At 65.2% G+C, this 56,089-nt stretch carries 56 protein-coding genes, 2 tRNA genes and 1 pseudogene (2 of these 59 only partly in view); 37 read left to right on the top strand and 22 right to left on the bottom strand.

All coding sequences use genetic code 11. The features are described 5' to 3' along the window. The 4 genes in view from AACH40_RS09850 to AACH40_RS09865 are tightly spaced (at most 33 nt apart) and all read left to right on the top strand, a layout consistent with a single transcriptional unit that may run on beyond the window. Positions 1–39 carry the 3' portion of a hypothetical protein gene (locus AACH40_RS09850; RefSeq protein WP_338642264.1) on the top strand. It extends 615 nt beyond the left edge of the window, so only the last 39 of its 654 coding nucleotides appear in the window; the start codon falls outside the window, past its left edge; the stop codon is at positions 37–39. Continuing rightward, the gene (locus tag AACH40_RS09855) at positions 36–845 is read left to right on the top strand and encodes an enoyl-CoA hydratase/isomerase family protein (protein ID WP_338642265.1); all 810 of its coding nucleotides are present in this window, start codon (positions 36–38) and stop codon (positions 843–845) included. Before AACH40_RS09850 ends, AACH40_RS09855 begins: the two co-directional genes overlap by 4 nt. 33 nt (positions 846–878) lie before the next feature. Beyond that, a complete protein-coding gene (gene purL / locus AACH40_RS09860; protein WP_338642266.1) occupies positions 879–3,038 on the top strand; it encodes a phosphoribosylformylglycinamidine synthase subunit PurL in 2,160 nt (719 codons plus the stop codon). Then, positions 3,035–3,781 (top strand): DUF72 domain-containing protein, encoded by a 747-nt coding sequence (locus AACH40_RS09865; protein WP_338642267.1) that lies wholly within the window; start codon positions 3,035–3,037, stop codon positions 3,779–3,781. Before purL ends, AACH40_RS09865 begins: the two co-directional genes overlap by 4 nt. On the opposite strand, the gene AACH40_RS09870 is transcribed toward AACH40_RS09865, so the two are convergent. Further along, on the bottom strand, positions 3,778–4,581 hold the full coding sequence (locus tag AACH40_RS09870; RefSeq protein ID WP_169493269.1) for a Coq4 family protein: 804 nt from the start codon (positions 4,579–4,581) through the stop codon (positions 3,778–3,780). The genes AACH40_RS09865 and AACH40_RS09870 overlap by 4 nt on opposite strands. A gap of 140 nt (positions 4,582–4,721) precedes the next feature. Between AACH40_RS09870 and AACH40_RS09875 the strand changes: the two genes are divergently transcribed. Then, complete coding sequence (locus AACH40_RS09875; protein ID WP_338642268.1) at positions 4,722–5,306, top strand: hypothetical protein; 585 nt, start codon at positions 4,722–4,724, stop codon at positions 5,304–5,306. On the opposite strand, the gene serB is transcribed toward AACH40_RS09875, so the two are convergent. After that, complete coding sequence (serB, locus tag AACH40_RS09880) at positions 5,307–6,191, bottom strand: phosphoserine phosphatase SerB (RefSeq protein ID WP_338642269.1); 885 nt, start codon at positions 6,189–6,191, stop codon at positions 5,307–5,309. On the opposite strand from serB, the gene miaA reads away from it, so the two are divergent. From miaA to AACH40_RS09905, 5 genes are all read left to right on the top strand, one after another. Then, positions 6,184–7,173: a tRNA (adenosine(37)-N6)-dimethylallyltransferase MiaA gene (miaA, locus tag AACH40_RS09885; protein WP_338642270.1), complete on the top strand. Its 990-nt coding sequence runs from the start codon at positions 6,184–6,186 to the stop codon at positions 7,171–7,173. The two genes, serB and miaA, sit on opposite strands and share 8 nt — an antisense overlap. A 206-nt stretch (positions 7,174–7,379) precedes the next feature. Then, the gene (gene ilvB / locus AACH40_RS09890) at positions 7,380–9,131 is read left to right on the top strand and encodes a biosynthetic-type acetolactate synthase large subunit (protein WP_338642271.1); all 1,752 of its coding nucleotides are present in this window, start codon (positions 7,380–7,382) and stop codon (positions 9,129–9,131) included. A gap of 19 nt (positions 9,132–9,150) precedes the next feature. Next, positions 9,151–9,666: an acetolactate synthase small subunit gene (gene ilvN / locus AACH40_RS09895; protein ID WP_169493270.1), complete on the top strand. Its 516-nt coding sequence runs from the start codon at positions 9,151–9,153 to the stop codon at positions 9,664–9,666. 41 nt (positions 9,667–9,707) lie between these two features. Further along, entirely contained in the window at positions 9,708–10,727 is a 1,020-nt protein-coding gene (gene ilvC / locus AACH40_RS09900) for a ketol-acid reductoisomerase (RefSeq protein ID WP_169492899.1), read from the top strand. 139 nt (positions 10,728–10,866) lie between these two features. After that, the gene (locus AACH40_RS09905) at positions 10,867–11,208 is read left to right on the top strand and encodes an I78 family peptidase inhibitor (RefSeq protein WP_338642272.1); all 342 of its coding nucleotides are present in this window, start codon (positions 10,867–10,869) and stop codon (positions 11,206–11,208) included. An 18-nt stretch (positions 11,209–11,226) separates the two neighbouring features. On the opposite strand, the gene AACH40_RS09910 is transcribed toward AACH40_RS09905, so the two are convergent. Further along, complete coding sequence (locus AACH40_RS09910) at positions 11,227–12,360, bottom strand: epoxide hydrolase family protein (protein ID WP_338642273.1); 1,134 nt, start codon at positions 12,358–12,360, stop codon at positions 11,227–11,229. A 211-nt stretch (positions 12,361–12,571) separates the two neighbouring features. On the opposite strand from AACH40_RS09910, the gene leuA reads away from it, so the two are divergent. From leuA to AACH40_RS09945, 7 genes are all read left to right on the top strand, one after another. Continuing rightward, entirely contained in the window at positions 12,572–14,242 is a 1,671-nt protein-coding gene (gene leuA, locus AACH40_RS09915) for a 2-isopropylmalate synthase (RefSeq protein ID WP_169492902.1), read from the top strand. Positions 14,243–14,722: 480 nt separating this feature from the next. Next, on the top strand, positions 14,723–15,625 hold the full coding sequence (locus AACH40_RS09920) for a LysR family transcriptional regulator (protein ID WP_338642274.1): 903 nt from the start codon (positions 14,723–14,725) through the stop codon (positions 15,623–15,625). A 123-nt stretch (positions 15,626–15,748) separates the two neighbouring features. Beyond that, positions 15,749–16,954: an MFS transporter gene (locus AACH40_RS09925; RefSeq protein ID WP_338642275.1), complete on the top strand. Its 1,206-nt coding sequence runs from the start codon at positions 15,749–15,751 to the stop codon at positions 16,952–16,954. 23 nt (positions 16,955–16,977) lie between these two features. After that, positions 16,978–18,066, top strand: a complete 1,089-nt coding sequence (locus AACH40_RS09930; protein ID WP_338642276.1) for an alpha/beta hydrolase — start codon at positions 16,978–16,980, stop codon at positions 18,064–18,066. Positions 18,067–18,176: 110 nt separating this feature from the next. Next, positions 18,177–18,593 (top strand): (R)-mandelonitrile lyase, encoded by a 417-nt coding sequence (locus AACH40_RS09935; protein WP_338642277.1) that lies wholly within the window; start codon positions 18,177–18,179, stop codon positions 18,591–18,593. Positions 18,594–18,597: 4 nt separating this feature from the next. Further along, positions 18,598–19,482, top strand: coding sequence for an aldo/keto reductase (locus tag AACH40_RS09940; RefSeq protein ID WP_338642278.1), 885 nt, complete (start codon positions 18,598–18,600; stop codon positions 19,480–19,482). A 2-nt stretch (positions 19,483–19,484) separates the two neighbouring features. Continuing rightward, complete coding sequence (locus AACH40_RS09945; protein WP_338642279.1) at positions 19,485–19,985, top strand: cyclophilin-like fold protein; 501 nt, start codon at positions 19,485–19,487, stop codon at positions 19,983–19,985. 232 nt (positions 19,986–20,217) lie between these two features. On the opposite strand, the pseudogene AACH40_RS09950 reads toward AACH40_RS09945, so the two are convergent. Together AACH40_RS09950 and AACH40_RS09955 are read right to left on the bottom strand one after the other, a co-directional pair. After that, positions 20,218–20,849 (bottom strand): annotated as a pseudogene (locus tag AACH40_RS09950) (tyrosine-type recombinase/integrase). 292 nt (positions 20,850–21,141) lie between these two features. Continuing rightward, entirely contained in the window at positions 21,142–22,020 is an 879-nt protein-coding gene (locus AACH40_RS09955) for a LysR family transcriptional regulator (RefSeq protein WP_338642280.1), read from the bottom strand. Between the two features lie 210 nt (positions 22,021–22,230). Between AACH40_RS09955 and AACH40_RS09960 the strand changes: the two genes are divergently transcribed. The 7 genes from AACH40_RS09960 to AACH40_RS09990 all read left to right on the top strand — a co-directional run bounded on the left by AACH40_RS09960 (position 22,231) and on the right by AACH40_RS09990 (position 28,979). Next, positions 22,231–22,926, top strand: coding sequence for a type 1 glutamine amidotransferase domain-containing protein (locus tag AACH40_RS09960; protein ID WP_338642281.1), 696 nt, complete (start codon positions 22,231–22,233; stop codon positions 22,924–22,926). Between the two features lie 2 nt (positions 22,927–22,928). Then, on the top strand, positions 22,929–23,384 hold the full coding sequence (locus tag AACH40_RS09965; protein WP_338642282.1) for a VOC family protein: 456 nt from the start codon (positions 22,929–22,931) through the stop codon (positions 23,382–23,384). After that, positions 23,384–24,490, top strand: a complete 1,107-nt coding sequence (locus AACH40_RS09970) for an NADH:flavin oxidoreductase/NADH oxidase (RefSeq protein ID WP_338642283.1) — start codon at positions 23,384–23,386, stop codon at positions 24,488–24,490. Before AACH40_RS09965 ends, AACH40_RS09970 begins: the two co-directional genes overlap by 1 nt. Then, positions 24,487–25,638 carry an L-dopachrome tautomerase-related protein gene (locus AACH40_RS09975; protein ID WP_338642284.1) on the top strand — a complete coding sequence of 384 codons (1,152 nt, stop codon included), beginning with the start codon at positions 24,487–24,489 and terminating at the stop codon, positions 25,636–25,638. The genes AACH40_RS09970 and AACH40_RS09975 overlap by 4 nt, the downstream gene beginning before the upstream one ends. Before the next feature lie 60 nt (positions 25,639–25,698). Continuing rightward, a complete protein-coding gene (locus AACH40_RS09980) occupies positions 25,699–26,256 on the top strand; it encodes a hypothetical protein (protein ID WP_338642285.1) in 558 nt (185 codons plus the stop codon). Positions 26,257–26,843: 587 nt separating this feature from the next. After that, positions 26,844–27,893 carry an amidohydrolase family protein gene (locus tag AACH40_RS09985; RefSeq protein WP_169492907.1) on the top strand — a complete coding sequence of 350 codons (1,050 nt, stop codon included), beginning with the start codon at positions 26,844–26,846 and terminating at the stop codon, positions 27,891–27,893. A 105-nt stretch (positions 27,894–27,998) separates the two neighbouring features. Then, positions 27,999–28,979, top strand: coding sequence for an NAD(P)H-dependent flavin oxidoreductase (locus AACH40_RS09990; RefSeq protein ID WP_169492908.1), 981 nt, complete (start codon positions 27,999–28,001; stop codon positions 28,977–28,979). Positions 28,980–28,983: 4 nt separating this feature from the next. Here AACH40_RS09990 and AACH40_RS09995 read toward each other — a convergent pair whose 3' ends face one another. The 4 genes from AACH40_RS09995 to AACH40_RS10010 all read right to left on the bottom strand — a co-directional run bounded on the left by AACH40_RS09995 (position 28,984) and on the right by AACH40_RS10010 (position 32,140). Next, on the bottom strand, positions 28,984–29,517 hold the full coding sequence (locus AACH40_RS09995; RefSeq protein WP_338642286.1) for an AHH domain-containing protein: 534 nt from the start codon (positions 29,515–29,517) through the stop codon (positions 28,984–28,986). After that, on the bottom strand, positions 29,514–30,257 hold the full coding sequence (locus tag AACH40_RS10000) for a hypothetical protein (protein WP_338642287.1): 744 nt from the start codon (positions 30,255–30,257) through the stop codon (positions 29,514–29,516). Before AACH40_RS10000 ends, AACH40_RS09995 begins: the two co-directional genes overlap by 4 nt. Before the next feature lie 84 nt (positions 30,258–30,341). Continuing rightward, positions 30,342–30,839, bottom strand: coding sequence for a flavodoxin family protein (locus tag AACH40_RS10005; protein WP_338642288.1), 498 nt, complete (start codon positions 30,837–30,839; stop codon positions 30,342–30,344). Between the two features lie 5 nt (positions 30,840–30,844). After that, positions 30,845–32,140 carry a hypothetical protein gene (locus AACH40_RS10010; RefSeq protein ID WP_338642289.1) on the bottom strand — a complete coding sequence of 432 codons (1,296 nt, stop codon included), beginning with the start codon at positions 32,138–32,140 and terminating at the stop codon, positions 30,845–30,847. A gap of 167 nt (positions 32,141–32,307) precedes the next feature. Here AACH40_RS10010 and recJ point away from each other — a divergent pair, with 167 nt between their 5' ends. From recJ to AACH40_RS10040, 6 genes are all read left to right on the top strand, one after another. Next, positions 32,308–34,083: a single-stranded-DNA-specific exonuclease RecJ gene (recJ, locus tag AACH40_RS10015; RefSeq protein ID WP_338642290.1), complete on the top strand. Its 1,776-nt coding sequence runs from the start codon at positions 32,308–32,310 to the stop codon at positions 34,081–34,083. Between the two features lie 79 nt (positions 34,084–34,162). After that, positions 34,163–34,237, top strand: a tRNA-Glu gene (locus AACH40_RS10020). 39 nt (positions 34,238–34,276) lie between these two features. After that, positions 34,277–34,351: transfer RNA gene (locus tag AACH40_RS10025), tRNA-Glu, on the top strand. A gap of 303 nt (positions 34,352–34,654) precedes the next feature. Continuing rightward, entirely contained in the window at positions 34,655–34,822 is a 168-nt protein-coding gene (locus tag AACH40_RS10030) for a hypothetical protein (protein ID WP_338642291.1), read from the top strand. A gap of 110 nt (positions 34,823–34,932) precedes the next feature. After that, a complete protein-coding gene (locus AACH40_RS10035; RefSeq protein WP_338642292.1) occupies positions 34,933–35,295 on the top strand; it encodes a glycosyltransferase in 363 nt (120 codons plus the stop codon). Continuing rightward, the gene (locus tag AACH40_RS10040) at positions 35,244–35,822 is read left to right on the top strand and encodes a hypothetical protein (RefSeq protein ID WP_338642293.1); all 579 of its coding nucleotides are present in this window, start codon (positions 35,244–35,246) and stop codon (positions 35,820–35,822) included. The genes AACH40_RS10035 and AACH40_RS10040 overlap by 52 nt, the downstream gene beginning before the upstream one ends. Before the next feature lie 33 nt (positions 35,823–35,855). Here the strand turns inward: AACH40_RS10040 and AACH40_RS10045 are convergent, their stop codons facing one another. Further along, positions 35,856–36,536, bottom strand: a complete 681-nt coding sequence (locus AACH40_RS10045) for a DUF2490 domain-containing protein (RefSeq protein ID WP_338642294.1) — start codon at positions 36,534–36,536, stop codon at positions 35,856–35,858. Positions 36,537–36,736: 200 nt separating this feature from the next. On the opposite strand from AACH40_RS10045, the gene AACH40_RS10050 reads away from it, so the two are divergent. The 7 genes from AACH40_RS10050 to phoB all read left to right on the top strand — a co-directional run bounded on the left by AACH40_RS10050 (position 36,737) and on the right by phoB (position 43,982). After that, positions 36,737–37,909 (top strand): sensor histidine kinase, encoded by a 1,173-nt coding sequence (locus AACH40_RS10050; protein ID WP_338642295.1) that lies wholly within the window; start codon positions 36,737–36,739, stop codon positions 37,907–37,909. Between the two features lie 95 nt (positions 37,910–38,004). Next, positions 38,005–39,051 carry a substrate-binding domain-containing protein gene (locus AACH40_RS10055; RefSeq protein ID WP_338642296.1) on the top strand — a complete coding sequence of 349 codons (1,047 nt, stop codon included), beginning with the start codon at positions 38,005–38,007 and terminating at the stop codon, positions 39,049–39,051. 16 nt (positions 39,052–39,067) lie between these two features. After that, on the top strand, positions 39,068–40,450 hold the full coding sequence (pstC, locus tag AACH40_RS10060) for a phosphate ABC transporter permease subunit PstC (protein ID WP_338642297.1): 1,383 nt from the start codon (positions 39,068–39,070) through the stop codon (positions 40,448–40,450). Between the two features lie 8 nt (positions 40,451–40,458). Next, positions 40,459–41,718 carry a phosphate ABC transporter permease PstA gene (pstA, locus tag AACH40_RS10065; protein ID WP_338642298.1) on the top strand — a complete coding sequence of 420 codons (1,260 nt, stop codon included), beginning with the start codon at positions 40,459–40,461 and terminating at the stop codon, positions 41,716–41,718. A 1-nt stretch (position 41,719) separates the two neighbouring features. Then, positions 41,720–42,532, top strand: a complete 813-nt coding sequence (gene pstB / locus AACH40_RS10070) for a phosphate ABC transporter ATP-binding protein PstB (protein ID WP_338642299.1) — start codon at positions 41,720–41,722, stop codon at positions 42,530–42,532. 8 nt (positions 42,533–42,540) lie between these two features. Continuing rightward, positions 42,541–43,230, top strand: a complete 690-nt coding sequence (gene phoU, locus AACH40_RS10075; protein ID WP_338642300.1) for a phosphate signaling complex protein PhoU — start codon at positions 42,541–42,543, stop codon at positions 43,228–43,230. 62 nt (positions 43,231–43,292) lie between these two features. Then, positions 43,293–43,982 carry a phosphate regulon transcriptional regulator PhoB gene (phoB, locus tag AACH40_RS10080; RefSeq protein WP_169492920.1) on the top strand — a complete coding sequence of 230 codons (690 nt, stop codon included), beginning with the start codon at positions 43,293–43,295 and terminating at the stop codon, positions 43,980–43,982. A gap of 28 nt (positions 43,983–44,010) precedes the next feature. Here phoB and AACH40_RS10085 read toward each other — a convergent pair whose 3' ends face one another. The 12 genes from AACH40_RS10085 to nuoG form a co-directional block, all read right to left on the bottom strand. Further along, positions 44,011–44,283, bottom strand: a complete 273-nt coding sequence (locus AACH40_RS10085; RefSeq protein ID WP_338642301.1) for a DUF1467 family protein — start codon at positions 44,281–44,283, stop codon at positions 44,011–44,013. Between the two features lie 36 nt (positions 44,284–44,319). Next, entirely contained in the window at positions 44,320–45,915 is a 1,596-nt protein-coding gene (locus tag AACH40_RS10090; RefSeq protein WP_422394906.1) for a ribonuclease J, read from the bottom strand. A gap of 88 nt (positions 45,916–46,003) precedes the next feature. Continuing rightward, entirely contained in the window at positions 46,004–46,786 is a 783-nt protein-coding gene (locus AACH40_RS10095) for a type III pantothenate kinase (RefSeq protein ID WP_338642303.1), read from the bottom strand. 36 nt (positions 46,787–46,822) lie between these two features. Beyond that, positions 46,823–47,536 carry a biotin--[acetyl-CoA-carboxylase] ligase gene (locus tag AACH40_RS10100; protein WP_338642304.1) on the bottom strand — a complete coding sequence of 238 codons (714 nt, stop codon included), beginning with the start codon at positions 47,534–47,536 and terminating at the stop codon, positions 46,823–46,825. A 36-nt stretch (positions 47,537–47,572) separates the two neighbouring features. After that, a complete protein-coding gene (nuoN, locus tag AACH40_RS10105) occupies positions 47,573–49,036 on the bottom strand; it encodes an NADH-quinone oxidoreductase subunit NuoN (protein ID WP_338642305.1) in 1,464 nt (487 codons plus the stop codon). Beyond that, entirely contained in the window at positions 49,036–50,586 is a 1,551-nt protein-coding gene (locus tag AACH40_RS10110) for an NADH-quinone oxidoreductase subunit M (protein WP_338642306.1), read from the bottom strand. The genes nuoN and AACH40_RS10110 overlap by 1 nt, the downstream gene beginning before the upstream one ends. Further along, a complete protein-coding gene (gene nuoL, locus AACH40_RS10115) occupies positions 50,583–52,637 on the bottom strand; it encodes an NADH-quinone oxidoreductase subunit L (RefSeq protein WP_338642307.1) in 2,055 nt (684 codons plus the stop codon). Before nuoL ends, AACH40_RS10110 begins: the two co-directional genes overlap by 4 nt. A gap of 5 nt (positions 52,638–52,642) precedes the next feature. Beyond that, a complete protein-coding gene (gene nuoK, locus AACH40_RS10120) occupies positions 52,643–52,948 on the bottom strand; it encodes an NADH-quinone oxidoreductase subunit NuoK (RefSeq protein ID WP_169492928.1) in 306 nt (101 codons plus the stop codon). Next, positions 52,948–53,565: an NADH-quinone oxidoreductase subunit J gene (locus AACH40_RS10125; RefSeq protein WP_169492929.1), complete on the bottom strand. Its 618-nt coding sequence runs from the start codon at positions 53,563–53,565 to the stop codon at positions 52,948–52,950. The genes nuoK and AACH40_RS10125 overlap by 1 nt, the downstream gene beginning before the upstream one ends. 112 nt (positions 53,566–53,677) lie before the next feature. Continuing rightward, on the bottom strand, positions 53,678–54,163 hold the full coding sequence (gene nuoI, locus AACH40_RS10130) for an NADH-quinone oxidoreductase subunit NuoI (RefSeq protein WP_169492930.1): 486 nt from the start codon (positions 54,161–54,163) through the stop codon (positions 53,678–53,680). After that, positions 54,160–55,203 (bottom strand): NADH-quinone oxidoreductase subunit NuoH, encoded by a 1,044-nt coding sequence (gene nuoH, locus AACH40_RS10135; protein ID WP_169492931.1) that lies wholly within the window; start codon positions 55,201–55,203, stop codon positions 54,160–54,162. The genes nuoI and nuoH overlap by 4 nt, the downstream gene beginning before the upstream one ends. Continuing rightward, positions 55,200–56,089, bottom strand: partial view of an NADH-quinone oxidoreductase subunit NuoG gene (gene nuoG / locus AACH40_RS10140; protein WP_338642308.1) — the end only. 1,120 nt of this gene lie beyond the right edge of the window; 890 of the gene's 2,010 nt are visible here — the last part of the coding sequence; its start codon lies beyond the right edge, outside the window; it ends in the stop codon at positions 55,200–55,202. Before nuoG ends, nuoH begins: the two co-directional genes overlap by 4 nt.

Raw genomic sequence — 56,089 nt, forward strand, 5'->3', positions numbered from 1 at the left:
GTGGCACGAAGCGCCACCGTTTCCGGGGACCGTGCATGACCGACACTCCTTCCCCCGTCGCCACCCGCCGCCACGGCCGCGTGCTCGAAATCGTGCTGACCAATCCCCCGCGCGGCTACATGAACGCGCGCATGGCGGCCGATCTGCTCGACACCGTGCGCCGTGCACAAGAAGACGACAGCGTCGGCGCGCTGCTCGTCACCGGCGGGCTCGAAGGCGTGTTCATCCGCCACTACGACGTGGGCGAGATCGCCCAGCTTTCGACCGCATTGGCCGAAGGCAAGATCGGCCCCGAAAACTTCGATAAGGGCTCGAACGTCCTCGACCTGATCCAGGCGATGCTCGATTCGCCGGTCCCCACCGTGGCCGCGATCAACGGCATGTGCATGGGCGGCGGGTGCGAATTCGCCTTGAGCTTCGACATGCGCGTGGCGCAAAACGGCGATTATCGCATCGGCCTTCCCGAAACGCGGCTGGGGATCATTCCGGGGGTCGGCGGGCATTACCTGCTTGCCCGGCTGATCGGTGCGGCGCGGGCGACGGCCGCGGTGATGCGCGGCGCGGTGTTCGCCCCGCAGGAGGCGCACCGGCTGGGCATCATCGACGAGCTGGTGCCCGATGCGCGGGTGCGCGGCCTCGAACTGGCGCAGGAATACGCCGCGCGGCCGCGCATCGGCATCGCCGCGACGCGGCGGCTTGCCCGCATGATCGAAGCGGGCGCGCCGCAGCAGGAGGTGCTAGGGCAGACCGCGCGCGAATTTGCCGGAACGCTGATCGACAGCCCCGAAACCGACCGCCTGATCGCCCGCTTCCTGAATGAGGGAGAGGACATCCTCGCGGACTAGCCCTTGGGCGAGACTGGCGCTAAGGGGCGGCGCATGTCTCAGATCACGCCAGACGTCGTCGCCGCCCACGGGCTGTCCGAGGAAGAATACCAGCGCGTCCTGAACGCGCTCGGTCGCGAGCCGAACCTTGTCGAGCTCGGCATCTTTTCGGTGATGTGGTCGGAGCATTGCTCGTACAAGTCGAGCCGCATCCACTTGAAGAAGCTGCCGACCGAGGCCCCCTGGGTGATCTGCGGCCCCGGCGAGAACGCCGGCGTGATCGACATCGGCGATGGCCAGGCCGCCATCTTCAAGATGGAAAGCCACAACCACCCTTCGTACATCGAACCCTATCAGGGTGCGGCGACCGGCGTCGGCGGCATCCTGCGCGACGTGTTCACGATGGGCGCGCGCCCCGTCGCCAACATGAACGCGCTGCGCTTCGGCCGGCCCGATCATCCGAAGATGAAGCATCTGGTTCAGGGCGTGGTCGCGGGTATCGGCGGCTACGGCAACTGCGTCGGCGTGCCCACCGTCGGCGGCGAAACCAACTTCCACAAGGCTTATGACGGCAACATCCTGGTCAACGCGATGACTGTGGGCGTGGCCGATACGGACAAGATCTTCTATTCGGCGGCGACCGGCCTCGGCAATCCGATCGTCTACGTCGGCTCCAAGACCGGGCGCGACGGCATCCACGGCGCAACGATGGCCAGCGCCGACTTCGACGAGAAGAGCGAAGAAAAGCGCCCGACCGTGCAGGTGGGCGATCCCTTCACCGAAAAGCTGCTGATCGAGGCATGCCTCGAACTGATGGCCACCGACGCCATCGTCGCGATCCAGGACATGGGCGCGGCGGGCCTCACCTCCTCGTCGGTGGAAATGGCCACCAACGGCAAGGCTGGCATCATCCTCGACATGGACAAGGTGCCTTGCCGCGAAGAGGGCATGACTCCGTACGAGATGATGCTGTCGGAAAGCCAGGAGCGCATGCTCATGGTGCTCAAGCCCGGCAAGGAAGCCATGGCCGAAGCCATCTTCAGGAAGTGGGAGCTGGACTTTGCCGTGATCGGCGAAGTGACCGACACCGGCCACATGGTCCTGACCTTCCAGGGCGAGACGGTGTGCGACATCCCGCTTGGCCCCCTCGCCGAAGACGCGCCGCTGTACGACCGCCCGCACCTGTCGCTCGATGAATACAAGGCCTGGGCCAAGGTCGAACCGCTGGGTGATGTTCCCGCCAGCACCGATCTCGGCGCCGATCTCGTCAAGCTGATCGGCAGCGCGGACCTCGCCAACCGGCGCTGGATCTTCGAACAGTACGACAGCCAGGTGGGCGCGGATACGCTGCAGAAGTCGGGCGGCGACGCTGCGGTCGTGCGCGTTCACGGCACCGAAAAGGCGCTGGCGATCAGCACCGACTGCACCCCGCGCTATTGCTATGCCGACCCGTACGAAGGCGGCAAGCAGGCGGTGGCCGAAACCTTCCGCAACATCTGCGCGGTCGGCGCCACGCCGCTCGCCATCACCAACTGCCTGAACTTCGCCAACCCGCAGCGGCCCGAGATCATGGCCCAGATCGTCGAGGCGCTGAACGGCATGGGCGATGCCTGCCGCGCGCTCGACTATCCGATCGTGTCGGGCAACGTCTCGCTCTACAACGAATCGAAGGCGACCGGCGGCGGCTCGGCCATCCTGCCCACCCCCGCCATCGGCGGCGTCGGCCTGATGCTCGATCACGAAGTCATGACCACCGTCGCGTTCAAGAACGAAGGCGATGCGATCTGGCTGCTGGGTGGTGAAGGCACCCACCTTGGCCAGTCGCTGTGGCTGCGCGAAATCGCGGGCCGCGAAGCCGGCGATGCGCCGAAGGTCGATCTTGCCGCCGAACGCCGCAACGGCGAACAGGTCCGCGAATGGATCGCCGACGGCAAGCTTACCGCCGTGCACGATATCTCCGACGGCGGCCTGCTCGTCGCGCTCGCCGAAATGGCGCTTGCCGGAAACAAGGGCTGCACGCTCGACATCGCGCTCGATACGGCCAAGGCCTTTGGCGAGGACCAGTCGCGTTACATCGTCACCACCGCGGCGGACACCGTGCTGGACGGTGCCACGCGGATTGGCGCGGTCGGCGGGTCGCAGGTGGCGGGCGTTTCCGTTGCCGCCTTGCGCGAAGCCAACGAGGCCTTCTTCCGCGAGTGGATGGAAGCGTGAGTTCCGGGTCCATCCGCGTCGGCATCGGCGGGTGGACCTACGAACCCTGGCGCGGCGGGGCCTTCTACCCCGAGGGCCTGCCGCACAAGCGCGAGCTCGAATACGCCGCCGCGCACCTCACCTGCATCGAGATCAACGCAACCTACTACGGCCGCCAGAAGGCGCAGAGCTTCGCCACTTGGGCCGCCGCCGCGCCCGATGGTTTCCGCTTCAGCCTGAAGGCTTCGCGCTATTCCACGCAGCGCAAGGTGCTGGCGGACGGCGGCGATTCCATCGCCAAGTTCCTGGGACAGGGCTTTACCGAACTCGGGCCCAAGCTCGGCCCGATCCTGTGGCAGTTCCGCGACGGCAAGCGGTTCGAACGCGATGACTTCGCCCGCTTCCTCGACCTGATCCCCGATGCGCAGAACGGCGTGCCGCTGCGCCACGCGCTCGAAGTGCGCGACGAAAGCTTCCGCGATCCTGCTTTCCTCGACCTTGCCCGCGCGCGCAACATGGCAGTCGTCTTCGCCGACAGCGCGGAGTTTCCGCAGATCGACGAACAGACCGCCGACTTCACGTATGCCCGGTTGCAGCGATCGAGCGCCGACCAGCCGGCCGGCTACAGCGCCGCAGCGATAGCCGGATGGGGCACCCGCGCCCGCGCTTGGGCGCAGGGCGGACGCGATGTCTACATGCTGTTCATTTCCGGCGAGAAGCCGCGTAACCCGGCAGCCGCGCAGGCTCTGATCGCCGCGCTTTAGGCCGCCTTCTTCGCGTTCTGCCCCAGCAGATCATAGGGATCGACGCCCAAGGCCCGCCACGCATCGTGCGCCGCGTGATAATGCACCGGCCGCGTGATGTTCAGCTTCCGCCGCGCCTCTTCCAGCGGCATCGGCAGCAGGTCGAGGATCGACTGCTCGCACAGGCGCGGGCACGCCTTGCCCAGCTTCTGCCCCTCGCGCACCGCCTTCAGCACCGGCGCGTCGCTCTTGACCTGCTTCTTCATGTTGAGGCCGGCCATGTAGCCGATGAACAGGTGAGCCGGGCTCGGCTGCTGGCTGTAGGTGAAGGCGAGCACGCAGGCCTCGCCCAGCGCGTCGCGGCCATAGCCGGTCAGCACGTGGAGCAGATCGTGCACGTCGCGCATGCGGTTCAGGTACCAGATGAACTGGTCGTCGAACTTGGGCTTGTCTGCCGCGAACTTGTCGAACTCGTCGACCAGTCCTTGCGCGGTTAGCCCTTCGCGCTCCATGAAGTCGCAATAGGCGTGCGCGACCGAGCCCTCGGGCATCGCGCGCAGCCGCGGGTGATCGTCGAGGATCAGCGGCAGGCGCACTTCGCGGGCGCGCAGGGTCTGGCCCCGCTCGCTCTTCAGGAACGCCAGCGCCGTGGGCTTGAGATTGCGCCACGGCAGCGATTCGAAGATGTGGAACACCTCTTCGGTGTTTTCCTTGTTCTTCAGCAGCTCACGGAAATGACGCCACGCCTTCAGCGGGCGCAGCTTCAGTTCCGGGCGGCGCTCGTCATAGAGCGGCAGGTCGGCCTGCAACGGAGCGGTCATGGCGTTCACGTCGATTCTCCCGATACTCTGCAACCAAATACTAACATCACTGTAAATACAACGTCAATTCCCACCCCGGGCCAGCGCTTGCCAGCCGGCAAGACACGGTGCAGAATTTCGCCAAACGGGGGGGTGAGGACATGAAACGCACGTGGCCGTTGGCGCTCGGGTTGGCGCTGTCGCTGTCCGCGCTGGCAGCAGGCCTTGGCGTGGGCTCAACGCCGTACCTTGGCTGGCACCTTGCCGCCCGCTGGACAGCACGCGTCGGTTTTCCGATCTTCCTGACGACCTATCTCGCCTCGTCGCTCGTACGCCTGTCCCCTGCTGCATGGAGCCGGTCGCTCGTCCGGCAGAGGCGGTGGTGGGGCCTGGGCTTTGCCGCAAGCCACACCGTCCATCTTCTCGCGCTGATCATGGCTCTCCGGCTCGATCCCGCGCCGCGCCCACTGGCCTCACTGATCCCCGGCGGGATCGCCTACCTGTTCATACTGGCGATGGCGCTGACATCGAACGACGCCGCCATGCGCGCGCTGGGCCGGAACTGGAAGCGCCTTCACGCCACGGGCATCCACGTAATCTGGCTGATTTTCACCCTCGCCTATGCCAAGCGCATTCCGGTGCCGGAAACGCGCCAGGTCGGCCTTGTGATGACCATACTGGCGCTTGCCGCGTTGCTCGCTCGCGTGCTTGCACACCGCCGTCGCGGCGCGCAAGCTTTCGCCTGATCAGTCGAAGACCCAGTCCGAACGCGCGATGCCCAGCAGGTCGAGTATCGCGGTCAGGTCGCCACGGTCGATCCAGCCATCGGCGGCGGCGCGGGCCTTGGGCTTGGCGCGATAGGCCAGGCCGAAGCTTGCCGCCTCGATCATCGGGATGTCGTTGGCGCCATCGCCGGTCGCCAGGCTGACGACATCCGCGCCGAGCCGCTCGGTTTCTTCCAGCAGCACCTTCTTCTTGACCGAACTGTCGACGATCCCGCCGACAAGCCCCCCGGTCAGCACACCGTCGTGCAGGCCCAGCCGGTTGCCGACCACGCGATCGAACCCCAGCATCTCGGCCACCGGATCGGCGAAGGAATGGAAACCGCCCGTCACCAGCACGGTGTGGCAGCCGCGCGCCTTCAGCGTCGAAACCAGTGTGCGCGCGCCCGGCATCGGGCGGATGCGCTCGTCGAGGCACTGGCGGATCGCCGCCTCTGGCAAGTCTTTCAGCAGGCCGACGCGTTCGCGCAGCGCGCTTTCGAAATCGAGCTCGCCCTGCATCGCGCGCTCGGTGATCGCGGCGATGCGATCCTTCAAGCCCGCGAAATCGGCCAGCTCGTCGATGCATTCCTGCCCGATCATCGTCGAATCCATGTCCGAAACGAAGAGGTTCGGAACGCTGAACGGCTGGTTCGACAGCAGCAGGTCGCTGTCCGGGAAGCACTGATCGAGAATGGCGCGGACTTGCGCCGGATCGCCCTCGACCAGTTCCAGCTCGAGCACGTTGGTGCAGAATTCGAGCATGCCCGCCCCGGCCACGTCCCAGCCGCGCGCCTCGATCAGTTCCATGGCGAGCGCAAGATTGTCACCAAGCGTGTCAGGGTCTGCTATCAGCCGCGCGATGAGCACCGGAAGTTCCTTATCTAGAGAGTCAGGCAAGCCGCAGGACGCCAAGCCGAGGCTGGCGCTCATTGCAGGGCCGACCGCCAGCGGCAAGAGCGATCTCGCCGTCGCGCTGGCGCTGGCCGAGCGCGCGGAGGGGCGCGAAGCCGTCGTCATCAACGCCGACAGCGCGCAGGTCTATGCCGATCTCGCCGTGCTCAGCGCGCGCCCCTCGGAGGAAGAGATGCGCGGCGTGCCCCACCGCCTGTTCGGAACGTGGGACGGCGCGCACGCCTGCTCGGCCGCCGAATGGGCCGCCGCCGCGCGGGCAGAGATCGAGCGCGCCCAGGCGCATGGCGCGCTGCCGATCCTGGTCGGCGGCACCGGCCTCTATATCCGCACCCTGCTCGACGGGATCGCGCCGGTGCCGGAGATAGACCCAGCGATCCGCGCCGAAGTACGCGCCCTCACCGTCGCTGAAGCCTTCGATGCGCTGCGCCGCGAGGACCCGGATCGCGCCGCCACGCTCCATCCCAACGACACGACCCGTATCGCCCGCGCGCTCGAAGTCGTGCGCAGCACCGGGCGCTCGCTGGCTGACTGGCAGGCGGCGCGCGAGGGCGGCATCGGCGAGAGCGTTACCCTGCACCCGCTGATCCTGCTGCCCGAGCGCGACTGGCTCTATGCCCGCTGCGACCTGCGTTTTGCCCGCATGTGGGAAGGCGGCGCGCTGGGCGAAGTCGAAGCGCTGCTTGCGCGCGGACTCGACCCCGCCCTTCCCGTCATGCGCGCGATCGGCGTGCCCGAAATGGCCGCCTTCCTGCGCGGTGAAATCACCGAGGAAGAGGCGATTCGCGCCGGTCAGCAGGCGACGCGAAACTACGCCAAGCGGCAATATACCTGGTTGCGGCACCAGAATCCGGACCACTGGCCCCGGACGGCGTTCGAAAATTCCATTGACACCGCCCAAGCCGTAAGTTTATTGCGCAATCCAGTGATTGACAGATAGTTTTGTATCACTTAGCAAGCCGTCAATTGCCCGGCATCTTGTCGGGTGTCCCGAGGTGGGAGAGACGGCCCGGCGCAGGCAATGCGCCGGGCCGAAATATTTTCGGCTCAGGCGATGCAGAACGTCCGTCAGGGTCGTCACAAGGTGTTTCGTTCGGGTCCCCCCGGCGCTATGGGGCGGGCCTTCGCAAGCAAGGGAATTGTCGCGTGAAAACCGAGCGCAGCGGCGCCGAAATCCTCGTCGAGAGCCTGGTCGCCAAGGGCGTCGAATTCGTGTTCGGCTATCCCGGCGGCGCGGTGCTGCCGATCTACGACGCCCTTTTCGGCGATGAACGCATCCGCCACATCCTCGTCCGCCACGAAGCCGGCGCGGCCCACGCGGCCGAAGGCTATGCCCGCGCCACCGGCAAGCCCGGCGTCGTGCTGGTGACTTCGGGCCCGGGTGCGACCAATGCCGTCACCGGCATTGCCGATGCCTTCATGGATTCGATCCCGCTCGTCGTCATCACCGGCCAGGTGCCCACCGGCCTGATCGGCTCGGACGCGTTCCAGGAAGCCGATACCGTCGGCATCACGCGCCACTGCACCAAGCACAACTATCTGGTGAAGGACCCGGCGCAGCTCGCCGCGACAATCGACGAGGCGTTCCGCATCGCCACCGAAGGCCGCCCCGGCCCGGTCGTGATCGACATTCCCAAGGACGTGCAGATCGCGCAGGCGGCGTGGGATGCGGTCGCCCCGCAGCAGCGCAACCGCTACACCCCGCAGGTTCAGGCGCCGGCCGACGACATTGCCGAAGCGGTGCGCATGATCGCCGCGGCGCAGGCGCCGATCCTCTACACCGGCGGCGGCGTGATCAATTCCGGGCCCGAAGCCACCCGTCTGCTTCGCGAACTGCAGAAGCTGACCGGCGCGCCCGTCACGTCCACGCTGATGGGCCTCGGCGCTTTCCCCGCCGAAGACCCGGCCTGGCTCGGCATGCTCGGCATGCACGGAACCTATGAAGCCAACATGGCGATGAACCGGGCGGACCTGATCGTCTGCGTCGGCGCCCGCTTCGACGATCGCGTCACCGGCCGCCTCGATGCCTTCGCGCCCAACAGCAAGAAGATCCACATCGACATCGATCGCGCCTCGATCAACAAGACCGTCCGCGTCGACCTGCCGCTGATCGGCGATTGCGCCAAGGTGCTCGGCCAGATCATCGAAGGCTGGCTGGAAGCCGGCTGCCAGAAGGTCGACCAGACCGAATGGTACGCCCGCATCGATGGCTGGCGCGCGCGCCAGAGCCTCGCCTATCCGCGTCGCAAGAAGGGCGAGATCATGCCCCAGTACGCGGTCGAGCGGCTCCATGCCCTCACCCAGGATCGCGATCCGATCATCGCCACCGAAGTCGGCCAGCACCAGATGTGGGCAGCGCAGTACTTCCCGTTCCAGAAGCCCAACAAGTGGCTCACCTCGGGTGGCCTTGGCACCATGGGCTATGGCCTGCCCGCCGCGATCGGCGCGCAGCTGGGCAACCCGGACACGCTGGTGATCGACGTCGCGGGCGACGCCTCGATCCAGATGAACATCCAGGAGCTGGGCACCGCCACGCAGTACCGCCTGCCGGTCAAGGTGTTCATCCTCAACAACGAATGGATGGGCATGGTCCGCCAGTGGCAGGAACTGACCTACGAAAGCCGCTATTCGAACTCCTATTCGGACAGCCTGCCCGATTTCGTGAAGCTCGCCGAAGCCTATGGCTGGAAGGGCATCCGCATCGAGAATGAAAGCCAGCTCGACGCCGGCATCCAGGCGATGATCGACCACGATGGGCCGGTGATCGTCGATTGCCTCGTCACCAAGGAAGCCAACTGCTTCCCGATGATCCCGTCGGGCGCGGCGCACACCGACATGATCCTCTACGGGGACGAAGTCGCCGGCACGATGGACGACGAAGCCAAGGCGCTCGTCTGAGGGACCCCGCAAGATCATGATGCACATTGCCCAAGAGGCGCAGGAGCGCCACGTCCTCACCATCACCGTCGATAACGAGGCGGGAATCCTCGCGAAGATCGCGGGGTTGTTCACCGCGCGCGGCTACAACATCGACAGCCTGACCGTGGCCGACATCACCGACGGCCACGATGTCAGCCGCATCACGATCGTCACGCACGGTCCGCCGCCGATCATCGACCAGATCCGCGCCCAGCTCGAACGGCTGGTGCCGGTGCACAAGGTCACCGACCTTACCGAGATCGGCCCCTTCGTCGAACGCGAACTGGCGCTGATCAAGGTTGCCGGCACGGGCGAGAACCGGGTCGAGGCGCTGCGCCTTGCCGACGTGTTCCGCGCCAAGGTGGTCGACACCACCACGTCCAGCTTCGTGTTCGAACTGACCGGCGCGCCCGAAAAGATCGACAGCTTCGTCGCGCTGATGAAGCAGCTGGGCCTTGTCGAGATGGGCCGCACCGGCATCGTCGGCATGATCCGCGGCGCCACGGCCGCCTGAAATTTTCAAAACCTTTCAACGTTATAGAGAACGGAACTGAGATGAAGGTTTATTACGACGCCGATTGTGATCTGAACCTGATCACCGACAAGAAGATCGCCGTGCTCGGCTACGGCTCGCAGGGTCACGCCCACGCGCAGAACCTGCGCGACAGCGGCGTCAAGGAAGTCGCCATCGCGCTGCGCGAAGGTTCGGCCACCGCGAAGAAGGCCGAAGGCGCCGGCTTCAAGGTGCTGTCGAACGTCGAAGCGGCCAAGTGGGCCGACATCATCATGATCCTCGCCCCCGACGAACATCAGGCGGCGATCTACGCGGCGGACCTGCACGACAACCTGAAGCCCGGCGCGGCGCTGGCCTTCGCCCACGGCCTCAACATCCACTTCGGCCTGATCGAAGCGCGCCCCGACATCGACGTGATCATGATCGCGCCCAAGGGCCCGGGCCACACCGTCCGCAGCGAATACCAGCGTGGCGGCGGCGTGCCGTGCCTCGTCGCTATCCACCAGGACACCACCGGCAACGCCCACGACATCGCCCTTGCCTACGCCTCGGGCGTCGGCGGCGGCCGTTCGGGCATCATCGAAACCAACTTCCGCGAAGAATGCGAAACCGACCTGTTCGGTGAACAGGCCGTGCTGTGCGGCGGCACCACCGCGCTGGTCCAGGCCGGTTTCGAAACGCTGGTCGAAGCCGGCTACGCGCCGGAAATGGCCTACTTCGAATGCCTCCACGAACTGAAGCTGATCGTCGACCTGATGTATGAAGGCGGCATCGCCAACATGCGCTACTCGATCTCGAACACCGCCGAATACGGCGACATCAAGACCGGCCCGCGCATCATCACCGAAGAAACCAAGAAGGAAATGAAGCGCGTTCTCGCCGACATCCAGTCGGGCCGCTTCGTCAAGGACTTCGTGCTCGACAACCGCGCCGGCCAGCCCGAGCTGAAGGCTTCGCGCATCGCCGCCAAGCGCCACCAGATCGAGGAAACCGGCGCCAAGCTGCGCGCCATGATGCCCTGGATCGGCGCCAACGCGCTGGTCGACAAGACCAAGAACTGATCGACACCGCGCCGGGAGCCTGCCCCTGCGGCTCCCGGTCGCATTCCACCAACGACCATCCGCGCTCGACCGAGGTAATGGATACTTAGGGCTTGCCCAGATATCTCCATAATGGAGAGAACGGGGGCAGGTTTTTAAGATGGTCCGATTCCTGACAAGGTCGAGCAGCGCTGGCCTGCTCTGCGTGCTTGCCGCAGGCTGCGGGCCCGGCCCCCGGGACGAAGCCACCCAAGGCCCGCCGCTCCTGCCTTCCGCGCCTGCCTCGGCGTCAGAGGACGATCCGTGCGGCGCCAGCGCGCTCTCCGCCCTGCTGCAGCGCACCGACAGTCCGCAGATCCGCGCCAGCGTCGCCCAGTTCGCGGGCGGCGACCCTGTCCGCTGGGTCCGCCCGGGCCGCGCCGTCACCACCGACTACGTGCCCGAACGGCTCAACATCGTGCTCGACGACGCCAACCGCATCGTCGCCCTGCGCTGCGGCTGAAACCCTTCCCGCCGCCGCTCAATCCATCAGCGCGAAGGCCGTGCGCAGTTCGCGCACGAACGCCTGCGGCTGCTCCCACGCGGCGAAGTGCCCGCCCTTGTCGAGCGTGCCCCAGTGCACCAGGCGCTCGCAATGGCGTTCGAACCACTTGCGCGGCGTTGGCAGCACTTCCTTGGGATAGGCGCTCGCCGCCACCGGAATGGTCATCGGCCCCGCGCCGAAATTGCCGAAGCTTTCCCAGTAAAGCCTTGCCGAAGAGGCGCCCGCCGCCGTCAGCCAGTAGAGCATGATGTTGTCGAGCATGGCATCGCGGCTCAGCGCATCTTCCGGCGCACCGGCGTTGTCGGTCCACGCCCACATCTTCTCGTAGATCCAGCCTGCCAGTCCCACGGGCGAATCGACCAGGCCATAGCCCACCGTCTGCGGCCGCGTGGCCTGTTGCTTGGAATATCCCGAATCCCAATCCTGATAGTATTTCAGCGCGGTCAGCGCGCGCAGGTCCGCCGCATCGGGGTTGGCGAGATCGTCCTTGTCCGGCTGCGCGATCGGCATGTTGACGTGGATGCCCGCGCACCCCGCCACGTTCTGCATCGCGATCTGCGTGGTCACGCCCGCGCCCCAGTCGCCCCCTTGCGCATACCATCGGTCATAGCCCAGCCGCGCCATCAGCTCGCCCCAGGCGCGCGCGATCTTCTCGATGCCCCAGCCGGTCTGTTCCGGCTTGCCCGAAAAGCCGAAGCCCGGCAGGCACGGGATCACCAGGTGGAACGCGTCCTCCGCCCGGCCGGTTTCCGGATTCGTCAGAGGTTCGATCACCCCGCGAAACTCCAGGATCGAGCCCGGCCAGCCATGCGTCAGGATCAACGGCCGCGCGCCTTCGATCGGCGAACGCACATGCAGGAAGCGGATGTCGAGCCCGTCGATCTTGGTGCTCCAGAGCCCCAGCCGGTTGAGCCAGCTCTCGCAAGCGCGCCAGTCGTACCGGTCGCGCCAGTAGGCGACGAGGTCCTTCAGCGCGGCGAGCGGCGTGCCTTGCGTCCAGTCGCCCACAGTCTCCTTTTCCGGCCAGCGCGCCAGGTCGAGCCGTCGGTTGAGATCGTCGATCTCGCTCTGCGGCACCTGCACGACGAACGGTTCAATGCTTTCGGACATGCTCATTCCCTCATCCCTTTTCCACTTCACTGTGGACAATCGCCGCCCGATTCACCATAGGCTTCGCCCATGACCGGCCTGCTGGACCTTACCCTGCGACTTACCCGCCCTTGGGCGTGAGCTGATGCGTCGGTCCTGATCGGCGCGCACGGCGCCCAGGGGTTACGGACCACACCAGACGCTTCCAATTCCAGCTTCGAGTTGCAGACCCATGACCATGCTCAAGGACCCTTCGGTCAAGTATCGCCCGTTCCCGCAGATCCACCTGCCCGATCGCCAGTGGCCCAATCGCGTCATCGACAAGGCCCCGCGCTGGCTGTCGACCGACATGCGCGACGGCAACCAGTCGCTGATCGATCCGATGGACGCGGAAAAGAAGGCCCGCTTCTTCGACCTGCTGCTCAAGGTCGGCCTCAAGGAAATCGAGGTGGGCTTCCCCAGCGCGGGCGCCACCGAGTACGACTTCATCCGCGGCCTCGTGGATGAGGGGCGCATCCCCGACGACGTCTTCGTCCAAGTGCTGACCCAGTCGCGCGAAGACCTGATCAAGACCAGCTTCGAAAGCCTCGCCGGCGCACGCCAAGCGATCGTCCACGTCTACAACGCCGTCTCGCCGCTGTGGCGCCAGGTGGTGTTCGGCATGGAAAAGGCCGAAATCCGCGAAATCGCCCGCGCCGGCGCCACCTTCCTGCGCGATCAGGCGGCCCGTTTCCCGCAGACCGACTGGCACTTCGAATACAGCCCCGAAACCTTCTCCACCGCCGAAGTCGATTTCAGCATCGAATGCTGCGAAGCGGTGATGGAAGTGCTGCAGCCCACGGTCGAAAAGCCGATCATCCTCAACCTGCCGGCCACGGTCGAAGCGGCGACGGCGAACATCTACGCCGACCAGATCGAATACTTCTGCCGCAATCTGCCGAACCGCGATCGCGCGATTATCAGCCTGCACACCCACAACGATCGCGGCACCGGCGTCGCCGCCGCCGAACTCGGGCTGATGGCTGGGGCCGACCGCGTCGAAGGCTGCCTGTTCGGCAATGGCGAGCGTACCGGCAACTGCTGCCTCGTAACCGTCGGCCTCAACCTCTACACGCAGGGCGTCGATCCGGGCCTCGATTTCTCGGACATCGACGAAGTCATCCAGACGGTCGAATACTGCAACCAGCTGCCCGTCCACCCGCGCCACCCCTATGGCGGCGAACTGGTGTTCACGGCGTTTTCGGGCAGCCACCAGGACGCGATCAAGAAGGGCTTCGCCGCGCAGGAAAAGCGCAACGACGATCTCTGGGCCGTCCCCTACCTGCCGATCGACCCGGCCGACCTCGGCCGCAGCTACGAAGCGGTGATCCGCGTCAATTCGCAGTCCGGCAAGGGCGGCTTTGCCTGGGTGCTCGAACAGGACCAGGGCCTCAAGCTGCCCAAGAAGATGCAGGCGCACTTCAGCCGCCACGTGCAGGAGCTGGCCGATGAACTGGGCCGCGAACTGCAGGCGGCTGACATCTGGAGCGTGTTCCGCAAGACCTATCGCCTCGAAGGCGCGCAGCGCTTCCAGCTGGTAGATTACGACGAAAGCCGCGCGCCCGACGGCACCCGCGTCTTCGCCGGCAAGATCGAGGTCGATGGCAAGGTCCAGTCGGTCAGCGGTCGCGGCAATGGCCTGATCTCGTCGGTCGTCGCCACGCTCAAGGACGGCTTCGGCATCGAGCTCGACGTGCGCGATTACACCGAACACGCCCTCACCGGCGGCAGCGACGCCCGCGCCGCCGCCTACGTCGAATGCGTCACCCCCGATGGCCGCGCGATCTGGGGCGTCGGCATCGACGAAGACGTCGCCACCGCCAGCGTCCGCGCCATCCTCAGCGCCGCCAACGCGGCGAGCTGACCCCCGGCTCCTCCTCGTTTTCGTCGGAGACGCAAATGGGGAGGTGGCAGCCCGAAGGGCTGACGGAGGGGTAAATCGAGAAAAGGCAGCCTCCGGCGGGCAAGGGCCATCGCCCTTGCATCCCGGGGGCTTTTTTAGTGACGCAAAACGGAACGGCAACTTGCGACCAGACACGGTCGTTCCAATCAGCCGCCGCGAGCGGCTGCTCCTGACAGAAGCTGCCAATCGAATGCTTCGAAGCGGAATGGCGGGAAGGCGCCGCAATCTCGGCCGTTCACCTTGATCCCAAAACCTACCGTTCTCCGATCCAATTGTGAGCAGCACCCGCAAGGACCTACATTGGGACACTGCTGCCGGTCGGGTCTCAGGCTCAGAACGGCTGAAGCATACTGTCGCAACGCGAACGGAGGCAGAATATCACAGCGTTGAGCGCATCTCAGCGCTGTTGCCGTATCTGACGCACACGGGCAATATGGCCGTGTGCAACTCAACCGGACTGATCTTGCTGACTTCAGCTACTTCCTTGCGATCGCGCGGCATCGCAGCTTTCGCCGCGCGGGGCTTGAAGTCGGTGTCAGCGCCTCGGCGCTGAGTCATTCGCTAAAAGGCCTGGAAGCCCGCCTCGGGGTGCGCCTGCTCAATCGCACCAGCCGCAGCGTTACGCTGACCGCGGCCGGAGAGGAGCTTCGCGCGGCGATCTCCGCGCACTTCGATGCAATCGGCACGGCGGTGGACGTACTGAACCGCTACCGCGACGACCCGGCCGGTCGTATCCGGGTGAATGTGCTGGAACATGCGTCCACGATGTTGCTCGCGCCGGCACTGCCGAGCTTTATCGAGCGCTACCCTCAAATCGAGCTCGACGTGGTCGTCAGCAACCAAATGGTCGATGTGGTGGAGGCAGGCGCCGACGCCGGGATCCGCTATGGCGGAACTGTGCCCGAAGATATGGTGGCGCAGCGATTGTCTCCGGACATGCGCTGGGTCGCGACGAGCGCGCCATCCTATTTTGAGCGGTACGGGACCCCGCTCCATCCAAATGACCTTCTGTCGCACAACTGTCTCCGATTCCGCTTGGGCGATGACAGCCGCTATGCTTGGGAATTCGATCGGCACGACGAGAACGTAGCCGTCGACGTGCCCGGCGCGATCACCATCGACAACAGCGCGCTGGCACTTGACCTCGCCCGTCGCGGGGCTGCAATCGCCTATGTGCCGGAGCCGCTGGCATTGCCCTATGTGGAACGCGGTGATCTGCGGATCGTGCTTGAGGACTGGGCTTCGGACGGCCCGGGTTTCCACATCTATTATCCCGGGCGGCGACAGTTGCCGACGGCGCTTCGCCTGCTAATCGATCACATCCGGGCCGCCAACTGGCATTGATCGATCGTTGAGCTTCGCTCAACGGTTCATCAACGCAACGACGTCTAATTTGTCGCATCGACACGCACCATAATCCTTCTTGTTCCGCAATATCCCGGGACAACTGGATGAAGGTGGACTGCAATGGCGACCGGCGCCGATCACAAAATCACAGTTACGCCGTCGGCGACGCGTGCGGGCAGCGGCGGCTGGGTAGCCGTGGTGGCCCTTTCTCTATGCGTGGCGACGCTGATCGCCTCTGAATTCATGCCGGTGAGTATCCTCACCCCGATCGCCACAGACCTGCAACTCACCGAAGGAGCAGCCGGTCAGGCGATTTCGGTGTCAGGGCTGTTTGCTGTCCTGACGAGCCTGACGATCACATCGCTGACCAGTGGCCTTGATCGCCGTACGCTTCTCCTTGGTCTGGCCGCGCTAATGCTCGTGTCTGGTGCACTGGTCGCGTTCGCACCGACTTACGCTGTGTTGATGGCTGGCCGCGCGCTGCTCGGCGTCGTCATTGGCGGCTTCTGGTCGATGTCGGCGGCGACGGTCATGCGCCTTCTGCCCGAGGGCCAGGTGCCCCGGGGTCTGGCAATGCTGAACGGTGGCAATGCACTGGCGACCACGATCGCAGCTCCGCTCGGCAGCTTCCTTGGACAATTTATCGGCTGGCGCGGCGCGTTCTTCATCGTCGTTCCGCTGGCCGCGATCACCTTGGTATGGCTGTGGCGCACGCTGCCGCAGATGCCCTCGCCGCGCAGCGCGCATGCCGCAAACGCGCTGGCCGTGCTGCGGCGGCCCGAGGCACGCACCGGCATGGCCGCGGTCGCGCTGCTGTTCATGGGTCAATTCGCGCTCTTCACTTATCTGCGGCCTTTCCTCGAAGGTGTCACGCAACTAAGCGTATCGCTGCTTTCGCTGATCCTGCTCGGCATGGGCGGCGCCGGTCTCATCGGCACCTGGCTGATCGGGCGTGCCGTGACGCGGAGCCTGTGCGCCACCTTGATCGTCGCGCCGCTGGCGATGGCGGCCATTGCGATCGGTCTCATCGCGTTCGGGACGATGCCGCTACCAACCGCGGCGCTCCTCGCCGGCTGGGGCCTGATCGGCACGGCGCTCCCGGTCGCCTGGTGGACATGGCTCAGCCGCACCCTACCCGACGATGCGGAAGCTGGCGGCGGATTGATGGTCGCCGTCATCCAGCTGGCAATCACCTTGGGCGCGGCGGGCGGCGGCCTGCTGTTCGACACGGCTGGGCACCGGGCGACCTTTCTTGTGAGCGGGATCCTGCTCGCCGGTTCGGCTCTGCTCGGCGTGCTCGGCAGCCGCAAGCCCTCACTTTCATGAACGATCGATCCCGGAGAAATCAGATGAACATCGCATCGCAAACCACCTGCCCCAGCGAGTTGAGCCGGCGTGGCATCCTGCAGCTCAGCGGGGCAGCGGTAGCAGCGACCAGCCTGATGGCACTGCCCGCAACGACCGCCGCCGCCGCCGCCGCCACGCAGGGCAGCGCGGACTGGGACAAGGTGTTCCCGAAAAGCAGCCGCGTCGATCACCGGAAGGTGAGCTTCAAGAACCGCTATGGCATCATGCTGTCTGGCGATCTCTATCTCCCCAAGCACAGGGGAACGGGCCGGTTGCCGGGCCTGGTAATTAGCGGTCCCTTCGGGGCGGTGAAGGAGCAGTCATCGGGGCTCTACGCACAGACGATGGCGGAGCGCGGCTTCGCGGTGATCGCGTTCGACCCGTCCTATACCGGCGAGAGCGGCGGGGAGCCGCGCAACCTCGCCTCTCCCGACATTAACACTGAGGATTTCAGCGCCGCGGTCGATCATCTCGGTTTGCAGCCCTTCGTTGATCGCGAGCGCATCGGCGTAATCGGCATCTGCGGGTGGGGCGGGATGGCGCTGAATGCGGTCGCCGTGGACAAGCGCGTCAAGGCGGTCGTTGCAGTGACGATGTACGACATGACCCGCGTGATGTCTAAAGGCTATAATGACAGCGTCACCCTGGCCGAACGTACCAAGACGCTAGAGCAGCTGAGCCGGCAGCGCTGGCTGGATGCGGAACGCGGTGCCCCCGCTTACGGCCCGCCGATGAACGAATTGAAGGGCGGGGAGGCCCAGTTTCTTGTCGACTATCATGATTACTACAAGACAGCGCGCGGCTTCCATCCGCGGTCGGTGAACTCGAACGCCTCATGGACGATCACCAACCCGCTTTCATTCATGAACATGCCGCTGCTTTCGTATATCAAGGAGATCGCGCCGCGGCCGATGCTGCTGATCCATGGCGAGAAGACGCATTCGCGCTACTTCAGCGAAACCGCCTTCGCAGCGGCCGCCGAGCCGAAGGAACTGGTGATCATTCCGGGCGCTAACCATGTCGATCTCTATGATCGAGCTGACAAGATCCCGTTTGATCGGATCACTGCCTTCTTCAGCAGGAGCCTTTGACCGTGAACCTCAAAGTCATTCTGGCCGCTGCGGCGCAGTAGACCGTTGTGTTGTCGAGTGCGGCCGACGCGCAGGCGCAGCCAACTTCATCACGAAAAGGAGCACCAAGCATGCAGATCGATCGCAAATCGGACATGAAGACTGTCGATGGCCCGGCGGAGTATTTCACCGGCAAGGTGACGATTACTGGCCAGTTCCAGCGACCCGACCCGTCGCGCGTCGGCGGCGCCATCGTCCGTTTTGAACCCGGTGCGCGCACCGCGTGGCATACGCACCCGGCAGGCCAGACGCTGATCGTCACCGATGGCGTCGGCTGGACCCAGATCGAGGGCGGGCCGAAGTTGGAATTCAATGCTGGTGACATCCTCTGGTGCCCGGCCGAGCACAAGCATTGGCATGGCGCCACACCGCACGGGGCCATGACCCACATCGCCATCCAGGAGTCGGTGAATGGCACGCCCGTCACCTGGATGGAGAAGGTGACTGATGAGCAATATCTTACGCCGCTTGGCGAGCCGAAGGAGTGAACCGATGATCCTTGAAGAAACCTTCACGCTCGCTAATGGCGTCGTCATTCCCAAGGTCGGCCTTGGCACCTGGCGGATCGACGATGACGCGATCGGGCAGGTCGTACGGGACGCGATCGGCATCGGCTATCGCCACATCGATACAGCCCAGGCCTATGGCAACGAACGCGGCGTCGGTGAGGCCGTGCGTGCCAGCGGCGTCGCACGCGATGCGCTGTTCGTCACCACCAAGCTCGCCGCCGAATGCAAGAGCTTCGTCGCGGCGCGCGAGCGGATCGACGGTTCGTTGAAGACACTCGGGCTCGACCATATCGACCTCATGCTGATTCACAGCCCACAGCCCTGGGCCGAGTTTCGCGAGGGCGAGCACTTTTTCGAGGGCAATCTCGAGGCGTGGCGCGCGCTCGAGGATGCCCATCAGGCAGGCAAGCTCCGCGCGATCGGCGTCTCAAATTTCGAGGCGGCGGATATCGACAATCTGATCGAGCACGGCAGCATCGCACCGATGGTCAACCAGATCCTGGCCCATGTTGGCAACACGCCGTTCGACCTCATCGACTATAGCCGCAGCAAGGGCCTTCTGGTCAAGGCATACTCTCCGGTCGCCCACGGCGCTGCGCTGAAGAACGGCAGGCTCATCGCGCTTGCCGACAAGTACGGCGTCGGTGTCGCGCAGCTCTGCATTCGCTACTGCCTGCAGCTTGGCCTGCTACCGTTGCCCAAGTCGAGCAGCGCCGAACATATCCGCGACAACGCCGCGATTGACTTCGTCATTTCCGATGAGGACATGGCCGATCTGCGAGAAGCCGATGATCGCACCGATTATGGCGACGCGGGAGCATTCCCGGTATTTGGCAAGAAGCGGCAGGTTGTCGGGGCGAACAACTGACGATGATGCTGCGTCTCGCCCGGTTCGCGTCAGTTGCCTTGTTATCGAGCATGGCAGCATGCAGTTATGCCGAGCCGGGTGAGACCAGTGCGTCCAATGAGCGTTCGACTGCCGTCGGATCGGCGGAGAGGGCACCAAATCTGACAAGCATCGACATTGTCTCGGGCTCGCGCCGATGGACCGCGAACATCGAGGATAGCCCTTCCGCGCGCGACTTCCTCGTCCCGCTTCCCTTGACGCTGACCCTCAACGATTACGCCGGGACCGAGAAAATCGCGGACCTTCCGCGTCCCGTGACGCGGGAGGGTGCGCCGGATGCGATTACACCCCGGGCCGGCGATCTGGCGTTCTATGCACCATGGGTCAATCTCGCCGTCTTCTATCGCGACGGACATCACTCGCCGGGACTGATCATCCTTGGCCGGCTACAGGGCGATATGGCGGAATTTGGCGGCAGACAGCCGCTTCCCGTCACTATTCGTCAATCCGAACGTTCTGAATGAATGCTGCTTGGGCGCGCGCGAACGCGGTATGACGATCGGCAGCTATCTCGCTTTTGGTGCCCAGAAGCCGCCTGCACTCGACCCCAACTTTGTGTTTCCTAGGTTGATGTCCGATGCTTCACGAATGGCCGGTTTAATCCGAAACTGGTCATTTACCGCTGCGGTCGCGAACGGCGGCAAGGTCCCAGCCACGTCAAAGTTGGCTCCCCGCCAATAGCGAGGAGCCAACGGCTCAGATCTCGGTATTCTCGGCGAGGGCAAGAGCTCCTCCACGTCAATTCCAAGGTAGCGGACCGTGTTCTCGATCTTGCTATGGCCGAGCAGGATCTGGACGGCGCGCAGATTGCCCGTCGCCCTGTAGATGATCGATGCCTTCGTTCGGCGCAGCGAGTGGGTGCCATATTCACTTTGCATCAGCCCAACCCCCGTTACCCATTCATCGACAAGCCAGGCGTACTGGCGGGTGCTGAGGTGAACATTGTGATTAACCCGGCTTGGAAAGACGTAATCGTCCACCGTGCCGCCACGCTGCTCGAGCCAGGCCAGCAGACTGGCCCGGGCATCGGGAAGCAGTTCGAACTGGACTGGGCGACCTGTCTTCTGCTGCATTACGATAGCTCGCGTTCGGATCTGCCCACCGCTGACAATGTCGCCAATTTTCATCTGCACGAGGTCGCAGCCACGGAGCTTACTGTCGATCGCAAGGTCGAAGAGCGCACGATCTCGTAAGCGGCGTCGCTGATTGAGGTAAAATCGGATCTCCCAAATTTGCTTGGGTTTCAATGCTCGTTTCGCGCAGATGGTTCGCCCGGCGTTCCAGACCTGCCGCTTGAATGGTGCGTTTACGGTTTCTGGCGTTTCCATGCTCATTCTCCAAAGGCCAAAATTGGCCTCGTGAAGAACGTCTGCTCGCCCCGGGTGGAAGCAGTTCGAGGCGCGTGCCGACCAGAGCCAGTCGTTCAGATCAGTTTCCGTCAACGTCGGCTTCAAGCAGAAGCGGCCGATCGCACATCGCGAAGCGGACCGTCAGCAATGCGCCCCACATCCGGCCGTTCGGCCTTGTCGCCGACGATCCCGAAAGCCGCCATTCGTTCAGCTAGCGCTCAACTGGTTCAGACCCGACATTGCGCTCCCGGCTTAATAGGCGTCGCCACAATCATATTCGGAGTGCAGCGATCAGGGCGTCCCGAGCAATGGCCACGCGCGGGTGGCGCAGCGATGAGCGTGCCCAGACGAGGTAGAAAGCGTTGCGCGGCACCGTTATCGGCGCGGGTATCTCGATCAGCGTGCAGTCAGCGCGTTCGCTGCGGGTGAGATAGCCGGGCAGCACCGTCCAGCCGAGACCCGCGCACAATCCCGATCGCAACACTCTCAAATCGGGCGCGGTCAGGGCGGGCTGGTTCGTAAGCTCGATCTGGTTTGCCTCAAGCCAGGACCGCAGCAGCGGCCGGTCGAGATCGTAGGCGAGGTGCGCCGTCCGGTTGAGCCCTTCTGCCAACGGCAGTGCGGCAATCCGCTCCGCCACGGCGGGAGAGGCTACGGCGCGCAGGTGCTCCTCGCCCAGCGCATGGAAGGCCAGCCGCGGATCTTCGGGTTGCGAGGCGGTGACGCCCAGATGCACCTTGTCTTCGAGCAGCATGGCATAGAGCGCCTCGCGCCCGCCGATATGCAGGCGCAGGTCCAGCCCGGCCTCCAGCAGCGGCGCCAGTCGGGGGGTGATCATCTCTCCAAGCAGGTCGGACGGCGCGGCGATGTGGACCGTGCCCGAGATGCGCGACGATCGGGCGCGCGCGCTGGCCAGTGCCGATTCCGCCGTATCGAGGCTGCTTCCGATAGAAGCCGCAAGATCGTCGGCAATCGCTGTCGGTCGGACGCCCCGCGAATGCCGATCGAACAAGGGACGGCCCAATTGCGCTTCCAACGAAGCGATATGCTGCGACGCCGCCGGTTGGGTAATGCCGATCGCCCGGGCCGCATCGCTCAGCGATCGACGGCGGTAGACTTCGACGAATGTGCGCAACTGCAAGAGCGACATTCCGGTTCCATAAGCAGATTTATGGCCGTCCGCCATTCCCTTTGCATTTCATGATGTCGTTCCATTCGTACTTAGGTCGCTGAAAGGAACGATCGAATGCAAAATCGCCGCCAACTGCTGAAAGCCCTCACCGCTCTCATTGTGGCGGGTTTGGCTGCGCCGAATGCGTTTGCTCGTGTCCCCAACAGCAATGGAAAAGGACAATTGACGATGACCCGCATTCTAATGGTGGCCACCTCCGCCGACCGCATGACTCCCGGCACCGAACCGACTGGTGTCTGGCTCGAGGAACTTACCACCCCGTATTACGCCTTCCGCGATGCCGGCGCCGAAGTCACACTGGCCTCGATCAAGGGCGGCGCCATCCCCGTCGACCAGCGCAGCGTTAACGCCGACGGCGAGAACGACGCTTCGGTCGAACGCTATCTCAAGGACGAGGCGCTGAAGGCCGAGGTTGCCAGCACCCCGGTATTCACCAGTATCGATCCCGCCGGCTACGACGCGTTGTTCCTGCCGGGCGGTCATGGCACCATGTTCGATTACCCCGGCAGTGACGAGCTGGCGCGCCTGGTCGAGCGCTTCAACCGCGAGGGCAAGATCGTCGCCGCCGTCTGCCATGGGCCCGCCGGGCTCGTTTCGGCGAAGAAGGCCGATGGCACGCCCTTCGTGGCCGGCCGCCGTGTCGCGGGCTTCACCGACAGCGAGGAACGCGCGGTCGGCCTCGACAAGGCCGTGCCGTTCCTGCTCGAAACGCGTCTCAAGGAACTCGGCGGCAAGCACGAGGGCGGCCCTGACTTTGCCCCCTTCGCCCTGCGCGATGGCAATCTGGTGACAGGCCAGAACCCCGCCAGCGCTACCCGCACCGCGGAGCTCGTGATGGATGCCCTCAAGGACAAGGTCGCCTGATCATGCGCTATCTCCACACCATGCTGCGCGTCGCCGATCCCGAAGCCGCGGTCCGGTTCTTCAGGCTGCTGGGTCTCAAGGAGACCCGGCGCATGGAGAACCAGGCCGGGCGTTACACGCTGATCTTCCTTGCCGCCGACGAGGATTTCGCCGGTAAAGGCCAGCGCGCCGATGCCGAGGTCGAACTGACGTACAACTGGCCGCCAGAGGACGGCAGCCCTGCCGAGACTTACACCGGGGGCCGAAACTTCGGCCATCTCGCCTACCGGGTCGAAGACATTTACGAAACCTGCGCGCGGCTGCAGGCGGGCGGCGTGACGATCAATCGCCCCCCGCGCGACGGCCACATGGCTTTCGTCCGTTCGCCGGACGGGATCTCGATCGAACTGCTGCAGAAGGGCGAACACAAGGCCCCGGCCGAACCTTGGGCCTCAATGCCCAACACGGGCGCATGGTGATGGCGAAATTGTTTGAACCGATTGACGTTGGCGGGCTGCGGCTCGCCAACCGCATCGTCATCGCGCCGATGTGCCAGTATTCGGCAGTCGACGGCGCGATGACCGACTGGCACCGGATGCATCTCGGCCAGTTGGCGCTGTCGGGCGCGGGAGCGCTGACGATCGAGGCGACCGCGGTCAGCCCGGAAGGGCGCATCACCTACGGTGACGTCGGCCTGTACGATGACCGAACCGAAGCGGCGATGCGAAGCGTGCTCGAAGGTGTGCGCCGGTGGTCGGACATGCCGCTCGTCATCCAGCTGGCTCATGCCGGCCGCAAGGCGAGCTGCGCCAAGCCGTGGCACGGCGGAGCGCAGATCGCCCCCGATGCGCAGAACGGCTGGCAGACCGTGTCACCGAGCGCCGTTCCCTTCGCGCCGGACGACCATCCCCCTGTCGAACTGGACACGGCAGGGCTTGCCCGCATCCGCGAAGCCTTCGCCGATGCCGCCCGCCGCGCCAGCAGGCTGGGCATCGATGCCGTCCAGATCCACGCGGCGCATGGCTACCTGCTCCACGAGTTTCTTTCTCCGATCTCCAACCGGCGCGGCGATGCATACGGCGGCAGCCTCGACAACCGGATGCGGTTCCCGCTCGAAGTGTTCGATGCCGTGCGCGAGGCGTTTCCCGCCGACCGCCCGGTTACCGTTCGCGTTTCGGGGACCGACTGGGTCAAAGGCGGCTGGACAGCGGAGGAGACCGCAAGGTTTGCACAGGCACTGGAGCGGCGCGGTTGCGCGGCGATCCACGTTTCCAGCGGTGGGCTCGACCTCCGCCAGCAGATCCCGGTCGGCCCCGGCTATCAGATGCCGCTGGCCCGGACGGTCAAGGAAGCGGTCGCGATGCCTGTCGTAGCGGTCGGCCTGATTACCGATCCGCATCAGGCGGAGCGCATCCTCGAAAACGGCCATGCCGACGCCATAGCGATAGCCCGCGCTGCGTTGTGGGATCCGCGCTGGCCCTGGCACGCCGCCGCCGCGCTCGGCGCTTCGGTCCACGCGCCCCCGCAATATCTCCGGTCCGAACCCCACGAGGCGGGCCGCGTTCTCAAGGAAATGACCCTATGAAGACCTCCGCCAAACTGCTTCTTGCCGCCGGCGCTGCCCTCTCGCTCGCCGCCTGCGCGACGACCCGCGAGGGTGCATCCGCGCCCCAGATCGAACAGGTCGCGACCTTCGATGGCGCGATGCCGACGGGCGTGACCGTTGCTCCCAACGGGCGCATCTTCGTTAACTTCCCGCAATGGGGCGACAACGCGCCGTTCACGGTTGCCGAGCTGGTCGACGGCAAGGCGGTGCCCTATCCCGACGCCGCGACCAACCGGCCCGATCCGGCCGACCCGGCGGGGCACTTTATCTCGGTGCAGAGCGTGGTGGCCGATGGCGCCAACCGCCTCTGGGTGCTCGACACGGCGGCCCCCAAATTCTCTCAGCCGCAGGCCGGCGGGGCAAAGCTGGTGGCGATCGATCTTGCGACCAACCGCGTGGTGAAGACGATCGTCCTGCCGCCCAGCGTGGTTCTGCCCACGACTTACCTCAACGACGTGCGCTTTGATCTCCGCCAAGGCGCTGAGGGCGTTGCCTACATCACCGACAGTAGCAACGCGGGCGTCGGCGGCATCATCGTCGTCGATATCGCCAGCGGGCGTGCGATCCGCCGCCTGTCCAACCATGCGACGACCAATCCCGAACGCGGCTTTACTCCGGTTGTCGATGGCGCGGTGCTGATGAACCACCCGGCACAAGGGCCCGCGACGCCGGTCGCAATCGCGAGTGATGCGATCGGACTCAGCGCGGACGGCAGCCTGCTCTACTACGGACCGCTGTCGGGCCGCACGCTGCATGCGGTGCCCACGGCCATGCTGCGCGATCCTGCGGTGACCAAGGAGGAACTGGCCCGCGCGGTCCGCAGCCTTGGGCGCAAAGGCGCCTCGGACGGGATTGCCGAAGACGACCGGGGCCGCGTGTTCGCCGGCGATTATGAGAACAACGCGATCCGCATGCTCGACCAAGGCCGCTGGTCGACACTGGTTAGCGACCCGCGCATCAGCTGGCCCGACACGCTGTCGGTCGGCACCGACGGCTATCTCTACTTCACCGCCAACCAACTCCACCGCCAGCCCGGCTTCCACGGCGGGCGGGACCTGCGCCGCAAGCCTTACGAGCTGCTCCGCATCCGGGTGGGCGCCGGGCCCGTCCTGTTGCGCTCACAGTGATCCCATCAGGCCGGGCAGGCTCGACATCGCGCCTGCCCAGCGTTCCCAATGGGACCTTCTATGGTTGAGCCCATTGTCTCTGACCCGACGGTTGAGCGGTTTCTGCCGTTCATCGCCGAGGCGCTCGGCGCAGACTTTACCGCATACCGGAACCACATATACCGGGTGTTGAGCTACGCAGCACACTTCCTCGGCGACGATCCGAGGGGACGCGAACACATCGCTTTCGCACTGGTCTACCATGACGTGGGCATGTGGACCGACCACGAATTGGCTTATCTTGAGCCGTCGGAAGCAGCGGCCGAGCGCGTGCGAGCCCAGCACGCGCCACATCTCGATCCCACACTCGTCGCCAACATCATACACTGGCATCACAAGCTGCTATCGTTCGCAGGGCCAGACGCCGAGATCGTGAACGCCGCGCGCAAGGCGGACTGGATCGACGCAAGCATGGGTATGGTCCGGCATGGCGTTCCCCGTAAACAGGTGGCCGCCATAGAGGAGGCAATCCCCGTATTGGGCTTCCCGGAGGTCCTGATGCGCCTCGCCAAGGATTTGCGCCATGGCAACCGGGTAGCGGGTCTTTGGCGTGTGCTCTCTCGTGTCTACAAGATTTGACCGTAAGGGTGTAAAGGCAGAATATCTCAGTTGCTGATTAAAAGGCGAATGTCCGCTGGCGGCCCAGTTGCTGTTGCAGTGCGTGACAAGTCTGGCGATCAGCGAATGTCGGCTCTTGGTAAAGCCAGCCATTCAACATCTTGATCGGGAACGACAGCTAAGTCCCAGTGTTTGCCATCGTAAGCAGGGCGTCGCACCGTTCACTTTGCGCAAGTATTGGACGCCACCGCCACTCTCTGTTTTCGCCAGTGCCCGTCCCGCTGTCCTACATCGCCCCATCGCGGGTATGATCGGCGCCGCTCTTTGTACCGTCGATCCCCCGCGCCGCGTCGCCCGTAATTCCTGACACCTGCGTCAGATATCGGCGGTGCGCGAAGATAGGCTCTTTCCAACTATCCCTATAACTCAACCACTTAACAAGTTGACACTTTTCCCCAGAACACTGTCAACTTTGTCAACTTGGAGCCCCCCGGCCCTCCCGAAATGCCACCCGGCAAGACGCCGCTGGTTTCCCTTGGCGAGGCCGCGCCCCTTCTGCATAGTCGTCCCCGCGCGCCCGTCAGAGGCCGACGACAAGAGAGAGAGCCATGCCTGAAGCCATTCTCGAACCAGACCTGCCGATCATCGATCCGCACCATCACCTTTGGGATCTGCGCCCGCTGATCGATTCCTTTCCCCAGCCGCGCCATCCGTTCATCGAGGCGCTGACGCTCGCGCCGTACTACACGTTCAACGAACTGCTGGCCGATACGCAATCGGGCCACAACGTCATCGGCACCGTGTTCATGGAATGCGGCGCGTTCTACCGTTCCGGCGCGGACCAGGCTTACAAGCCGGTGGGCGAGGTCGAATACGTGAACGGCGTCGCCGCGCAGGGGGCCAGCGGGCTCTATGGCAACTACCGCCCTTGCGCCGGGATCATCGGCCATGCCGACATGACGCTGGGCGATGGCGCGAAGGGCGTGCTCGAAGCGCTCGTCGCCGCGGGGAACGGTCGCTTCAAGGGCATTCGCCACCAGGGCGCCTGGGATGCCGATCCCGACGTGCTCGGCCCCCCGTTCCACGCGACCGAAGGACTCTACCACAGCGACGCCTTCCGCGCGGGGTTCAAGCACCTGGGCGCCATGGGCCTCACCTTCGATGCCTGGGTGGTCGAACCCCAGCTCGACGACGTGATCGACCTCGCCCGCGCCTTCCCCGACCAGCCGATCGTGCTCGATCATTGCGGCACCCCGCTCGGGATCGGCAGCTACAAGGGCAAGCTGCCCGAACGCTTCGACACCTGGCGCGCCAAGATCCGCACGCTGGCCGAATGCCAGAACGTGTCGGTCAAGCTCGGCGGCCTCGCCATGGCGTTCTGCATGATGCCCGACAAAGGCCCCGCCGCCGGGATAGGCTCGGAAGTCCTTGCCGGGATGTGGCGCCCCTATATCGAAACCTGCATCGATGCCTTCGGCCCATCGCGTGCGATGTTCGAAAGCAATTTCCCGGTCGATCGCTGGGGCGCGGACTACCGCACGCTGTGGAACGCGTTCAAGCGGCTCGCCGCCGGGGCCTCCGCCGGCGAAAAGCGCGCGCTGTTCGCCGGCACCGCGGCCAGGGTCTACGGCGTGGAGCACCTGCTCGAAACGGCCTGACCCGGTGCCGCCCGGCTGCCCTTGCGGGAGCCTTTGACAGCGGCGGCGCGGCTTGTTAGCGCTTCTTAATCGCCCGCTTAACGGGCTCGATGGGAGAAGTTGACGATGTCGCTGCCGCCGCTGTTTTCCAAGCTCCGCCTGCCGGTCATCGCTTCGCCCCTGTTCATCATTTCGGGGCCGGAGATGGTCATCGCCCAGTGCAAGGCGGGCGTCGTCGGCTCCTTCCCCTCGCTCAACGCCCGTCCGATCAGCCAGTTGGACGAATGGCTGCACCAGATCACCGAGGAACTGGCCGCGCACAACCGCGCCAATCCCGATCGCCCGGCGGCACCCTTCGCGGTCAACCAGATCGTCCACAAGACCAACAACCGCCTCGATGAAGACATGGCGCTGTGCGAAAAGTGGCAGGTGCCGATGCTGATCACCTCGCTGGGCGCGCGGGAGGAAGTCTATTCCGCCGCCCACCGCTGGGGCGGGATCGTGCTGCACGACGTGATCGACGATCGCTTCGCGCACAAGGCGATCGAAAAGGGCGCCGACGGCCTGATCCCGGTCGCTGCCGGTGCGGGCGGGCATGCCGGCACGCTTTCGCCTTTCGCGCTGATGCAGGAAATCCGCAGCTGGTTCGATGGGCCGGTGGCGCTGTCGGGCTCGATCGCGCATGGCCGCTCGATCCTTGCCGCGCAGGCCCTGGGCGCGGACTTCGCCTACATCGGCTCGGCCTGGATCGCCACCGAGGAAGCCCGCGCGCCCGAAGGCTACAAGAACGCCATCGTCGAAGGGCACGCCGACGACATCGTCTATTCGAACCTGTTCACCGGGGTCCACGGCAACTACCTGCGCCCCTCCATCGTCGCGGCCGGACTCGATCCCGACAACCTGCCGCAGAGCGATCCTTCGAAGATGAACTTCGGCTCGGGCGGCAATACCGAGGCCAAGGCGTGGAAGGACATCTGGGGTTCGGGCCAAGGCATCGGCGCGATCCACGCGGTGGAATCGGTCGAAACCCGCGTCGCCCGGTTCGAGGCCGAGTACCGCGAAGCCGCTGCCGCGCTTTCTGCCAACAGCGCGCCGTTCCTGCGCTGAAAGCTCAATCCAGCGGCGCAGTCTCGGCCCAGAGCTGCGCCGCCATCGCATCGAGGTGCGCGTAGTCGACCGACGCGTCGGCGACGATGCGGTTTGGGTCGCGGCGGTGCAGCGCCGGCCCCTGCCAGCGCGCGGGGTCGAGAAGGCGCCGGCGCAGTGCGCGTTGCAGGCAGTCCATCCGCATCAGGGCCTCCCTCGTCGCCATTCGTTGATTGGTACGACGCATGCGCTGCCAGCGGCTTTCGACCTGCCCGACGCGCTCGATCACCAGATCGCTGTATTCGCGATGCGGCCCGCGGTGCAGCGGCAGCGCCATGCGTTGCGCTTCCTGGTCCGTTGCCGGAAGCAGCAGCCCGTTGCGGCGAAAATCGTCGATGCCGAGCTCTTCGCCCAGTTCCTCGATCATCGCGACAAGGCCCGGGGTCGCGGTCAGCTGGCGGGGCAGCACGTGGTGGCGCTGCAGGCCCGGATTGTAGCCAGGCTGCCCGGGCTGGTTCACCGCCCGGAACGGAAGCGAGGAACGGCCCCGCCCGCTCATACGCTCCGAGCGTGGATCAGGCCGTCGGCGCCCGGCTCCAGCCGGACAGCCCCGACGCCGGGAAGGACGACTTCGCGTGGCCTTTCGACCTTGCCATGGGCTACCAGCCAATCGACAAGCCGCACTGACACGCGAACATCCTCCTCCTGCAAGATCCCGCTCGAGGAGTAGAGTTTGAATTCTTGACCAATCAGAAACGCAAGTCCCCGGCTCGTCATATCGGAGCTAGTTCTGACGAACGAGGTCATTGCAAAGGCTGGAAAAGGCCCGCCAGCGATCCACGCATTGCATGCCTTGGCAAACCATTCGGGGGAAACAGCTGCGCCGGATGGCGTCCACAAAACGGCCTTTACCGCCAGTTTTTGCGATAAAGAGGTTAACAATTGCGCCGCGCCCCGCACGATCGGCAGCAGGTGTTCCGCGCCGGCGAGATGCGGTCCGGCAGCCAGACAAACTGGCTCCAGCATGGCGAGATTAACGTCCGCCGGCAGCCCCAGAAGCCGAACCTGATCGATCTCGACCGCGCACGACTCTTCCGGTGACAGCCCGATGAGGTCGAACGTGAGCCCATCGCGCAGCAGTTCCACCCAGTTTGCCGGGTCCTTTCCCCGGTGCGAAATCGAAAAGTCGCCCCCGCTGCGGGCCAGTTCATCGATCCGGGATGCATCCGGGCGTTCCCCGGCGGCCAAGAACAGCGCTGCCAGAGGGTTGCCACCCACTCGTTGTGCGATCCCAGCCACGCCTGCTCCTTCGACCCCTGCCCGTTCGTCTATCACTGTGCCGGCTAATTGCAGGGCAACGCCACGTCAGAAACGATCCTTATATCAAAACATGCCGATATCGAGAGCGGCGGACAGTCCCTGTCCCAATTCATGACATCGCAAAATATCGTCGTGGCTGATCCGTTTCGGACCAAGAATAGCCTGCGGGGTCTGCGCCCCAGTATTGATGATCAGGCCCGGCTGGACGCGGCGCAACCGCCAGCCGGTGACGATCCGGTCGATCTGTGCCTCAGCCCCCTGCCCCGCCGAACCGGCGGCGATGATCGTGGCAAAGCCGCGACCTTCCACCTGCCCGAGCAGCGGATAGTAGGTACGATCGAAGAACTCCTTCATGCCCCCCGACATCGTGCCGAGGTTTTCGGGACAGACGAAGACATAGGCAGACGCCGCAAGCATCATGTCGGCAGTTGCCGCCTCTGCGTGGACGAGGATGGCACAGGCACCTGCGGCATCGGCGACGGCCTGGGCCGCCTGCCGAGCCGCGCCGGTGCGGCTGTGCCAGACCACGAGCAGTCTGGGATCCTGCGCGCCTGCCGACACCGTCTTCAGCAGCCGTCGTTCGTGCCGGGCAGGCCAACGGCGCTGCCGATCAATCCGCCAAGACCGCCGAAGCCGCCCTTCTTCTTGCGCGGCGGGCACTGCTTCTGCTTCGAATCCCGGCCATCGGCAGCACCATCGTCACCAATGGCCATGCCATCCATGCCCGGCATTCCCGCAAGGAACGAGGTCATCGAACGATGCAGGATGCGCGCGCTCCATTCGATGTTCCAGACGGCCTTGGGATCCTTGGGCCTGGGCGGGAAGGCAAAGCTTTCTTCCGGGCCATAGGCATAGAGCGAGGTCATCATGAAATCGGGCGCGGCCTGCTTCACTTCGACCGGGACCGTGCAGGTGGTCGTCTGCGGCGAGAGCACCGTCCGATTGGCCACCAGCCGCGCGACCGTGGCGGGCGTGAGCCAGTCCGCCAGTCCGCCGCCGAATTCGCGCGTGGCGCTGGACGACCACCAGACGATGTCGGTCATTTCACCGCCGCGCCCACCCTGTTTGCCGCCGATCAGCGAGGCGTGGTAGCCCGTGGCATCGGGCAGGGAATTCCACCGCAACAGCACCGACCCGCTGGGATTGGCGGTCGATCCGGCCTTCAACGCGCCCATGAAATCGCGCGACAGCGTGAAGTTCATCGTGGGCGTGTAGTTGCCCGCCACGCGATGCGCGCCGAGCAGCGAGCTTTCGGGCTGGACGCTCTTGCCGTCGTCGGCGGGCCAGTGGCCCCAGGTCCGGCTGCTGGCCGGGCTGACATAGCGCTCTGTCGGAACGGCGGTGGACCACAGCCCCGGCGGCATCTGCCCCGCCGCGATCCGGGCAAAGTCGATCACCACCGGCTGGCCGGGCCCGACATGTTCGCCGCATCCCCAGAAGATAAGCATCCGTCCCTTGGGTCGCTGGAAATCACGCTCGCCCGGCTTTTCGGGCACGGTCGGCGTGGACACCGGCGTCTTCAACGGCACCGATACACCCAGCTTGGCGCCGGCCGGCATGAAGTGATCGGCCTGGGGCGAGGCGCCCGCCGGCGCGCGGCTGGAGCCGAGATCGAGCCACAGTTCGTGGTTCGCACTGGACCTGCCGCCGCCGAACGCCATGCTCATGGCCGCGCGCATACCGCCACCACGGCCCATCGCAGCCATCCCTCCCATGCCCGAAACCGTGCCGGCACGCATTTCGTACCGGGCGACCGGCCCGGTCGATCTTTGCGCCTGAAGGACCCCGCCAAGACCAACGCCCAGCAGCAGGGTGGCGGCAGAAAGTCCTGCCGCACGCCGAATCCAGTTGTGATGTCGCATCAAATCCGTCTCCTTCCGAACAGGCCCGAGACTCGGACGGTCTCTCTGGTGGACTGCGACCACCTCGATGCGACCATAGGACACGACATCGAGTCAACGCGCTGTGATCTGGCGCAAGGCGCGCCGGCCTTTCCGCAGCGGCAGGATTGGTCTAGCGCGGAAGCCACATGATCCCTGTGACCTCCATCACCCATTCCCTATCCGGCCTCGCCTGGCGTTGGCGTGGCGGCAACATGGACCTTGGCGCGCGGTTCGACCTGAATGACGGGCTGGTCGACAAGCTGCTGCTGTCGCGCGGAGTGGCGCCCGACGATCTCGACCGCCATCGCCGCCCGACGCTGCGCGACTTCCTGCCCGACCCATCGATCTTTCGCGACATGGACGTGGCGGCCCGGCGTTTGGCCGACGCGATCGAGCGGCGCGAACAGGTGACGATCTATGGCGACTACGATGTCGACGGGGCGACCAGCGCGGCGCTGCTGATACGCCTGTTGCGCGATCTTGGCCTGCCCGCGCAGCCCTATATCCCGGACCGCCTGCTCGAAGGCTATGGCCCGTCGGGCGAGGCGCTGGTGCGACTGGCCAACGAAGGGTCGCAGCTGATCGTGACGGTCGATTGCGGGGCCATGGCGCACGAGGCGCTGGCCGCCGCGCACGCCACCGGCGTCGATGTGATCGTGGTCGACCATCACAAATGTTCGCCCGAACTTCCCCGCGCCGCCGCGCTGGTCAATCCCAACCGGCTGGACGAAATCGACGAAGCGGCCGCCCACGGCCACCTTGCGGCGGTGGGCGTTGCCTTCCTGCTCGCCATCGCGACGGTGCGCGCGCTGCGCGAACGCGGCTGGTTCAAGGACCGCCCTGCCCCGGACCTGCTCGGCCTGCTCGATCTTGTCGCGCTGGGCACGGTAGCGGACGTGGCGCAGCTGAAGGGACTCAACCGCGCGCTGGTGGCGCAAGGGCTGAAGGTGATGGCCCGGCGCGAAAACGTCGGGCTCGCCGCGCTGATCGATGCGAGCCGGCTGAACCGCGCGCCGACGTGTTCGGACCTGGGCTTTGCGCTGGGACCGCGAATCAATGCCGCCGGGCGGATCGGCGATTCGTCGCTGGGTGTGCGTCTGCTGACCACGAACGATCCCGACGAGGCGCGCGACATCGCGATGCGGTTGTCCGCGCTCAACGACGAACGCCGCGCGATCGAACAGGCCGTGCAGGAAGCCGCCGAGGCGCAGATCGATGCGCAGCACAACCGCGCCGTGGTGGTCTGCGCCGGTGCGGGCTGGCATCCCGGCGTGATCGGCATCGTGGCCGGGCGGATCAAGGAAAAGACCGGAAAGCCCACGCTGGTCATCGCGCTCGACGCCGACGAGGCGGGCATGGGCAAGGGTTCGGGCCGCTCCATCGCCGGGGTGGACCTTGGCGCCGCAATCATCGCCGCGCGCGAAGCAGGTATGCTGGTGGCGGGCGGCGGGCATGCGATGGCCTGCGGCCTGACCATCGATCCCGCGCAGCTGGAACGCCTGTCCGACTGGCTGGACGAACGGCTGGCGCGCGACGTGGGCGAGGCGCGGGCGGCGCAATCGCTGCTGCTCGACTTGTCGCTCAATCCGGGCGGCCTGACGCCGCACCTGGTCGAGACGCTGGAGGCGGCAGGACCGTTCGGGGTCGGCTGGCCGGGCCCGCGCGTGGCAGTCGGTCCAGTTCGGCTGGTTAAATGCGACGTGGTCGGCGCGGACCACCTGCGCATGGTGGCGAGCGGCGCCGACGGGCGATCGTTCAAGGCCATGGCCTTTCGGGCAGCGCAGACCGAATTGGGCCAGGCCCTGCTCCACGGCCATCGCGGGCGGCAGTTCTGGCTCGCCGGGCGGGTGCGGATCGACGACTGGGGCAGCCGTCCCGCCGCCGAATTGCACGTCGAGGATGCCGCCTTTGCGGATGGATGACATTTTCACGAAATCGACGCTTGACGCCCCGGCATGATGCCAATAGAGGCGCGGACCTGCCCAGCGGCGCTAGCCCAGTGGCCCCTTCGTCTAGCGGTCAGGACGCGGCCCTTTCACGGCTGAAACACGGGTTCGATTCCCGTAGGGGTCACCACTAGCTGCCTTCCCGGCGGGCGAGATGCGCCCCCGGATCGGCCCCTTCGTCTAGCGGTCAGGACGCGGCCCTCTCACGGCTGAAACACGGGTTCGATTCCCGTAGGGGTCACCATTTCACCAAATTCACGAGCCCAATTGGCAAATTCTGCCAATGATGTTGCATGTCCTTAGTCGAAACATCTCCGAAATGAGACAAATTGCCTACAAGTAACGGAACACGGTCATGCCATAATGGTTGAAACCGCAGACTGGGACGTGCGGTGATCATGACAGGTTTCTCGACATGGGCTCTCGCCTCTCTCGATCGGCCCAGCGCCTTCGAAGCGCTGCGATCGGTCTTAACAGCAGCGAAGACGTCGCGCTCGTCAACCGGTTCGCCGACGAACTCGAGGCCTTGTCGATGAGGGAAGACACGTTGAAGAGAATTGGCATTGCGGCCGAGGCATCGGGCACTTCCGAAACGCTCAAGGCTTGCCTGACCAGCGTGTTCAGCCTGCCCGAGGATGACAGCCTGGACTGGCTGATCGACAAGCTGGACGACAACGCCCCCGACACCAAGGCCGCGAACGGCAGCCGACACTGATCCGCATGGGCTCGTCGCGCCTGGCAGCCTGGCGCGAGCGCGCGGGCGTTGCACGCCTTTGCCGGCAGGGATAAGCAGGACCTTCTCCAAGTCTGGCAGAAAGTCCATGCGTGGCGCATTCGCCGCTTGATCCCACCTCTTCTTCGCCAACCGGCCCTGCACCGCTGGTCAGCGTCGTCATCTGCTATCTGAACGGCGCGAACTTCATTGAAGAAGCGATCGGCAGCGTGCTGGCGCAGGACTGCTCCGATTGGGAGCTGGTGCTGGTCAATGACGGATCGAGTGACGAAAGCCCCGCGATCGCCGCGCGCCATGCGGCAAACGATCCGCGCATCAGGACGCTGAGCCACCCCGACGGGCGCAACCATGGCTTGCCGCCGCGCGCAAACTGGGCGTGGACGCGGCGCGGGGGCGTCATATCGTGTTTCTTGACCACGACGACGTGCTTCGCCCTTGGGCACTGTCACGGATGACGGGCATTCTCGAGCGCGAGGCGGACGTCGCCATGGTGTTCGCCCGCACGCTCTACTGGGCGTGGGACATGACCATCGGCAAGGAGGAGATGGAATCCTCGTTCGCCCCCTTCCCGCCCGGTCGCCTTGCCGGGCAGGTCATGCTGCGCGACCTGATCCGCTGGGACACGCGCCACCCGCCGCCGTGCAGCATCGCGCTGCGCCGCGATGTGCTGCTGGCGACGCGCGGCGACGGCGCGCTGTGGCACGGCATGTACGAGGAGACGGCGCTGCTGATGAAGATCCTGGCGCGCCACGACGTCTGGCTGCTCGACGAGGTGGTCTCGTCCTACCGGATGCACCCGGATTCGATGTGCATCAAGGCCGAAGCGGCAGGCACGCTCAGCAACGAAACGGTCAGCCGCGATCGCGTGCGCTATATCGGCTGGGCCGCGCGCCATGTCGCCATGGACTGGCGTTCGCGGCTGCTGGCGCTGACGGTATGGCTCAAGGGCGAGGCAAAGCTGCGCCTCGCCCCGCGCCGTTGAGGCAGCCCCCCCCCGATCAGAAAGGGCCCTCGCTCAAAAGTTGCCGGTGAGCGCGACCGAGAACACGTGATCGTGGTTGTCGGGACCATTGCGCACGAACCCGTGCTGCAGCAGGTAGCCTGCCTCGATCCCGAACTTCTTGGACAGCGGGGCGGCAAGGCCGACGAAGTTGCGCATCCGCTCTTCGCCACCGATACGCTGGAAGCTGTTGGTATTGAGATCGATGAAGCTTTCGTGGCTGGCAACAACGTTGACCTTGCCGGCGACGGGCACGCTCGCCTTGATGAACGGGCGCAGGCGCCATGCCGGGCCGCCTTGGCCTTCGCGCCAGCGCTCTTCTAGCCGGACGCGGCCCGACAGCTTGAGCTTGCCGATCGCGGCGAAGTTGTCGACGTTGACCTGCTGGCGGAAACGACGCTCCATGCGGGTGAAATCGCCGTGATCGTACTGCGGATTGTGCGTGTAGCCGAGCCAAACGGTCACCTGCTTGGACGGCTTGTAGCCGACCATCAGGTTCTCCTCGATTTCGTAGAGACCGCCACGGTTGTCGCTGAAGCGCAGCACGGTCTCGCTGCTGGCACGGAAGCCGCCGCCGAGATCGACATTGGCAGTGCCCGCACCCCAGGCCTGCGCATCATCGCGCGCCATGGCGGGGCTGGCGAAAGCGGCCGAGGCCGTGGCGATAAGGATCGTGGCCTTCAGGCTCATGCGCATTTTCGAGTTCCTCGGTTCAAGCTCGATCGGCCGCCTATGACGCTTCGGTGACACTATTGTTACAGATTGTGTCGGAATTTTGCACGTTCTTGACTGATGTATGACGAGCCCGGCGTCCGGACCGGTGGCGACACCATGGTTCTCCACGGTTTCGATCACGCTGCGTCATCCCTCCGTAACATTCATGCTATTGGGCGGGCATGATGCAGCGTCCCAAGCTTCCCTGGTCGGGTATCGCCGTGGCTATCGGCACGTCGGCGGCGATGATCGTCGCCGGCGCCAACTTCTGGCTTGCGGTTTCGGTCCTGATTCTGTGGCTCGGTTCGATCTGGCTATCGCGTCCCGAGCCGACGGTCGAGACGCGCGGCCCCGATGAAGGGACCGTCAGCCGCCAGGCGATGGTGGAACTGGTCGAACCGTTCAGCGTGCCGGTGCTGATGCTCGACAACCAGCGCATCGCCGCTGCCAATGCCGCTGCGCGCGAAGCGCTGGGCCCGCATGTCGTTGGACAGGATGCGCGCGTTGCCCTGCGCCACCCGGCAGCGATCAAGCTGCTCGATCAGCCCGAGGGCAGCGCGATGGTGCGCGGCCTGACCGGCGCGCGATCGATCTGGCAGGTGAACCGGGTGGCGATCGATTCGCGCTTTTCGCTGATCGAGCTGGTCAACCGCACCGCCGAAGCCGACATCAGCCGCGCCCACACCGATTTCGTCGCCAATGCGAGCCACGAGTTGCGCACGCCCCTCGCCTCGATCATCGGTTACATCGAGACGCTGTCCGACCCCGATGCCAAGGTGGACAAGGCAACCACCGCGCGATTCCATGCAACCGTGCTGCGCGAGGCGAAGCGGCTGCAGAGCCTGGTCGAAGACCTTATGAGCCTGTCGCGGATCGAGGCGGAAAAGCACGACGTGCCGACCGACCGGATCGACCTTGGCCAACTGGCCGAAAGCATCGTCGGAGAAGTCGGCGCCACCGTCGGCGAGGAGCGCGTGACGGTGTCTGCGGTGTCGGCGAACGTCACCGGCGATCGCCAGCAGCTGGACCAGGTGGTGCGCAACCTGATCGACAACGCGCTGAAGTACGGTGCGCCCGACAAGCCGGTCGAAGTCGCGGTCGCGGTGGAAGGGCGCGATGTGCTGCTGACCGTCACCGATCACGGCGAAGGCATCCATCCGGACCACATTCCGTACCTTACCCGCCGCTTCTACCGCACCGATCCCGGTCGCAGCCGTCAGGCGGGTGGCACCGGCCTTGGCCTTGCGATCGTGAAGCATATCGTGGAACGCCATCGCGGCGATCTCGACATCTCGAGCACGCTGGGAGTAGGGACAACTGTCGCCATTCGCCTTGCGCTGGCGGCATCAGCTTGATGACAGGATTTTCCGCCCCGCCGGCATTTGTCACGGAACAGTCACAAAATCGTCGCATTGGCCGCCTCGTCCACGCGGATGGAAAGGTTTCCACCATGATCACCAAGCACAATCTCGCTCTTGCCACTGTCGCCCTCACCGCTCTCTCGCTCGCCGGCTGCGGCTCGCAGGGTGGCGGCAGCCGCGATCAGGTGCGCGCCGTCGGCTCTTCGACCGTCTATCCGTTCGCCAAGGCCGTTGCCGAGCAGCTCGCCAAGTCGGACGCCTCGATCAAGTCGCCGATCATCGAATCGACCGGCACGGGCGCCGGCATGAAGCTGTTCTGCGCCGGCGTCGGCCCGCAGCACCCCGACATCGAAGACGCTTCGCGCCGCATGAAGAAGTCCGAGTTCGAGGACTGCCAGAAGAACGGCGTCAAGGAGATCGTCGAGATCCAGGTCGGCCTGGACGGCGTTGCCTTCGCCGAAGGCAAGAACGGCCCGGGCATGGCCCTGACCCCCGAGGACGTCTACAAGGCGCTTGCCAAGAACCCCTATGGCAAGCCCAACACCGCCAAGACCTGGAAGGACGTGAATCCGGCGCTCGCCGACGAACCCATCCTTGTCTACGGCCCGCCGTCGACCTCGGGCACGCGCGATGCGCTCAAGGAGCTGATCCTGACCAAGGGTTGCGATGCCAACCCGGAAATGAAGGCGCTGAAGGACAGCGACAAGGACAAGCATGACGCCATCTGCGGCGAAGTTCGCGAAGACGGCGCCTATGTGGACGCGGGTGAAAACGACAACCTGATCGTCCAGAAGATCGAGGCCAATCCGAAGGCCATCGGCATCTTCGGCTTTTCGTACCTTGAAGAGAACAGCGACAAGCTGAAGGGCCTGACCATGTCGGGCATCGTGCCGACCTACCAGTCGATCTCGGACTTCAGCTATCCCGGCGCCCGCCCGCTCTACATCTACGTGAAGAAGGCGCACCTCAAGGCCATCCCCGGCCTGCAGGCCTATGTCACCGAATGGTCAAAGGCGTGGGGCAAGGGCGGTACGCTCGCCAAGCTCGGCATGGTGGTTGCGCCCGACGACGTTCTTGCCAAGAGCGCCAAGGCCGTTTCCGACCTGCCCGTGCTCGACGGCGCGGAACTGAAGTAAGGATACCGAACACGTCATGTCGCCAGCCATCCTGCTCCTGCTCGCCTTCGGGCTGGGTCTCGTCGGCTGGCTGGCGGCACGTTCGCGCGCCTGGGCCTTTCGCCGGGCAGCGCCGAAGGGCCGCATCCACTCGCTGCCGGGCTTCCACGCCTGGTACGTGGCGTTGTGGATCGCGGTCCCTGCCCTTCTCTTCGCGCTGACCTGGAATGCGCTGAGCCCCAACCTCGTCACGACGAGCGTGCTGGCCGACCCTGCCGCGTCGGTGCTGCCCGCCTTCGGGTTCGAGCGCGATTCGATGCTGGCCGAAGCCCGCTCGGTCGCCACGGGCGCGGCACCTGCGGTGTTCAATGCCGATGCACAGGGGCTTGTCGCACCCTATCGCGCGGCGATCCTGCGCTATGAGATCATCGGCCTGGTCGCCACGCTGGTGATCGCCTTTGCCGGCGGCGTGTTTGCATTCCTGCGGCTGAAGCCCGATTTCACCGCCCGCACCCGCGTGGAACGCGCGGTGATGAGCCTGCTGCTGGTGGCCTCGCTCGTCGCGATCCTGACCACGCTTGGCATCATCGTCAGCCTGGTGTTCGAAACCGCGCGCTTCTTCTCGATGGTGTCGCCAATCGACTTCCTGTTCGGCACCCACTGGGCGCCCGACCCGATGAGCAGCGGCACGCCCGACGGCAAGCAGTTCGGCGCCATCCCGCTGTTCTGGGGCACGATCTACATCGGCGCGATCATCGCCATGATCGTGGCAATCCCGCTCGGCCTGATGAGCGCGATCTACCTGACGCAGTATGCCACCAACGGCGTGCGCAAGGTGATGAAGCCGCTGCTCGAAATCCTCGCCGGCGTACCGACCGTGGTCTACGGCTATTTCGCCGCGCTGACCGTGGCGCCCGCCGTGCGCGACTTTGCGCAAGCCATCGGCATCTCCAGCGCCTCGACCGAAAGCGCGGTGGCCGCAGGCCTCGTCATGGGCGTGATGATCATTCCGTTCGTCTCATCCATGGCTGACGATTCGATCGCGGCGGTGCCGCAGGCGCTGCGCGACGGCAGCCTCGCCATGGGCGCGACCAAGGCCGAGACGATCAGCAAGGTGCTGGTGCCTGCCGCCCTGCCCGGAATCGTGGCCGGCGTGATGCTGGCGATCAGCCGCGCGATCGGTGAAACGATGATCGTGGTCATGGCCGCAGGCGCTTCGGCCAACCTGACCGCCAACCCGTTCCAGTCGATGACCACGGTCACGTTCCAGATCGTGGCCATGCTGACCGGCGAAGGCAGCTTCGACCATCCCGCGACGCTGTCGGCGTTCGCGCTGGGCATGGTGCTGTTCCTCGTAACCCTCACCCTCAATTTCATCGCCCTGCGCGTCGTCAAGCGCTACCGCGAAGCCTACGAGTGACCGGCACCATGAGCGACAGCTTCGACAGCATCCAGGCGCAACGCCGCGCGCGCATGCAGGCAGGTCTTGCCAAGCGGTATCGCGCCGAGCGCAATTTCCGCCTGCTCGGGCTTGGCGCGATCGTCTTCTCGGCGCTCGTCTTGGCCTTCCTGCTCATCTCGATGACCTCGAACGGCGTTGCCGGGTTCAAGCGTGCCGAACTGCGCTTCGAGGTGCCGCTGAAGGGCCAGCTGCTGGTCGATGCCTCGCGCCTGCAGCAGGCTGATCCGCTCGGCGCGCTCGAATCCGCAGGGCTGCCGATGCTGGTCGACAGTGCGGCCGATGCAGCGCTCGGCAAGGACGGTTCGACCTATCTGGCCAGCGGCGCCTGGCGTGATCTCGGCGCGCGGATCATTGCGCACCCCGACCTGCTGAACGAAGACAAGATCGACGTTTCGCTGCCGGCGAGCGACGATCTGGCCGCCGCGCAGCGCGGCGGCGGGGAAAAGGCGCTGCAGGACGCCGCCTACAACCTGGGCCGCAAGGGCCAGCTGGTCCGTGCCTTCGACTGGGGCTTCCTTGCCCGCTCGGACGCCACCAGCCCTCAGGCGGTGGGCATCTGGGGCGCGCTCAAGGGTTCGATGCTGACGATGCTCGTCACGCTGGGCCTCGCCTTCCCGGTCGGCGTGCTCGCCGCGCTCTACCTTGAAGAATACGCGACGCGGAACCGCTGGACCGACCTGATCGAAATCTCGATCAACAACCTCGCCGCGGTGCCCTCTATCATCTTCGGCCTGCTCGGCCTCGCCGTGTTCCTCGGCCTGTTCCCGAATTGGCGTTCGGCTCCGCTGATCGGCGGCATGACGCTGGCGCTGATGACGATGCCGGTGATCGTCATTTCCGGCCGCAACGCGATCAAGGCGGTGCCCCCATCGATCCGCGACGCCGCGCTGGCGATGGGTGCCAGCCCGGTGCAGGTGGTGTTCCACCACGTGCTGCCGCTCGCCCTGCCCGGCATCCTGACCGGCACGATCATCGGCATGGCGCGCGCGCTCGGCGAGACTGCGCCGCTGCTGATGATCGGCATGCGCGCCTTCGTCGCCAGCCCGCCTTCGGGCTTCACCGCACCGTCGAGCGTGCTGCCGGTGCAGATCTTCCTGTGGTCCGACGAAATCGACCGCGGCTTCATCGAACGCACCAGCGCCGCGATCGTCGTGCTGCTCGTCTTCCTGCTCATCATGAACGGCCTTGCGATCTACCTGCGCAACCGCTTCGAGAAACGGTGGTAACATGAACACCCCTGCCCTCAGCCCCGCCACAACGCCGACTTTCCCTGATCCGGTCGCCGAAGCGAAGATCAGCGCGAAGAACGTGTCGGTGTTCTATGGCGCCAAGCGTGCCATCGACGACGTGTCGATCGACATTCCCAAGAGCTACGTGACGGCCTTCATCGGCCCGTCGGGCTGCGGCAAGTCGACCTTCCTGCGCTCGCTCAACCGGATGAACGACACGATCGCCGGCGCGCGCGTCGAAGGCGAAATCCTGCTCGATGGCGAGGACATCTATCGTTCGGGCATGGACGTGGTGCAGCTGCGCGCGCGCGTGGGCATGGTGTTCCAGAAGCCGAACCCGTTCCCCAAGTCGATCTACGACAACATCGCCTATGGCCCCAAGATCCACGGCATCACCGGCAGCAAGAGCGAGCTGGACGGCATCGTCGAAACCTCGCTGCAACGTGCGGGTCTGTGGGACGAAGTCAAGGATCGCCTGTCGGACAGCGGCACCGCGCTTTCGGGCGGCCAGCAGCAGCGCCTGTGCATCGCGCGCGCCATCGCGGTCGATCCCGAAGTGATCCTGATGGACGAGCCCTGCTCGGCGCTTGATCCGATCGCCACCGCGCGCATCGAGGAGCTGATCGACGAACTGCGCGGCCGCTACGCCATCGTCATCGTCACCCACTCGATGCAGCAGGCTGCCCGCGTTTCGCAGCGCACCGCGTTCTTCCATATTGGCAAGATCGTGGAATATGGCACCACGTCCGACATCTTCACGAACCCGCGTGAAGAGCGCACCAAGGACTACATCACCGGGCGCTACGGGTAAGGAACAGCATGGTGGCCGAACATACCGTCAAGGCATTCGACGAAGACATCACCCGCCTGCGCGGACTGGTGGCGGAAATGGGCGGCCTGGCCGAGCTTTCCGTGACCGAGGCGATGGACGCGCTGGTCAACGGCAACGAGGAACTCGCGGCCAGCGTGATCACGCGCGACAAGCGGATCGACCAGCTCGAGGCTGAGGTCGACCGGCTCGCCATCCGCGTGCTCGCGCTGCGTGCGCCGATGGCGGACGACCTGCGCGAGGTGATCACCGCGCTCAAGATCGCGGGCGTGATCGAGCGGATCGGCGATTATGCCAAGAACATCGCCAAGCGCGTGGGCCATATCGAGGGGCGCAAGCGGTTCGAGCCGCTGACCCTGCTGCCGGCGATGAACGAGCTCGCTGCCGACATGGTGCACGATGTGCTGACCGCGTTCGCCGCGCGCGATCCTTCGGCCGCGGCCGAGATCGTGCAGCGCGATGCCAAGGTCGATGCCTTCTACGACAGCGTGTTCCGCAACTTCGTGTCGTACATGGTGGAAAATCCCGCCACGATCAGCTCTGTGGCGCAGCTGATGTTCGTCGCCCGCAACATCGAACGCATCGGCGATCAGGCGACCAACATTGCCGAGATGGTTTATTACGCGGCCACCGGTATCAACCTTCCCGAACGCGAGGACGTGCCCGCGCCTAAGGTCTGATCTTCGTCACACGGCAGTAACATTTCCCGTGTCTTGGCAATGGGACTGTCACGGAGGATTGTGTGTCGGCTCCCAAGCTGCTTCTCGTCGAAGATGATACCGCGCTGGCCGAGCTGGTCGAATATCGCTTCCGTGGCGAGGGCTACGATGTCCGCACCACCGACGACGGCGACGAGGCTTTGCTGCTCGCGGCCGAGGACACCCCCGATCTGGTCCTGCTCGACTGGATGATCGGCGGGACCAGCGGCATCGAAGTGTGTCGCCGCCTGCGCCGCAACAAGTCGACCGCGCATGTGCCGATCATCATGCTGACCGCGCGCCATGACGAGGACGACCGCGTTCGCGGGCTGGAAACCGGGGCCGACGACTATGTCACCAAGCCCTTCTCCCCACGCGAACTGATCGCCCGCGTCGGCGCCGTCCTGCGCCGCGTGCGCCCCGCCCTTGCCGGCGAGACGATCACCGTGGGCGACCTGACTCTCGATCCCACGGCGCACCGCGTGATGCGCCAGGGCGAAGCGCTCAAGATCGGGCCGACCGAATTCCGCCTGCTCAAGCACTTCATGGAGCATCCCGGCCGCGTCTTTTCGCGCGGGCAGTTGCTCGATGCGGTCTGGGGATCGGGCTCGGACATCGAACTGCGCACCGTCGACGTGCACATCCGCCGCCTGCGCCAGGCCATCGCGCTGCCAGGAGCAGCCGATCCGGTCCGCACCGTTCGCTCGGCCGGTTACGCGCTCGAAGGCGTGTAAGACCGCGACGCGGCCCCGGACAGGGCCGTCAGATCCCCATCAGCCGCGACACGTCAAGATCGTCGATCGTGATCCACTGGTTGACGTAGTTGACGTAGTACAACCCGAACAGCACCGCCGAAAGGATCGTCGCGCGCAGCGCCACGCGGCCCGGGCGCCAGTTGGCGGGTGCCGAATGGACCTGGCCCGGGATCTTCTCGACGCCCAATTCGTCGGCGGTGCGCACGCCGAAGGGCATCACCAGGAACGCGGAAAAGACCCAGAACAGCGAATAGATCGCGACGATCGACGTCCACTTCATGGCAATGCCCTGTCTGCTGGAGCCTGTTGAAACGGCTCAGGCTTCGCGCAGCAGAACCTGGACCACCGGCTTCTTGCCGGACCAGCGCTGCGCGGCCCGCCTTACCGCCAAGCGCACCGCTTCGGCAACCGCTACCCGATCCCGCTTGCGATCGCCCTTGAGGGTACGCACGGCTTCGGCCGCATCGCTTTCCGCCTCGATCACGAAGTCCTGCAGATCCTCGTCGAGCGGCAGGCCGACCGGGGCCACCTGCACCGGCGACACCAGCTTTCCATCGCGCGACACGGCCAGCGACACGGCGACGATGCCGGCCTGCCCCAGCTTGCGCCGCACGCCCATCGCTTCGCCATCGGCGGGCGCGATGATATCGCCATCGAGCACCAGACGCCCGGCGCGCACCTCGGTCAGCTTGTGCGGCCCGTTGGGAGCGAGGCGAACCAGATCGCCGTTCTTCTGCACGATGGTCTTGGCGATGCCCTCGGCCTTGCCCAGCCGCGCCTGCTCGCTCATGTGGCGCATCTCGCCATGCACGGGCACGAGGATCTGCGGGCGCAACCAGTCGTACAGCGCGACCAGTTCGGGCCTGCCCGGATGACCGGAGACGTGGATCATCGACTGGCGGTCCGTCACCAGCAGCACGCCCTTTTCGACGAGCTGGTTCTGGATGCGCCCGATCGACAATTCGTTGCCCGGAATCTGGCGGCTGGAGAAGAGCACGACGTCGCCCTTCTCAAGCTTGATCGGATGCTGGTCGCCCGCGATGCGCGACAAGGCGGCCCGGGGTTCGCCCTGTCCGCCCGTGGCAAGGATCAGCACCTCGCCGCGCGGAAGGTCCATCGCCTGGTCCATCGAGACGATGTCGGGGAAATCCTCGAGATAGCCGCAGGCCTTCGACACCGCGATGATGCGGTCGAGCGAGCGCCCGGCGACGCAAAGCTGCCGCCCGGTCGCCTCGGCCACTTCGCCCAGCGTTTGCAGCCGAGCCACGTTGGAGGCGAAGGTCGTCACCACCACGCGGCGGCCCTTCATCTGCTCGACGCTTTCGAGCAGTCCGGCCCGCACCGCGCCTTCCGAACCGGACGGGTTCGGATTGAACACGTTGGTCGAATCACAAACGAGCGCGAGCACGCCTTCGTCGCCGATCGCGGTCAATTCTTCTTCAGTCGCCGGGGTGCCGATGCGCGGTTCGTCATCGAGCTTCCAATCGCCGGTATGGAACACGCGGCCATAGGGCGTGTCGATCACCAGCGCGTTGCCCTCGGCGATCGAGTGCGCCAGCGGCACGTAACGGATGTCGAACGGGCCCAGGCTGAACGCCGCCTCGTTGGGCACCACGTTCAGTTCGACGGTCTTGTCGAGCCCGGCCTCGACCAGCTTTTCCTTCACCAGGCGCGCGGTGAAGGGCGTTGCGTAAAGCGGCACGCCCAGTTCCTGCGCGAAATAGGGCACGGCGCCGATATGGTCTTCGTGCGCGTGGGTCAGCACGATGCCGATCAGATCCTTGGCGCGCTCCTCGATGAACTCGAGATCGGCAAAGACCAGGTCCACCCCCGGATAGTACGGATCGGCGAAGGTCATGCCGAGGTCGACCATCAGCCATTTGCCATCGCAACCGTAGAGGTTGACGTTCATCCCGATTTCGCCCGAACCGCCGAGCGCGAGGAAAAGCAGTTCCTTGCCGGGCTTCACATCAACTCCCTCAAAACGGTATCCTTCTCGTTCAGGCCAGCGATGCCGCGCGCTCACCCAGCAGGGCGATGCCCTCCAGCGTGAGATCGGCATCGACGTGGTCGAAAATTCCGGTGTGGTCACCGAACAGGACGGCAAGGCCACCTGTCGCCACGACTTGCGCAGGACGACCGATCTCGCTTCGCATCCGGGAAATCAGCCCTTCCATCATCGCGACATAGCCCCAGAACACGCCGATGTGCATCTGGTCTTCGGTGTTGCGGCCAATCACGCTGCGGCTGGCCGGCGCTTCGATGGCGATGCGCGGCAGCTTGGCCGCCGCACTCACCAATGCATCGAGCGAAAGGTTGATCCCCGGCGCGATGATGCCGCCTTTGTAGGATCCCATGAAGTCGATGTGATCAAAGGTCGTGGCGGTGCCGAAATCGACGACGATCAGATCGCCGGCATACTTGGCATGTGCAGCGATGGCGTTGACCGCGCGGTCGGCTCCCAGCGAGCGCGGCTCATCGACATCGGCGACGAACCCATAGCTCGCAAGTCCCTCGCCCGCGACCAGCGCATCGATCCCGAAATACTTCTGCGACAGGACCTTGAGATTATGAAGCGCGCGCGGGACGACCGTCGAGATGACGATCTGCTTGACCACGTCGCGGCTATAGCCTTCGAGCTGCAGCAGTTGCAGCAGCCACACGGCGTATTCGTCGCCCGTGCGGCGCGGATCGGTGGCAACGCGCCAGCGGCCCTTGATCTCCCGCCCGTCAAACAGCGCAAAGACCACGTTGGTGTTGCCCACATCGACTGCCAGCAGCATCAGACTCTTCCCTCTCGCGACCGGTTCGGCGGCGTTTCAGCCGACCAGATCGATATCGCCGGCGTGGATGGCACGGGTCGCGCCATCCGCCAAGCGGAGAAGCGCGACGCCATCGGCATCGATCCCGCCGAACGCGCCCATCAGCAGGCCGTGTTCGCGGTCGTTCACGCTGATCAGGCTGCCCACCGGCATGGCGCGGGCCAACCACTCCTGCCGCAGCACCGGCCATTCGCGGCAGTGCCAGCGCGTGAGCGCCCAGCTCCATTCCTGCGCCAGCGCGGTAGCGAAGGCGTCGCGCTCGATCGGGAAGCCAAGTACGGACAGCGCGGCCGTCTGGCGATCGGGAAGCTGTGGCGCCTGCGACAGGTTCACGCCGATGCCGACGACAACGGCATCGCCCTGCCGTTCGAGAAGGATCCCGGCGAGCTTCGCCTGCCCCACCAGCAGGTCATTGGGCCACTTGAGCACCAGATCCTGCAGCGCGGGCGCCAGCGCCATGACCGCCCGATGCGCGGCAAGCCCGGCCACCAGCGCGAGCGTCTGGGGCAATGGATCGCCGCTGCGCAGGTGCGCAACGGTCGATCCCATGAAGTTGCCGAACCCATCTGACCAGATGCGACCGGCGCGGCCCCGTCCCGCAACCTGTCGGTCAGCCACCAGCCAGGCGGCCTCTGGCGCCGCCTCGCCCGCGGCACGCCGGGCCAGCAGGGCCGCGTTGGTCGAGCCGATCTCCGCGACCGTCTCGATCATGCGCCCTGCCTTGCCCGGATCATCAGACGTTGGGCATCAGAGGTGGAACAGCGCGGCCGCGGCGTTTCCTGCCAGCGTGTGCAGCCAGTTGGTCAGCAGGTAGCCGAGCGGAGAGATGAACACCGACGCGATCACCAGCAGCACGCCATGGGCAAGCTCCGACTTTCCGCGCACCTTGTCGGCGGCCTCGTCGAAATACATCACCTTCACCACCTTGAGGTAGTAGAACGCGCCGATCACCGACGCCGCGATGCCGATCGCCGCCAGGGCGACGAGGTTCGCCTGCACGGCGGCCTGGAACACCACGAACTTGCCCCAGAAGCCGAACAGCGGCGGGATGCCGGCAAGGCTGAACATCACCGCCGCCAGCGCCGCGGCAAGGCCCGGGCGGGTCTTGGAAAGCCCGGCGAGGTCGGCGATCGATTCGACCGGCTCGCCATCTTCGTCGCGCAGCATCAGGATCGCCACGAAGCCCGCCACCGACATGGCGACATAGATCGCGATGTAGATCAGCATCGCCGCCGCACCCGGCTGGTTCGCACAGGCGAGGCCGATCAGGATGAAGCCGACGTTGTTGATCGACGAATAGGCCATCAGGCGCTTGATGTTGGCCTGCCCGATCGCACCCAGCGCACCGATCACGATCGAAAGGATCGCGGCGAAGATCACGATCTGCTGCCACGCCTGCGGCACGGCGCCGAACGCAACCAGGCTGATGCGCATCAGCAGCGCCAGTGCCGAAACCTTCGATGCGGTGGCGAAGAAGGTCGTCACCGGCGTCGGCGCGCCTTCGTAGACGTCAGGGGTCCACATGTGGAACGGTGCGGCGCTGATCTTGAAGGCCATGCCGGCCATCACGAACACCATGCCGAACACGGCGCCGGTCGACAGCGTACCGGCGGCCAGCGCGGCATGGATGCCGGTAAAGCTGGTGGTGCCGGTGAAGCCGTAGGTCAGGCTGACGCCGTAGAGCAGAATGCCCGAGGCGAGCGAGCCGAGCACGAAGTACTTGAGGCCCGATTCCGCCGAACGCTCGTCCTTGCGCAGGATCGCGGCCAGCACGTACGAGGCGAGGCTGTTGAGCTCCAGACCGATGTACAGCGTCAGCAGGTCGGTGGCCGAAACCATGATCCCCATGCCCAGCGCCGCGAACAGCACCAGCAGCGGGAATTCCGCGCGCATCGCCTTGAAGCGGTCGAAGAACGCAGGCGCGACGATCAGCGTGACCGCGGCCGAAGCGTAGATCAGCAGCTTGCCGAAGGCCGAGAAGGCATCGGCGCGATACTGGCCGCCGAACGCGATCGTATCGGCCCCCATCGCGGCGCCGCACAGGGCGGGCGCGGCGATCAGCGCGGCAACGGTCAGCGCAGCCACCGTCGCGATCGAGATTGCGCGCGCGGCCTTGTCACCGGCCCAGGCGGCCCACAGCAGCAGGATCAGCCCCGCAATGCTCAGGACTTCCTCGCCGGCAACCAGCTGGAGAGAGCGGACGAGTTCCATCAGTGCGCCTCCCCCTGCGCGTCATTGTGCTCTGCGGCTTCATGTTCAGCGGCAGGCTTGGCAGCGCCCTTCTTGACCTGCGCATCGCCCTTCGGCGCGGCAACGGCAACGCGGGCATCGAGCGTCGCGATATCCTTGCGCATCGGCGCGAGGAACGATTCCGGATAGACGCCCATCCACAGCACGACGAGGCCCAGCGGAACCATCATCAGCCATTCGCGCGCATCGAGATCGGGCATCGCGGCTGCGTCGGCGTTCTTCTGTTCGCCGAAGATCACCCGGCGATAGAGATAGAGCATGTAGGCCGCGCCCAGGATGATGCCCGTGGTGCAGACCAGCGCCACCCAGCTCGACGCCTGATACACGCCCATCAGCGAAAGGAATTCGCCGACGAACCCGCTGGTGCCCGGCAGGCCGATCGAGGCCATCGTGAACAGCAGGAAGAACAGCGCGAAATAGGGCATGTTGATCGCAAGGCCGCCGTAGCGGTCGATCTCGCGGGTATGCAGGCGATCGTAGATCACGCCGACGCCAAGGAACAGCGCGCCCGCGACCAGACCGTGGCTGAGCATGATCAGCATCGAGCCTTCAAGGCCCTGCACGTTGAAGGCGAACAGGCCGATCGTCACGATCGCCATGTGCGCCACCGAGGAATAGGCGATCAGCTTCTTGATGTCGTGCTGCACCAGCGCGATCAGCGAGGTGATCACCACCGCCGCCATCGACAGGCCCCAGATCAGCGGCGCGAACTGCGCCGAGGCAACCGGGAACATCGGCAGCGAGAAACGGATGAAGCCATAGCCGCCCATCTTGAGCAGCACGCCTGCCAGGATCACCGAACCTGCGGTCGGCGCCTGGACGTGCGCGTCGGGCAGCCAGGTGTGGACCGGCCACATCGGCATCTTCACCGCAAAGCTGGCAAAGAAGGCCAGGAACAGCCAGGTCTGCGCGTGCGGCGGGAAGTTGTACTGCATCAACGCCGGGATGTCGGTCGTGCCGGCGGCGTTCACCATCCAGAACATCGCGATCAGCATCAGCACCGAGCCGAGCAGCGTGTAGAGGAAGAACTTGTAGCTGGCGTAGATGCGATCCGCGCCACCCCAGATGCCGATGATCAGGTACATCGGGATCAGGCCGGCTTCGAACATGATGTAGAACAGGAACAAGTCCTGCGCCGCGAACACGCCGATCATCAGCGTCTCCATCAGCAGGAAGGCGGCATAGTATTCACCGGCGCGCTTCTCGATCGAGTTCCAGCTCGCGCCGATGCAGATCGGCATGAGGAACACCGTCAGCGCGATCAGCACAAGCGCGATGCCATCGATGCCCAGCGCCCAGCTGAAGCCGGCGAACAGGTTGGCCCGCTCGGTGAACTGCCACTGCGCGCCGCCGGTGTCGAACTGGGTCCACAGGACCGCGCCCAGAACCAGATCGACCAGCGTCGTCACCAGCGCGATCATCCGCGCCTGTTCACGCCCCGCCTTGAGGCACGCCACCGCACCGACCAGCGGCACCAGCAGCATCAGCGAAAGGATAGGGAAGCCGCTCATCGTGCAATCACCCAGCTGATCGCCCCGACAAGTCCGACGAGCATGACCAGCGCATAGCTGTAGAGATATCCGGACTGGAGCTTGACCGCGGCCTTGCTCCCCTTGGCGACGACCCAGGCCGCGCCGTTCGGGCCGAAGCGGTCGATGATGCCCTGGTCACCCACCTTCCAGAACACGCGGCCGAGCCACAGGGCCGGTCGGACGAACAGGAAGTGGTAGAGCTCGTCGAAGTACCACTTGTTCAGCAGGAACTTGTAGAGGAACCCGAACTGGTCGACGAACGCCGCCGGGAAGCGCGTGTTCTTGATGTAGCCATACCACGCGATCAGCAGGCCGGTCGCCATTACCGTGAACGGCGCCCACTTCACCCAGTGCGGCACGCCATGCATCGCGTGGATCAGGTGTTCGTGGAACACCAGCGCACCCTTCCAGAACTCGCCCTCGCCTTCGCTGACGAAGGCATGGTTGAAGACAATGCCCGCGAAGATCGCGCCCAGCGAAAGGATGCCAAGCGGCACCAGCATGTTGAGCGGGCTTTCGTGGGGGTGGTAGCCTGCCGTGCCATCGCCATGCGCGTCGTGATGCGCGTGCGCATGACCGTCATGGTCGTGGGCGTGGTCATCATGACCGTGCCCATGCGCATCGTGCACGGCATGCTGGATGTGCTCGCTCTGCTCCCACCGCGGCTTGCCGAAGAAGGTCAGGAACACCAGGCGCCAGCTGTAGAAGCTGGTGAGCAGCGCCGCGAAGATGCCCATGAAGAAGGCGAAGTGCGACAGTTCGGTGCCGCGCGCGAAGGCTGCTTCGAGGATCGCGTCCTTCGAATAGAAACCGGCGAAGCCCGCAACGTCGACGATTCCGACACCGGTGATCGCCAGCGTGCCCATCGTCATCGCCCAGAAGGTCAACGGGATGTGCTTACGCAGGCCCCCGTAATACCGCATGTCCTGTTCGTGGTGCATCGCGTGGATGACCGAACCCGCGCCAAGGAACAGCAGCGCCTTGAAGAACGCATGGGTGAAGAGGTGGAACATCGCCGCGCCGTAGGCGCCGACGCCCGCGGCAAAGAACATGTAGCCCAGCTGCGAACAGGTCGAATAGGCGATCACGCGCTTGATGTCGGTCTGCGTCGTGCCGATCGTGGCGGCGAAGAAGCAGGTCGCGGCGCCGATGAACGTCACGAAGCCGAGCGCGGTAGGGCTGCATTCGAACAGTGGCGACAGGCGGCAGACCATGAACACGCCGGCGGTCACCATCGTCGCGGCGTGGATCAGCGCCGACACCGGGGTCGGGCCTTCCATCGCGTCGGGCAGCCAGGTGTGCAGCCCAAGCTGCGCCGACTTGCCCATCGCGCCGATGAACAGCAGGATGCACAGCACCGTCGCGGTATCCAGGCGATAGCCCAGGAAGCCGATGGTCGAACCGTTCAGCACGCCAGGTGCCGTCTGCAGGATGGTCGGGATCGACACGGTGCCGAACACCAGGAACACCCCGAAGATGCCCATCATGAAGCCAAGGTCGCCCACGCGGTTGACCACGAAGGCCTTCATCGCAGCGGCGTTGGCGCTGGGCTTGCGGAACCAGAAGCCGATCAGCAGGTACGAGGCAAGGCCAACCCCTTCCCAGCCAAAGAACATCTGCACCAGATTGTCCGCCGTCACCAGCATGAGCATGGCGAAGGTGAACAGCGAGAGGTACGCAAAGAAGCGCGGCTGGTCCGGCTCCTCGCTCATGTAGCCCCATGAGTACAGGTGGACGAGCGCCGAGACGCTGGTGATAACCACCAGCATGACCGCGGTCAGCGTATCGACGCGCAGCGCCCACTGGAAGTCGAGGTCACCCGACTTCACCCACTGCAGCACCGGCACGACGCTGGCTTCTGCGCTGCCGTTCAGGAACGACAGGAAGATCGGCCACGACAGCGCGCAGCTGATGAACAGCGCACCGGTGGTCACGACCTTGCTCGGCACGAAGCCCAGCTTCTTGTTGCCGAGCCCGGCGACGATCGCTGCCAGCAGCGGCAGGAACACGATGATCAGGATAGGATGCACGTGTCTTATCCCTTCATCCGGTTGACGTCGTCGACGGCGATGGTGCCGCGTCCGCGGAAGTAGATGACGAGGATTGCAAGGCCGATGGCCGCCTCACCCGCCGCCACGGTCAGCACGAACATCGCGAAGATCTGGCCGACCAGATCGTGCAGCGCCGCGCTGAAGGCGACCAGGTTCAGGTTCACCGACAGCAGGATCAGCTCGATCGCCATCAGGATGATGATGACGTTCTTGCGGTTGAGGAAGATGCCGAGCACGCCGAGCACGAAGAGGATCGCGCTGACCACGACATAATGTTCGATGCCGATCATCAGAGCTGGACCCCCTTGCCCACTTCCGGCTGCACGTTGATCGTGGCGTCCTCGGGACGACGCGCGACCTGCTTCGAGATGTTCTGGCCGCGAACGCCGCTGCGCTGGCGATGGGTCAGCACGATAGCGCCGATCATGGCCACCAGCAGGATCACGCCGGCCGCTTCGAACAGGAACAGGTAGCGGCTGTAGAGCAGCGCGCCGATGGCCGCCGTGTTCGACAGGCCGGCGGTTGCCGCGCCCGCACCGTCAGCCACGCCCAGCGGCAGGGACCCTGCGCGGTATGCGCCAACGCCCAGCACCAGCTCGGCCAGCAGCACCACCGCCAGCACGAAACCCAACGGAAAATTGTTGATGAAACCGGCGCGCAGTTCGGCGAAGTCGATGTCGAGCATCATGACGACGAACAGGAACAGCACCGCGACCGCGCCGACGTAGACGATCACCAGCAGCATCGCGATGAATTCGGCCCCGGCAAGGACCATCAGGCCCGCCGCGTTGAAGAACGCGAGGATCAGCCAGAGCACCGAGTGCACCGGATTGCGGGCGAGGATGGTGATCGCGCCGGAGGCGATCATCAGCGTCGCGAAGAGGTAGAAGGCAAATGCCTGAATCATGATTTCCTACCTCCGTTCGCCTCGAGCGAAGTCGAGAGGCGTTGAGAAGGTGTCTCGACTGCGCTCGACACGAACGGGTCCTGCTGCCTGTTTGTCACGTTTGCGCGGCCCCCTACCGGTACGGTGCGTCGGCTTCAAGGTTGGCAGCGATCGCACGCTCCCACTTGTCCCCGTTCGCGAGCAGCTTGGCCTTGTCGTAGAGCAGTTCCTCGCGCGTTTCGGTCGCGAATTCGAGGTTCGGCCCTTCGACGATGGCATCCACCGGGCAGGCTTCCTGGCAGAAGCCGCAGTAGATGCACTTGGTCATGTCGATGTCGTAGCGCGTGGTGCGGCGGCTGCCGTCCTCGCGCGGTTCGGCCTCGATCGTGATCGCCTGCGCCGGGCACACCGCTTCGCACAGCTTGCACGCGATGCAGCGCTCCTCACCGTTGGGATAACGGCGCAGGGCGTGCTCACCGCGGAAGCGCGGGGACAGCGGGTTCTTCTCGAACGGGTAGTTGATCGTCGCCTTGGGCTTGAAGAAATACTTCAAGGTCAGCCAGTGCGCCTTCACGAACTCCCACAGGGTGAAGCTCTTGATGAGCTGTGCGGCGGTCATGCGAAGTGTCCGGTAGCCATGAGGTAGCCGCTGATCACGAAGACGAACAGCAGCGAGACGGGCAGGAAAACCTTCCAGCCCAGGCGCATCAGCTGGTCATAGCGATAGCGCGGAACCGTCGCCTTCACCCAGCTGAACACGAAGAAGAAGAACAGGATCTTGAGCAGCAGCCACACGAAGCCCGGCACGATGTAGAGGATCGGCAGGTCGAGCGGCGGCAGCCAGCCACCCCAGAACAGCGTGGCGTTGAGCGCGCACATCAGCAGCACGTTGGCGTATTCGCCCAGCCAGTAGAGCGCGAAGCTCATCGACGAATATTCGGTCTGGTAGCCCGCGACGAGTTCGGATTCCGCCTCGGTCAGGTCGAACGGCGCGCGCGCGGTTTCGGCCATGCCGGAGATCAGGAACATCACCCACATCGGGAAAAGCAGCGGGTTCGCCACGAAGCCGTTGATGATCCAGACGTGGCCCTGCTGCGCCTTGACGATGTCGTTGAGGTTGAACGTGCCCGCCCACAGCACCACGCAGATCAGGATGAAGCCGATCGAGACTTCATAGCTGATCATCTGGGCCGAGGCGCGCATGGCCGAGAAGAACGGGTATTTCGAGTTCGACGACCAGCCCGCGATGACCACGCCGTAGACGCCGAGCGAGGAGATCGCGAGCACGTAGAGCAGGCCGACGTTGACGTTGGCCAGCACCGCGCCCGAATTGAACGGGATCACCGCCCACGCCATCAGCGCCACGGTGAAGGTGATGATCGGCGCAATCAGGAACAGGCCCTTGTTCGCCGCCGCCGGAATGATGGTTTCCTGCAGGAACACTTTCAGACCATCCGCGAACGACTGCAGCAGGCCGAGCGGGCCGACCACGTTCGGGCCGCGACGCAGCGCCATGGCCGCCCAGATCTTGCGGTCGGCATAGATGATCATCGCCACGCCGAGCATCAGCGGCAGCGCGATCAGCAGGATGCCGCACACGGTGGAAATGCCCCAGGCCCACCCGTAGGAGAGGCCGAGGCCCATGAAGAACTCGGTCATTCCGCGGCCTCCGCGAAGGTTTCACCGTGGACCAGCTCCGCCGAGCAGCGCTGCAGCGTCGGGCTAGCCCGGCCGATGGCGTTGGTCAGGTAACGGTCCTTGATCGGATAGCCCGCAATCACGCCTTCCGCCTTGGCATCAGAAGGAGCCGCAGGCAGCGCGCCGTAATCGGCAAGCCCTTCGGTGCCCAGCGCGGGAACTTCGGCAACCATCGCGGCGCGCAGCTGGTCGAAGCTGTCGAAGCCGACGGTCACGCCCAGCGCATCGGCCATCGCGCGCAGGATCGTCCAGTCCTCGCGGGCCTCGCCCGGCGCGAACACGGCCTTCTCCGAATACTGCACGCGGCCTTCGGTGTTGACGTAGGTGCCGTCCTTTTCGCTGAATGCAGCGGCGGGCAGGATCACGTCGGCAGCATGCGCCGCCTTGTCACCGTGGTGGCCGATATGGACGATCATGCTGCCCGCAAACTTGGTGAAGTCCACCTCGTCCGCGCCCAGCGAGATAACCATCTTCGGCTTGGCCGCGACGAGGTCGGCAATGCCGCCCTTCTGCGCGTAGCCCAGCATCAGCCCGCCCATGCGGCTCGCCGCCATGTGGACGACGTTGAAGCCGTTCCAGCCATCCCGCACCAGCTTGAAGCGCTCCGCGAAGGCGAGGCCGGCGCCCAGCGCGCCCTTGCCCAACGCAGCGCCGCCCAGGATCACGGCCGGCTTCGATGCACCTTCGAACGCATCGACCAGCGCCTGCGGCAGATTGCCGAGGATCGACAGGTCGTCGCCCAGGAACGTCGCGGCATAGGTCGGATCCCATTCGGGGCCGACGATGAACACCTTGGCGCCCTTCTTCACCGCCTTGCGCAGGCGGGTGTTGAGCAGCGGCGCTTCGT

The organism is Novosphingobium olei (genome assembly GCF_037076535.1).
Taxonomy (GTDB): Bacteria; Pseudomonadota; Alphaproteobacteria; order Sphingomonadales; family Sphingomonadaceae; genus Novosphingobium; species Novosphingobium olei.

What these genes read in the sequence shown, in the direction of transcription:
- AACH40_RS09910 (WP_338642273.1), bottom strand. Translation starts at nt 12,360, where the DNA reads ATGTCCGAAAGCATTGAACCGTTCGTCGTGCAGGTGCCGCAGAGCGAG.
- AACH40_RS10110 (WP_338642306.1), bottom strand. Translation starts at nt 50,586, where the DNA reads ATGAGCGGCTTCCCTATCCTTTCGCTGATGCTGCTGGTGCCGCTGGTC.
- AACH40_RS10055 (WP_338642296.1), top strand. Translation starts at nt 38,005, where the DNA reads ATGATCACCAAGCACAATCTCGCTCTTGCCACTGTCGCCCTCACCGCT.
- AACH40_RS10045 (WP_338642294.1), bottom strand. Translation starts at nt 36,536, where the DNA reads ATGCGCATGAGCCTGAAGGCCACGATCCTTATCGCCACGGCCTCGGCC.
- pstC (WP_338642297.1), top strand. Translation starts at nt 39,068, where the DNA reads ATGTCGCCAGCCATCCTGCTCCTGCTCGCCTTCGGGCTGGGTCTCGTC.
- leuA (WP_169492902.1), top strand. Translation starts at nt 12,572, where the DNA reads ATGACCATGCTCAAGGACCCTTCGGTCAAGTATCGCCCGTTCCCGCAG.
- recJ (WP_338642290.1), top strand. Translation starts at nt 32,308, where the DNA reads ATGATCCCTGTGACCTCCATCACCCATTCCCTATCCGGCCTCGCCTGG.
- AACH40_RS10125 (WP_169492929.1), bottom strand. Translation starts at nt 53,565, where the DNA reads ATGATTCAGGCATTTGCCTTCTACCTCTTCGCGACGCTGATGATCGCC.
- AACH40_RS09930 (WP_338642276.1), top strand. Translation starts at nt 16,978, where the DNA reads ATGAACATCGCATCGCAAACCACCTGCCCCAGCGAGTTGAGCCGGCGT.
- AACH40_RS10095 (WP_338642303.1), bottom strand. Translation starts at nt 46,786, where the DNA reads ATGCTGCTGGCAGTCGATGTGGGCAACACCAACGTGGTCTTTGCGCTG.
- AACH40_RS09970 (WP_338642283.1), top strand. Translation starts at nt 23,384, where the DNA reads ATGGCGAAATTGTTTGAACCGATTGACGTTGGCGGGCTGCGGCTCGCC.
- AACH40_RS09990 (WP_169492908.1), top strand. Translation starts at nt 27,999, where the DNA reads ATGTCGCTGCCGCCGCTGTTTTCCAAGCTCCGCCTGCCGGTCATCGCT.
- AACH40_RS09945 (WP_338642279.1), top strand. Translation starts at nt 19,485, where the DNA reads ATGATGCTGCGTCTCGCCCGGTTCGCGTCAGTTGCCTTGTTATCGAGC.
- AACH40_RS09955 (WP_338642280.1), bottom strand. Translation starts at nt 22,020, where the DNA reads ATGTCGCTCTTGCAGTTGCGCACATTCGTCGAAGTCTACCGCCGTCGA.
- AACH40_RS09980 (WP_338642285.1), top strand. Translation starts at nt 25,699, where the DNA reads ATGGTTGAGCCCATTGTCTCTGACCCGACGGTTGAGCGGTTTCTGCCG.
- nuoH (WP_169492931.1), bottom strand. Translation starts at nt 55,203, where the DNA reads ATGACCGAGTTCTTCATGGGCCTCGGCCTCTCCTACGGGTGGGCCTGG.
- AACH40_RS09935 (WP_338642277.1), top strand. Translation starts at nt 18,177, where the DNA reads ATGCAGATCGATCGCAAATCGGACATGAAGACTGTCGATGGCCCGGCG.
- phoU (WP_338642300.1), top strand. Translation starts at nt 42,541, where the DNA reads ATGGTGGCCGAACATACCGTCAAGGCATTCGACGAAGACATCACCCGC.
- AACH40_RS10100 (WP_338642304.1), bottom strand. Translation starts at nt 47,536, where the DNA reads ATGATCGAGACGGTCGCGGAGATCGGCTCGACCAACGCGGCCCTGCTG.
- AACH40_RS10090 (WP_422394906.1), bottom strand. Translation starts at nt 45,915, where the DNA reads ATGAACGTCAACCTCTACGGTTGCGATGGCAAATGGCTGATGGTCGAC.
- AACH40_RS09995 (WP_338642286.1), bottom strand. Translation starts at nt 29,517, where the DNA reads ATGAGCGGGCGGGGCCGTTCCTCGCTTCCGTTCCGGGCGGTGAACCAG.
- pstB (WP_338642299.1), top strand. Translation starts at nt 41,720, where the DNA reads ATGAACACCCCTGCCCTCAGCCCCGCCACAACGCCGACTTTCCCTGAT.
- AACH40_RS09905 (WP_338642272.1), top strand. Translation starts at nt 10,867, where the DNA reads ATGGTCCGATTCCTGACAAGGTCGAGCAGCGCTGGCCTGCTCTGCGTG.
- AACH40_RS10085 (WP_338642301.1), bottom strand. Translation starts at nt 44,283, where the DNA reads ATGAAGTGGACGTCGATCGTCGCGATCTATTCGCTGTTCTGGGTCTTT.
- AACH40_RS09975 (WP_338642284.1), top strand. Translation starts at nt 24,487, where the DNA reads ATGAAGACCTCCGCCAAACTGCTTCTTGCCGCCGGCGCTGCCCTCTCG.
- AACH40_RS09985 (WP_169492907.1), top strand. Translation starts at nt 26,844, where the DNA reads ATGCCTGAAGCCATTCTCGAACCAGACCTGCCGATCATCGATCCGCAC.
- AACH40_RS09870 (WP_169493269.1), bottom strand. Translation starts at nt 4,581, where the DNA reads ATGACCGCTCCGTTGCAGGCCGACCTGCCGCTCTATGACGAGCGCCGC.
- AACH40_RS09965 (WP_338642282.1), top strand. Translation starts at nt 22,929, where the DNA reads ATGCGCTATCTCCACACCATGCTGCGCGTCGCCGATCCCGAAGCCGCG.
- AACH40_RS09925 (WP_338642275.1), top strand. Translation starts at nt 15,749, where the DNA reads ATGGCGACCGGCGCCGATCACAAAATCACAGTTACGCCGTCGGCGACG.
- ilvN (WP_169493270.1), top strand. Translation starts at nt 9,151, where the DNA reads ATGCACATTGCCCAAGAGGCGCAGGAGCGCCACGTCCTCACCATCACC.
- AACH40_RS09855 (WP_338642265.1), top strand. Translation starts at nt 36, where the DNA reads ATGACCGACACTCCTTCCCCCGTCGCCACCCGCCGCCACGGCCGCGTG.
- AACH40_RS10050 (WP_338642295.1), top strand. Translation starts at nt 36,737, where the DNA reads ATGATGCAGCGTCCCAAGCTTCCCTGGTCGGGTATCGCCGTGGCTATC.
- AACH40_RS09875 (WP_338642268.1), top strand. Translation starts at nt 4,722, where the DNA reads ATGAAACGCACGTGGCCGTTGGCGCTCGGGTTGGCGCTGTCGCTGTCC.
- AACH40_RS10010 (WP_338642289.1), bottom strand. Translation starts at nt 32,140, where the DNA reads ATGCGACATCACAACTGGATTCGGCGTGCGGCAGGACTTTCTGCCGCC.
- ilvC (WP_169492899.1), top strand. Translation starts at nt 9,708, where the DNA reads ATGAAGGTTTATTACGACGCCGATTGTGATCTGAACCTGATCACCGAC.
- nuoI (WP_169492930.1), bottom strand. Translation starts at nt 54,163, where the DNA reads ATGACCGCCGCACAGCTCATCAAGAGCTTCACCCTGTGGGAGTTCGTG.
- AACH40_RS09940 (WP_338642278.1), top strand. Translation starts at nt 18,598, where the DNA reads ATGATCCTTGAAGAAACCTTCACGCTCGCTAATGGCGTCGTCATTCCC.
- miaA (WP_338642270.1), top strand. Translation starts at nt 6,184, where the DNA reads ATGAGCACCGGAAGTTCCTTATCTAGAGAGTCAGGCAAGCCGCAGGAC.
- nuoN (WP_338642305.1), bottom strand. Translation starts at nt 49,036, where the DNA reads ATGGAACTCGTCCGCTCTCTCCAGCTGGTTGCCGGCGAGGAAGTCCTG.
- pstA (WP_338642298.1), top strand. Translation starts at nt 40,459, where the DNA reads ATGAGCGACAGCTTCGACAGCATCCAGGCGCAACGCCGCGCGCGCATG.
- nuoK (WP_169492928.1), bottom strand. Translation starts at nt 52,948, where the DNA reads ATGATCGGCATCGAACATTATGTCGTGGTCAGCGCGATCCTCTTCGTG.
- purL (WP_338642266.1), top strand. Translation starts at nt 879, where the DNA reads ATGTCTCAGATCACGCCAGACGTCGTCGCCGCCCACGGGCTGTCCGAG.
- AACH40_RS09960 (WP_338642281.1), top strand. Translation starts at nt 22,231, where the DNA reads ATGACCCGCATTCTAATGGTGGCCACCTCCGCCGACCGCATGACTCCC.